The organism is Enterobacter cancerogenus, from assembly GCF_019047785.1.
In the GTDB taxonomy this organism is placed as follows: domain Bacteria; phylum Pseudomonadota; class Gammaproteobacteria; order Enterobacterales; family Enterobacteriaceae; genus Enterobacter; species Enterobacter cancerogenus.
Genome location: NZ_CP077290.1, coordinates 2,344,014 through 2,401,684, shown reverse-complemented (window position 1 = coordinate 2,401,684; position 57,671 = coordinate 2,344,014). Strand labels below are relative to the sequence as shown.

Sequence of the window (57,671 nt, the reverse complement as noted above, 5' to 3'; positions counted from 1 at the left end):
CTCCAGTGTAAAGCATGTGACGTCAATTAACGTTGTTCCACCACATCTTTTTTCGCGGGTTCATCAATCGGCTTGCCTGACCAGTAGCCCGCCAGCAGCGAGCCGGACAGGTTATGCCAGACGGAGAACAGCGCGCCCGGCAGGGCCGCCAGCGGCGAGAAGTAAATCTTACCGAGCGCCGCCGCCAGGCCGGAGTTCTGCATCCCTACCTCGATCGCCAGCGTGCGGCAGGTCGACTCGTCAAAGCCAAACAGCTTACCGCCCCAGTAGCCGCCTAACAGGCCGATGGTGTTATGCAGCACCACCGCGATGATGACAACAAAGCCCACGGACGCAATGTGCGAGGCGGAACCGGCCACCACAGCGCTGATGATCGCCAGAATGCAGACCATCGAAAAGGCGGGAAGATACGGCTCGATCGCTTTCACTACGCGGGGGAACAGGTGGTGAATCACCAGACCCAGCGCAATCGGGATCACCACAATTTGCAGAATGCTTAGCAGCATGCCCATCACGTCAACCTGAATGTGCGCGTCCACGTACAGGCGGGTGAGCAGCGGCGTGGCAATCACCCCTACCAGCGTGGAAACGGACGAAATGGTTACCGAGAGCGCGACGTCACCTTTTGCCAGATAGATCATCACGTTGGATGCCGTACCGCTGGCGACGCTTCCCACCAGCACCATTCCAGCGGAGAGGTCGGGCGGCATCTTAAAAGCCATGGCCAGCAGCCACGCGGCGAGCGGCATCACCAGATAGTGCAGGAAAATCCCTGCGGCGACAGGGGCGGGGCGCGACAGCACGCGCTTAAAATCGTCAATTTTCAGGTGCACGCCCATGCCGAGCATAATCAGCATAAGCAGAGTGGTGACCCACGGGCCAATGCCAGTGAAGGTGCCAGGGGTGTAATACGCGAGTACAGACAGCAGCAGCGCCCATAACGGGAACAGCCGGGTGATGGCGGATAACATAATGAATTCCTTGCAGTATTGTCGTGTTGTTTAGTTATAAAAAAGCCGGGTCTGAGCCCGGCTTATCGATATTGTTTAACGTGCTAACGAATTTTATTCAAACAAATTCTGATGAAGTTTTTGCACTACCTGCTCCGCCTGATCCGCAGGCACCAGGAAGCAGAGGTTATAGCTGGACGCGCCGTAGCAAATCATGCGGATGCTGAACGGGTCGAGCACGCCGAAGACCTCTTTGCCTACGCCGCAGGCGCGGGACAGCTTGTTGCCGATGATGGCAACCAGCGCCAGATCCTCTTCCACTTCAACGCGGCACAGCTCCGACAGCTCAATCAGCAGCGACTGGGTCAGCAGGGTGTCACCGGTGGAGGTGGAGCCGGTGGTGTCCAGCGTCAGCGCGATGCTCACTTCGGAAGTGGTGATCAGGTCTACGGAGATATTATGGCGCGCCAGGATGCCGAACACTTCCGCCAGGAAACCACGGGAGTGCAGCATATTATGGCTGTGCAGCGTGACCAGCGTCTGGCGGCGACGCAGGGCCAGAGCGCGGAACAGCGGCGGGTTTTCGGTTTTTTTGCAGACCAGCGTTCCGCCCGCCTGTGGATCTTTGCTGGAGCCCACGAACACCGGAATATCGCTGCGTACCGCGGGCAGCAGGGTTGCCGGGTGCAGCACCTTCGCGCCGAAGGTCGCCATTTCGGCGGCCTCTTCAAAGGCAATGACGTCAATGCGTTTCGCAGCAGATACCACGCGCGGGTCGGTGGTGTAGATACCCGGCACGTCCGTCCAGATATCCACGCGGGTGGCATGCAGGGCTTCGCCAAGCAGGGCGGCGGTGTAGTCGCTGCCGCCACGGCCCAGAGTCGTGGTGCGGCCTTTGGCCTCGCTGCCGATAAACCCCTGAGTGATGACGATACCCTCTTCCAGACGCGGCGCAAGCTGCTGGCTGGTCAGTTCGGCCAGCGCTTCCACATCCGGCTCGGCGCGGCCAAAACGGTCGCTGGTGCGCATTACTTTACGCACGTCAAACCACTGCGCCTGGATATTGCGCTCGCGCATGATCTCAACGAACAGCAGAGTCGACATCAGTTCGCCATGGCTGACCAGTTCATCGGTCAGGGCGGTTGAGGTCGCCAGAGAGGCGGCTTCCGCCAGCGTGGTGATGTTTTCCAGCAGGCGTTCCACTTCTTCGCGGATGACGTTCGGATTCTGCAGACGTTCAAGAATATCGAACTGAATTTTGCGCAGCGCATCCAGCTTCACGAACCGTTCCGTCGCTTCCAGTCCTTCAGACAGAGAAACCAGCAGGTTCGTCACGCCAGCGGAGGCAGAAAGCACCACCATGCGGGTATTCGGATCGGCCAGCACCACATCGGCGCTGCGGTTCATGGCGTCGTAATCCGCCACACTGGTGCCGCCAAACTTGGCGACCACAAAACTCGTCATAACAACCTCGTGTCAGGGAATGAATAAAGCGACCTTGGCACAAGAGTGAAACGAAAGCAGGTGCAGGCGCAAAATACGGCCCTATAAATAAAATGCGGGGGAGGTCCTGTCAATGCTGGGATTATGCGGATTTTTTATGGGGGGGTACCCCTCAGTAACAGGACTAATAACAGGGCCATATTTTATGCTTCGTTTTGCCGCAACGGGGGGCATATTTACCCACCCCAGAGGGGCCATCCAGCAGCTATACTTTTCGGGTCTTTTCACCTGCGTTTGATGCAGACCAGGGCAATGGCATAAAAACCATCACAATTTTTATTTGCAGGCGCTACAATCGACCGCAGTCACAATTCTCAAATCAGAAGAGTATTGCTAATGAAAAACATCAACCCAACGCAGACCTCTGCCTGGCAGGCATTACAGAAACATTTTGATGAAATGAAAGACGTCACCATCGCGGATCTGTTCGCGAAAGATGCCGATCGTTTCAGTAAGTTCTCCGCGACCTTCGATGACCTGATGCTGGTGGATTTCTCCAAAAACCGCATCACCGAAGAGACGCTGGCTAAGCTGCAGGATCTGGCGAAAGAGACTGAACTGGCTGACGCCATCAAATCCATGTTCTCCGGTGAGAAAATTAACCGTACCGAAGATCGCGCCGTACTGCACGTTGCGCTGCGTAACCGCAGCAACACGCCGATTATCGTTGATGGCAAAGACGTGATGCCAGAAGTCAACGCGGTACTGGAGAAGATGAAAACCTTCTCCGAATCCATCATCTCCGGAAGCTGGAAAGGCTACACCGGGAAAGCCATCACCGACGTGGTCAACATCGGTATCGGCGGTTCTGACCTCGGTCCGTTCATGGTGACCGAAGCGCTGCGTCCGTACAAAAACCACCTCAACATGCACTTTGTCTCGAACGTAGATGGTACCCACATTGCCGAAGTGCTGAAGACGGTTAACCCGGAAACCACGCTGTTCCTGGTGGCATCCAAAACCTTCACCACCCAGGAAACCATGACCAACGCCCACAGCGCGCGCGACTGGTTCCTGAAAACCGCAGGTGACAACAAGCACGTGGCGAAACACTTCGCAGCGCTTTCTACCAACGGTAAAGCGGTGGGCGAGTTCGGCATCGACACGGCGAATATGTTTGAGTTCTGGGACTGGGTTGGCGGCCGCTACTCTCTGTGGTCCGCGATTGGCCTGTCCATCATCCTGTCCGTTGGCTTCGACAACTTCGTTGAGCTGCTCTCCGGCGCGCACGCGATGGATCAACACTTCGCCACCACCGCACCTGAGAAAAACCTGCCAGTGCTGCTGGCGCTGATTGGCATCTGGTACAACAATTTCTTCGGCGCTGAAACCGAAGCGATCCTGCCGTACGATCAGTATATGCACCGCTTTGCGGCCTATTTCCAGCAGGGCAACATGGAATCCAACGGTAAATACGTTGACCGTAACGGCAACGCGGTGGATTACCAGACTGGCCCAATCATCTGGGGCGAACCGGGCACCAACGGCCAGCACGCGTTCTACCAGCTGATTCACCAGGGCACCAAAATGGTACCGTGCGATTTCATCGCCCCGGCTATCACACACAACCCGCTGTCCGACCACCATCCTAAGCTGCTGTCTAACTTCTTCGCGCAGACTGAAGCGCTGGCGTTCGGCAAATCACGTGAGGTGGTAGAGCAGGAATACCGCGATCAGGGTAAAGATCCGGCGACGCTGGACCACGTTGTGCCGTTCAAGGTGTTCGAAGGCAACCGCCCAACCAACTCCATCCTGCTGCGCGAAATCACCCCGTTCAGCCTGGGGGCGCTGATTGCGCTGTATGAGCACAAAATCTTCACGCAGGGCGCGATCCTGAACATCTTCACCTTTGACCAGTGGGGCGTAGAGCTGGGCAAACAGCTGGCAAACCGCATTCTGCCGGAGCTGGGTGATGATAAAAACGTCGACAGCCACGACAGCTCAACGAATGGTTTGATTAACCGTTATAAAGCATGGCGTGCGTAATTAATATGTCATGAAAAAAGCCGGCGTAATGCCGGCTTTTTTATCGGATAATTCCGCATGTCTGTTAGTTAACTCAAATTCCTGCTGTGAGTTTAATCTGAAAAAGGCTGTAAACCATTTAGTTACTGCGGTTTATTTTAGGAATATACGCAGGTGCGTTATTATTGCATTAATTATATCTTCATGTTTTTAAACATTTTTATATTAGATTAATTATTCTTAACCATCCGTTTTAACCAATAATCTGAAAACCCTTCTGCTATTTCCTCATGCGGTAATCCCTCTGCTTTAGTTGTGTATACTCGATTCCGCCTGAATTTCTTTTCGGGCAAATCTCCATTCATTCATTGAAGGGAAATTGTTATGAAGAAAGTACTGTATGGCATTTTTGCCATATCTGCGCTTGCGGCGACATCTGTCTATGCGGCTCCGGTTCAGGTCGGAGAAGCGGCAGGGTCGGCAGCGACGTCTGCGTCTGCGGGGAGTTCTACCGCATCCAGCACGAGCACCGTAAGTTCAGCCGTGGGTGTCGCGCTGGCGGCAACCGGTGGCGGTGATGGCTCCAATACCGGAACCACGACCACTACGACGACCAGCACCCAGTAATACCGGGTGTTTTAATCATAACCACACTTCGGTGTGGTTATTTCGCCCCTTCGGAGAAGAGTCGTGAAGCGACCTGCAATCATCCTGATTTGCCTGCTGTTGCAGGCATGCTCGGCCACCACTAAAGGGCTGGGACATTCCCTGTGGGACAGCATGTTTGGCACGCCGGGCGTGCATCTGACCGATGACGAACTGCAGAACATGCCCTATGCCAGCCAGTACATGCAGTTAAACGATGGCCCGCAGCTGTTTGTGGTGCTCGCTTTCGATGAAAACGGGCAGCAGAAATGGGTGACGCAGGATCAGGCCACCATCGTGACGCAGCATGGCCGGATTGTGAAAACGCTGCTCGGCGGTGACAACCTGCTGGAGGTAAATAATCTCGCAGCCGATCCGCTCATCAAGCCTGACCAGGTCATCGACGGCGCAAGCTGGACGCGCACGATGGGCTGGACCGAGCACAAGCAGGTGCGCTACGCCACGGCCCGCTCGACCTTCCGCTGGGACGGTACGGACAGCGTGCAGGTGGGCAGCGACGAAACGCAGGTTCGCGTGCTGGATGAAGAGGTGAAAACCGATCAGGCGACCTGGCACAACCGCTACTGGGTGGACGAAGAGGGGCAGATCCGTCAGTCCCTGCAGTTCCTCGGCGCCGGTTTCTTCCCGGTGAAAACCACCCTGATCAAGGCGGCGAAATCATGAAAAAGACCGTTATCGCCATCGTGCTGCTCGCCGGCTTTGCCGCGCCGCTGGCCTGGTCTGCGGGCACCGTGAAGGTATACACGCCGGAGAACGCGCAGCCTAAAACCTTAACCAACGCCGGACACCTGCTCGATCTCGTCGGGCAACCGAGGCTGGCCAATAGCTGGTGGCCCGGCGCGGTGATCGGCGAGCGGCAGGCGTCGGTTGAGGCCGAACAAAAGCATAACGCGCTCCTCGCCCGACTGACCGGGTTAGCCAGTCAGGAAGATGGTGATGACGCCGCCGCCATCAACAGCGTACGTCAGCAGCTTCAGGCGCTGAAGGTCACCGGACGCCAGACGATAAACCTCGATCCCGATGTCGTGCGCGTGGCGGAAAAGGGGAATCCGGCGCTGGAAGGGGAATACACGCTCTGGCTGCCGACGCAGCCGTCAACCGTCACCGTAATGGGGCTCATCAGCAGCCCGGGCAAAAAGCCTTTTACGCCGGGCCGCGACGTGGCGAGCTATCTCGACGAGCAAAGCCTGCTCAGCGGGGCGGATAACAGCTACGCCTGGATCGTCTATCCGGACGGGCATACCCAAAAAGCGCCCGTGGCGTACTGGAATAAGCGCCATATTGAACCCATGCCCGGCAGCGTGATTTTTGTCGGTTTTGCCGACCATTTCTGGACGAAGGCGTATGACGGGCTGAATGCCGATATCCTTCATTCCCTGACGCAGCGGATCCCGGATTAATGAAAAAAACCTATCTCTACAGCATGCTGGCGCTGTGCGTCAGCGCCGCCTGCCATGCAGAAACCTGGCCCGCGCCCATCGGCCCGTCGCAATCCGATTTTGGCGGCGTCGGTTTACTGCAAACGCCTACCGCGCGGATGGCGCGTGAAGGTGAAATCAGCCTTAACTACCGCGATAACGATCAGTATCGCTACTACTCTGCGTCGGTGCAGCTGTTCCCGTGGCTCGAAACCACGCTGCGCTATACCGACGTGCGCACGAAACAGTACAGCAGCGTCGACGCATTCTCCGGCGATCAAACCTATAAAGACAAAGCCTTCGACGTGAAGCTGCGCCTGTGGGAAGAGAGCTACTGGATGCCACAGGTCTCCGTCGGCGCGAAAGATATCGGCGGTACCGGCCTGTTTGATGCGGAATACGTTGTGGCCAGCAAAGCCTGGGGACCGTTTGATTTCTCACTCGGCCTCGGCTGGGGCTACCTCGGTACCAGCGGCAACGTCAAAAACCCGTTCTGCTCCTACAGCGACAAATATTGCTACCGGGATAACAGCTATAAAAAAGCCGGCTCCATCAACGGCGACCAGATGTTCCACGGCCCGGCCTCGCTGTTTGGCGGCATCGAATACCAAACGCCGTGGCAACCGCTGCGCCTGAAGCTGGAGTATGAAGGGAATAACTACAGCGAAGATTTCGCCGGGAAGATTGAGCAGAAGAGCAAGTTTAACGTCGGTGCCATTTACCGCGTCACCGACTGGGCCGACGTTAACCTCAGCTACGAGCGCGGCAATACAGTGATGTTTGGCTTCACACTGCGCACCAACTTTAACGATATGCGTCCGCACTATAACGACAATGCCCGGCCTGCGTACCAGCCGGAGCCGCAGGACGCCATCATCCAGCACTCCGTCGTCGCCAACCAGCTGACGCTGCTGAAGTACAACGCCGGATTTGCCGATCCGAAGATCCAGACTAAGGGCGATACGCTCTACGTTACCGGCGAGCAGGTGAAGTATCGTGACTCGCGCGAAGGGATCGAACGCGCTAACCGGATCGTTATGAACGATCTGCCCGAGGGGATCCGCACGATCCGCGTAACGGAAAACCGCCTTAACCTGCCGCAGGTGACCACGGAAACCGACGTTGCCAGCCTGCGTCGTCATCTTGAGGGCGAACCGCTGGGGCATGAAACCGAGCTGGTTCAAAAACGCATCGAGCCGGTCGTGCCGGAATCGACCGAGCAGGGCTGGTACATTGATAAATCGCGCTTTGATTTCCACATCGACCCGGTGCTGAACCAGTCCGTCGGCGGGCCGGAAAACTTCTACATGTACCAGCTTGGCGTGATGGCAACCGCGGATCTGTGGGTTACCGACCACCTGCTGACCACCGGCAGCCTGTTCGGCAACATTGCCAACAACTACGACAAGTTCAACTACACCAACCCGCCGAACGACTCGAAGCTGCCGCGCGTGCGTACCCGCGTGCGTGAATATGTGCAGAACAACGCCTACGTGAACAATCTGCAGGCCAACTACTTCCAGTACTTCGGCAACGGTTTTTACGGCCAGGTGTACGGCGGCTATCTGGAAACCATGTACGGTGGCGCGGGGGCGGAGGTGCTTTACCGCCCTGTCGACAGCAACTGGGCGTTCGGCATTGACGCCAACTATGTGAAACAGCGTGACTGGCGCAGCGCCCAGGACATGATGAAGTTCACCGACTACAGCGTCAAAACGGGCCATCTCACCGCCTACTGGACGCCGTCGTTCGCCCAGGATGTGCTGGTCAAAGCCAGCGTCGGCCAGTATCTGGCAGGCGACAAGGGCGGCACGCTGGACATCTCGAAACACTTCGACAGCGGCGTGGTCGTGGGCGGCTATGCCACCATCACTAACGTTTCGCCGGACGAATACGGGGAAGGGGATTTCACCAAAGGCGTGTATGTCTCGATTCCGCTGGATCTGTTCTCGTCAGGCCCAACCCGCAGCCGTGCCGCCGTGGGCTGGACGCCGCTGACGCGCGACGGGGGCCAGCAGCTTGGACGTAAGTTCCAGTTGTATGACATGACCAGCGATAAGAACATTAACTTCCGTTGATGCTGCTTGCCCGGCCTACGGTTTTTGTAGGCCCGGTAAGCGGAGCGCCACCGGGCGAATGAGCAAAACATAAACAAAAAATATAGATCCCCGTCACATTTTTGCGTTATACAGGAACCTCGTCCTGGAGAATGAGGTGCTGTATGACATCCCTGACTCGCCCACGCGTTGAGTTTATCTCAACCATCCTCCAGACCGTGCTGAACCTCGGTCTGCTGAGCCTTGGTCTGATTCTGGTCGTCTTTCTCGGCAAAGAGACGGTGCATCTGGCGGATGTGCTCTTCGCCCCTGAGCAAACCAGCAAGTATGCGCTGGTGGAAGGCCTGGTGGTCTACTTTCTCTACTTTGAATTTATCGCCCTGATTGTGAAGTATTTTCAGTCCGGCTTTCACTTCCCGCTGCGCTACTTTGTCTATATCGGGATCACCGCGATAGTGCGGCTGATCATCGTCGATCACAAATCCCCGCTCGACGTGCTGATCTACTCGGCGGCGATCCTGTTGCTGGTGATCACCCTCTGGCTGTGCAACTCGAAGCGGCTGAAACGCGAATAAAAAAAGGGCGCTCCGGGGAGCGCCTAACAGTCACAAGTTGGTTCAATACAATACGTCAAAGTTGAGGGTTGCAGTGGCATAACACATTGAAACTTAACCTTTCACACCGCCCGCTGTCAGGCCGTTAACCAGCCAGCGCTGTGCCAGCAGGAACACGACGGTAATCGGGATAGCGGAAAGGACGGCCGCAGCGGCAAAGTCGCCCCACAGGTAGTTTTGCGGGTTGAGGTATTGCTGCATCCCGACCGCCAGCGTGTAGCTGTTAACATCACGCAGCAGCAGGGAAGCGACCGGAACTTCGGTGATTGCGGCGATAAACGACAGAATAAACACCACCGCCAGAATCGGCACTGACAGCGGCAGAAGCACGAGGCGGAACGCCTGCCACGGGGTTGCGCCATCCAGCGCCGCCGCTTCTTCCAGCGAGCCGTCGATGGTTTCGAAATACCCTTTGATGGTCCACACGTGCAGGGCGATACCGCCGAGATAGGCGAAGATCACGCCGCCGTGTGTATTAAGACCGATAAACGGCACGTACTGGCCCAGGCGGTCAAACAGGGCATACAACGCCACCAGCGAAAGCACCGCGGGGAACATCTGGAAAATCAGCATCCCTTTCAGCAGCGTTGCTTTGCCCGGGAAACGCATACGGGCAAAGGCGTAAGCACAGGTGGTGGACAGCGTCACAATACCGATTGCGGTGATGGTCGCCACTTTCACGGAGTTCCACAGCCACAGCAGCACCGGGAACGGCGGCGGCGTGACGCGGCCATCCGCGTGCTCAACGCTAAAGCCCAGCGCGAGCTTCCAGTGCTCCCAGGAGATTTCATCCGGGATCAGGCTGCCGGTTGCGAAGTTGCCCGAACGCAGGGAAATCGCGATGACCATCAGCAGCGGGAACATAATTGCCGCGATAAATATCAGCAGGCCTAAGTGCGTTGCGAAGAGGCGCAGCTTTTGAGATTTGGGTTGGACCATAGACATATTCTGTGCCCTCCTTAGTCGAATTTCATGCGTGTGGCTTTCAGGTTCACAATCGCCAGCGCGCCCACCAGCAGGAAGATCAGCGTGGCAATTGCCGCCGCCAGGCCGAAGTCCTGACCGCCGCCGCCCTCAAAGGCGATGCGGTAGGTGTAGCTCACCAGCAGGTCGGTATAGCCTGCCGGGGTGGTAGTGCCCAGGCGGTCCGGCCCACCGTTGGTCAACAGCTGAATCAGCACGAAGTTGTTAAAGTTAAAGGCAAAGCTGGCGATCATCAGCGGGGTCAGCGGCTTGATGAGCAGCGGCAGCGTAATTCTGAAGAAGTTCTGGAACGGGCCTGCGCCGTCCATCGCCGAGGCTTCGTACAGATCGTCCGGGATAGCCTTCAGCAGCCCCATGCACAGGATCATCATGTACGGATAGCCCAGCCAGGTGTTGACGATGATAATCATCGATCGGGCGGTCGTCGGGTCGCTGAACCAGGCCGGTTTGATGCCAAACAGCGCGCTCAGCATCATGTTGATTTCACCGAAGCTCTGGTTAAACAGCCCTTTGAAAATCAGAATTGAGATAAACGACGGCACGGCGTAGGGCAGGATCAGCAGCACGCGGTAAATCGCTTTGCCCTTCAGGGATTCCCACTCCACCAGGCACGCCAGTACCATGCCCACGGCGACGGTCAGGATCACGGTCAGCACCGAGAAGACCACCGTCCAGACGAAGATGGCGAAGAACGGTTTCTGGATCCCTTCGTCGGTAAAGACGCGGGTGAAGTTATCCCAGCCGATGGTCACGGTGTAGCCCGGGCTGAGTTTGTCGTCGCCCCAGCTGCCGTCGGCATTCACCGACTGATAAAAACCGATATCGTTGTTCGGACGGTACTTCACGCCGCTCTGGTTGTTGGTCAGCGTGCCGTCATCCGCTTTGGTGTAAAGCGGCTGGGTGCCGGAGAACTGGCGCAGCGAGCTCATGGTCACTTTGCTTTCATCCGGCAGTTCGGCGGTGAGCTGGGTCAGCGCCTGACGATTCTGGGTGATGATACGCAGGTTTGCACGTTCACCTTCCGGCAGGGCTGCGGCCTCTTTCAGGGGCAGCTTTTGTTCGCCGCCAAATGTGAATGCGTCGGAGATAAAGACCTTTTGGGTTTCCTGGTCAGTGAGCGCTAACTTCCACTTATTGCCTTCAGGATACAGGCCGAAGTTAAAGGTTTTACCCGCCTGATAAGAACGGTCCATCAGCACCTGCACCGCGCGTTCCTGCGCGAGCTGGTTGGTACTGCTGTAGTTGGTGAAGGCGATGGCGATGGTGCAGATCAGCGGGAACAGTACGAACAGCCCCATCCCGGCCACGCCCGGATAGACATAGCGCCAGGCGTAAGCTTTACGGTTGGCGAAAATATACAGGCCAGCAGAGCTTAAAATCAGCGTCATGATGGCGAACAGGTACTCCCCTTGTACGTACATTAAAACAACAAGGTAACCCACCAGCAGACAGAGTAGACCAATCACTGACCACTTCAGCGCGTCGCTTTGCCACCAGCGTTTCTTTTTAATGACATCCATGGGGTTCTTCCTCTACAACGGTGGAAACTTTTCGTCAGGTGGCGCTGTGCTTACCTGACCTACGGATCGTGCCGTAGTTGTAGGGCGGGTAAGCGCAAGCGCCACCCGCCGTTTTTCTGCTTACTTGGTGATACGACCCTGCGCATCTTTCAGTGCTGCGTCGACGGTCTGGCGACCGCTTGCGGCGTTGATTACCGCGGTACGGGTGGCGTACCAGAATGCGGCCATCTGAGGGATATTAGGCATGATTTCGCCCTTCTGGGCGTTATCCATCGTTGCCGCGATACGCGGATCCTTCGCCAGCGTGTCCTGGAACGATTTCAGTGCCACGGCGCCCAGCGGTTTGTCCTTGTTCACTTCCTCCAGACCCTGATCGGTCAGCAGGTAGTTTTCCAGGAACTCTTTCGCCAGCTCTTTGTTCGGACTGGCGGCGTTGATGCCCGCGCTCAGCACGCCAACGAACGGTTTAGACGGCTTGCCTTTGAAGGTTGGCAGCAGCGTGACGCCGTAGTTGATTTTGCTCTTGTCGATGTTGCTCCAGGCCCACGGACCGTTGATGGTCATCGCGGTTTCGCCTTTGTTGAACGCCGCTTCCGCGATGGAGTAGTCGGTATCCGCGTTCATGTGTTTGTTCTTGATCAGATCAACCAGGAAGCCCAGACCGGCTTTCGCGCCGGCGTTGTCCACGCCCACGTCTTTCACGTCGTACTTGCCGTTTTCAAACTTGAACGCGTAACCGCCGTCGGCAGCAATCAGCGGCCAGGTGAAGTACGGCTCTTGCAGGTTGAACATCAGGGCGCTCTTACCTTTTGCCTTCAGTTCTTTATCCAGGGCAGGGATCTCTTCCCAGGTTTTCGGTGGGTTTGGCACCAGGTCTTTGTTGTAAATCAGCGAAAGCGCTTCAACCGAAACAGGGTAGGCGATCAGTTTGCCGTTATAACGAACCGCGTCCCAGGTGAACGGGAACAGTTTGTCCTGGAAGGCTTTGTCTGGCGTCACTTCAGCCAGCAGGCCTGATTGGGCGTAACCACCGAAACGGTCATGCGCCCAGAAGATGATGTCCGGGCCGTCGCCGGTCGCCGCAACCTGCGGGAATTTCTCTTCCAGCTTGTCCGGGTGTTCAACGGTCACTTTGATGCCGGTGTCTTTCTCGAATTTTTTACCCACTTCGGCCAGGCCGTTATAGCCTTTGTCGCCGTTAATCCAGATAACCAGCTTACCTTCTTCAATTTTGGCGAGAGCCGGTGCGGAAATCATCATTGCTGCCAGGGCGGACAATGCGAAAACGCGTGCGCCAGTCTTGATCTTCATATCTGCCATCCTTTTTGGTGATGTGCTCAGGGTACGTCTGTAGTGGTTCAACGTGACTCAGTCTCCTTATTTGACATCCTCTTTCCATCCTCCTGAGCCCTACGCCCCACCCCCTGTTAATGTGATCTCCGTTGCATAAATTTAAGTTATGAGTGCTGGCGCACACAAAAGCCCACTGATTTTTGCAGGCTGCTTCACGATTTTCGCCTAAGCCCACCGGCGCTGGTCGCAGAGCCTGCTCTCTCATCCTCCCGCCTCCTCCCCCATGAAAAAGGTGGGGGGTGGAGGATTCACGAAAGTAATGGAAGACGCATAGTGAACTTATCTTGAATGTTTCTGTCGGTGACAGGTTGTAACGAAGGGAGAAGGGCATGGCGAGCGTACAGCTGCGTAATGTAACGAAAGCCTGGGGCGACGTAGTGGTGTCAAAAGACATCAATCTGGACATCAACGAGGGCGAGTTCGTGGTGTTCGTCGGTCCATCTGGCTGTGGTAAATCGACTCTGCTGCGTATGATTGCCGGTCTTGAAACCATCACCAGCGGTGATTTGTTCATTGGTGAAAGCCGGATGAACGACATCCCGCCCGCCGAACGTGGCGTTGGTATGGTCTTCCAGTCCTATGCGCTTTATCCCCATCTGTCCGTTGCTGAAAACATGTCCTTTGGCCTGAAGCTGGCTGGGGCGAAAAAAGAGATCATCAACCAGCGCGTGACCCAGGTCGCCGAAGTATTACAGCTGGCGCACCTGCTGGAGCGTAAACCAAAAGCGCTCTCCGGTGGTCAGCGTCAGCGCGTGGCAATTGGCCGTACGCTGGTGGCGGAACCGCGCGTGTTCCTGCTGGATGAACCACTTTCTAACCTGGATGCCGCCCTGCGCGTCCAGATGCGTATCGAAATCTCCCGTCTGCACAAGCGCCTTGGCCGCACGATGATTTACGTCACCCACGATCAGGTCGAAGCGATGACGCTGGCCGACAAAATTGTGGTGCTGGACGCCGGTCGCGTCGCGCAGGTGGGCAAACCGCTGGAGCTGTATCACTACCCGGCAGACCGCTTTGTCGCGGGCTTTATTGGCTCGCCGAAGATGAACTTCCTGCCCGTTAAAGTGACCGCCACGGCGATTGAACAGGTACAGGTGGAGCTGCCAAACCGTCAGCAAGTGTGGCTGCCGGTCGACAGCGCTAACGTACAGGTCGGGGCAAATATGTCCCTCGGCATTCGTCCTGAGCATCTGCTGCCAAGCCACATCGCCGATGTGACGCTGGAAGGGATTGTTCAGGTCGTCGAACAACTTGGTCACGAAACACAGATTCATATCCAGATCCCCGCCATCCGTCAGAACCTGGTTTACCGCCAGAACGACGTGGTGTTGGTAGAAGAGGGTGCCACATTCGCTATCGGTTTGCCGCCAGAGCGCTGTCATCTGTTCCGTGAAGATGGCACCGCATGTCGTCGGCTGCATAAAGAGCCAGGCGTCTAAGCAATCCCAATAATAAGCACGAAACCGACAGGTGAAGTGTTCAAAGAAAAGCAATGATCTCAGGAGATAGAACGATGATTACTCTGCGCAAAGTCCCCCTGGCAGTCGCCATTGCGGCAGGCATCCTGTCTGCCCAGGCGGGTGCCGTAGACTTTAAAGGTTATGCTCGTTCCGGCATTGGCTGGACCGGAAGTGGCGGTGAACAACAGTGTTTCCAGGCAACCGGTGCTCAAAGTAAATACCGTCTCGGTAACGAATGTGAAACCTATGCGGAACTGAAACTGGGTCAGGAAGTGTGGAAAGAAGGTGACAAGAGCTTCTACTTCGACACTAACGTTGCCTATTCCGTGTCTCAGCAGAACGACTGGGAATCCACCAGTCCGGCCTTCCGTGAAGCAAACGTGCAGGGTAAAAACCTGATTGAATGGCTGCCAGGCTCCACCATCTGGGCCGGTAAGCGCTTCTATCAGCGTCATGACGTTCACATGATCGACTTCTACTACTGGGATATCTCAGGTCCTGGTGCGGGTATCGAAAACATCGATCTGGGCTTCGGTAAACTCTCTCTGGCAGCCACCCGCTCTTCTGAAGCAGGCGGTTCTGCAACCTTCGCCGATCGTGACGCGAACGGTGACCGTATCTATGACAACGTCGTACCAAACGACGTGTTCGACGTGCGTTTAGCCGGTATGGAAATCAACCCAGGCGGTACGCTGGAGCTGGGCGTTGACTACGGTCACACCAACATTCCTGATGACTACTACCTGCAGCCTGGCGCTTCTAAAGATGGTTGGCTCTTAACCGCCGAACATACCCAGAGCATGATGAAAGGCTTCAACAAGTTCGTTCTGCAGTACGGTACGGACTCCATGACCTCTAACGGTAAAGGCATCCCGCAAGGCGGAAGCATTGATAACGATGGTTCCATGTGGCGTGTGCTGGACCACGGTGCAATCACCCTGGCTGAGCGTTGGGACCTGATGTACGTCGGTATGTATCAGAATATCGACCGTGACAATAACAACGGTACCGAGTGGTGGACCGTGGGTGTTCGTCCAATGTACAAATGGACGCCGATCATGAGCACCTTGCTGGAAGTGGGCTACGACAACGTTAAATCGCAGAAAACCGACGACCGAAACAGCCAGTACAAAATCACCCTTGCCCAGCAGTGGCAGGCAGGCGACAGCATCTGGTCTCGTCCGGCAATCCGCGTCTTCGCAACCTACGCGAAGTGGGATGAGAAGTGGGGTTATGCAACCAACGACGACGCTGGTTACACCTCTGGCGTGGCGTATAACGATACTTCCGCGAAGACCTTCAGCCGTGGTGATAACGACGAGTGGACCTTCGGTGCCCAGATGGAAATCTGGTGGTAATTCGCAAGACCTGACGTAATGACCGAAAAGAGGGGCGCAAGCCCCTCTCTCCTTAGGGCGCTGCGCGCTATTGCCTGGCCACCGCAGCGTTCACGCTATCAGAGGTAATAACAATGAAAATGAAGAAAAGTCTCGTCGCGCTGTGCCTCTCTGCGGGCCTGCTGGCTAGTGCGCCAGCCATCACCTTTGCAGATGTCAATTTCGTTCCTCAGAATACCAGTGCTGCGCCAGCGATCCCGGCGGCGTCACTTCAGCAGCTGGTGTGGACGCCGGTTGATCAATCGAAAGTACAAACCACACAGCTTTCCGCTGGCGGTCAGTCACTGAACGTGCCGGGCATCAGCGGCCCGGTTGCCGCGTTTAGCGTGCCGGCCAACATCGGTGAATTAACCCTTACGCTGACCAGCGAAGTGAACAAGCAGACCAGCGTTTTTGCCCCTAACGTGCTGATCCTCGACCAAAACATGACGCCGTCAGCGTTCTTCCCAAGCAATTACTTTAACTATCAGGAACCGGGCGTAATGAGCGCGGACCGCCTGGAAGGGGTGATGCGCCTGACGCCAGCGCTGGGGCAGCAAAAAATTTACGTGTTGGTCTTTACCACCGACAACGATCTCCAGCAAACCACGAAGCTGGTTGACCCGGCAAAAGCCTATGCAAAAGGTACCGGAAACGCGGTTCCTGATATTCCGGACCCGCTTGCCCGCCACACCACCGATGGCCTGGTCAAACTGAAAGTGTCTACGAACAGCGCGTCCAGCGTGCTCGTTGGCCCATTGTTCGGCTCGTCTGGACCAGGTCCGGTGACGGTAGGTAACACCGCGGCGCCGGTATACGCAGCGCCTGTCGCGGCAGCACCAGCGGCCGCTGCGTCAGCGCCGGCACCGGCGAAAAAAGCTGAGCCAGTACTGAACGATACCGAAACCTATTTCAACAACGCCATTAAGCAGGCGGTGAAAAACGGCGACGTCGACAAAGCGCTGAAACTGCTTGATGAAGCCGAGCGTTTAGGGTCGACCACTGCCCGTTCCACCTTTATCAGCAGTGTAAAAGGCAAGGGGTGACCGTCTCCCCACAGTGCTGATTTGTTCGTTTTAGTGCGCCTGAGTGGGCGCACTTTTTTTCGTACCGCCCGTGCTGTTGCGCCATTGTTGCGATAGTGATCGCTAAATATCGTTTGGCCGCCCTCAATCTGCTTTTCTGCGATACAATGCGATAACGTTATGTATCGGAGAGTCTGGCATGTCACACCCTGCGCTTATGCACCTGCGTGCGCTGCGCTATTTAGACCACATACCCGCGCTTGACCCGGCGCAGCTCGACTGGCTGCTGCTGGAAGATTCCATGACAAAACGTTTTGAACAACAGGGAAAAACGGTCACGGTGACGCTGATTCAGGAAGGGTTTGTCTCAACTGATGAGATTGCCGATGAACTGCCGCTGCTGCCGCGTGAAGAACGCTACTGGTTACGTGAAATTTTACTGTGTGCCGACGGCGAGCCGTGGCTTGCCGGGCGGACAGTGGTGCCTGAATCAACGCTTTCCGGGCCTGAGCTCGCACTGCAACGACTGGGAAAAACGCCGCTGGGGCGCTATCTTTTTACTTCGTCCGAGTTAACCCGAGATTTTATTGAGATTGGTCGCGATGCCGATCTGTGGGGACGCCGTTCCCGTCTTCGCCTGAGTGGTAAACCGTTAATACTGACGGAGCTGTTTCTACCCGCATCGCCGTTGTACTAAGAGGAAGAAAAAAATGGAGTGGAGTCTGACGCAGGACAAGCTGCTGGCCTATCACCGCTTGATGCGTACCGATAAGCCCATTGGCGCGTTGCTGCTGCTGTGGCCAACGTTATGGGCGCTGTGGGTAGCCACCCCGGGCTTACCGCCGCTGTGGATCCTGGCGGTGTTTGTGGCAGGTGTCTGGCTGATGCGCGCCGCAGGCTGCGTGGTCAACGATTATGCCGACAGAAAATTTGACGGCCACGTTAAGCGTACGGCCAACCGCCCGCTGCCGAGTGGTCAGGTTACCGAGAAAGAGGCCCGCACGCTGTTCGTGGTGCTGATTGCGCTCTCCTTCCTGCTGGTGTTAACCCTGAACACCATGACGATCCTGCTCTCCGTGGCCGCACTGGCACTGGCGTGGGTCTATCCGTTTATGAAGCGCTATACCCATCTTCCGCAGGTGGTGCTGGGCGCGGCGTTTGGCTGGTCGATCCCGATGGCATTTGCGGCGGTGAGCGAATCCGTACCGCTCAGCTGCTGGCTTATGTTCCTGGCAAATATTCTCTGGGCCGTGGCGTACGATACGCAATATGCGATGGTCGACCGTGACGATGACCTCAAGATTGGCATCAAATCAACGGCGATCCTGTTTGGCCGTCATGACAAGCTGATCATCGGCATTATGCAGGTCGCGGTTGTGGCCCTGATGGTCGCCATTGGTCGCCTGAACGGGCTGAACTGGGAGTTTTACTGGTCCGTACTGGTGGCCGGACTGCTGTTTGCGTATCAGCAAAAGCTGATTGCGAAGCGTGAGCGTGAAGCCTGCTTTAAGGCGTTTTTAAACAATAACTACGTTGGCCTGGTGCTGTTTATCGGGCTGGCGATGAGTTACTGGTCATAAAAAAGCCGGGTGATGGCTTCGCCTTACCCGGCCTACGATTTAGCGGAACATGTAGGCCGGGTAAGCGTTAGCGCCACCCGGCTTTAACATCATTCGCCCTGCGTCGCACTCTCGATCGTTAAACGCACGTCCGAGGTAATCAGGTCTGCCAGCATCTGGTAGATCTTCATCGTCTCTTCCGGCTCGGCATCGCCCGTGTCGCTGATAAACCCTTCATCACGCAGCGTCAGCACCAGAGAGCTGAACACGGCCTTGTCGAAGAATTCCGGCGCGTTAATGCCGTGCAGAACGGACAGGCGCTGGGCCAGCGTCCGGCTCTCTTTTTCCAGCGTACCGCGGTTGATGGACGGGTTCGCGCTCAGCAGCCAGAAGGTAATAGCGTAGCGCTGCAGCGTCTCACGCGCGCCTGCCGCCAGCAGTTGCAGCGTCCGGGAACGTGATGGGTTGATGTTCAGCTCGTCTTCGGTGACGGTCACCAGCCCCTGACGACGCATCTCTTCCGTCAATTTATCCAGCTCTGCCGCCAGCTCATCTTTGCTCCAGCGCAGGAACAGCTCCGCTTTCAGCATCGGGTAGATGGCCGCGATATGGCGCAGCAGCTCCTGGCGAGAAATACGACGATGCTGGGTAATGATGGCAGCCATCAGCGACGGCAGCATCAGCATATGCGTGATGTTGTTGCGATAGTAGGTCATCAGCACGGCCTGCTCGCGCGGCAGAATGATGATATCGCCGATCGTATCTTTTTCGACTTCAAACTTGTTCATCTGCAGCGCATGGTCGATAAGCTCGCTGGCGGTGGCAGAAGGCACGGTAGAGTCGGTGGAGTACGGAACATTACGCATAATGTCGAGGTAGCAATCGAGCTGCTCGGTCAATTGTTCACGAGTCAGAGAACGCTGGCGCGAGGCCAGAAGCGCCGTACAGCACAGGTTCATGGCGTTCGCCGCACCTGCGTTGTTAATGCGCACCATCAGCTCCGAGGCGATGCCGTTTACCGTTGGCGTCAGCCAGGCCGGGCGTACCGCTTCGATGGGGTCGATAGATTCGCGCCACTCCGGAACGTGGTGGTTAAGGTAGGTCATCAGCGGCATTGGCTCGCCGAAGTTCACGTAGCCCTGACCGAGGTTGCGCAGCTTGCTCAGCCCACGCAGCATCTGCGGCAGGCTCTCTTTCTCTTTGGTCGCACCGCGCAGCTCTTTTGCGTAGGTGCCCACTTCCATGACGTGCTCATAGCCGATGTAGATAGGCACCAGCGTAATCGGACGCGTGCCGCCACGCAGCATCGCCTGAATGGTCATCGACAGCGTGCCGGTCTTCGGATCGAGCAGGCGACCGGTTCGGGAGCGTCCGCCTTCGACAAAGTACTCAACGGAATAACCGCGGCTGAACAGCTCGCCCAGATATTCACGGAACACGGTGGAGTAAAGCTTGTTGCCCTTAAAGGTACGGCGAATAAAGAACGCACCCAGACGGCGGAAGATCGGCCCTGCTGGCCAGAAGTTCAGGTTAATACCGGCCGCGATGTGCGGCGGCACCAGGCCCTGATGATAAAGCACGTAGGAAAGCAGCAGGTAGTCCATGTGGCTGCGGTGGCAGGGCACATAAACAATCTCGTGGCCGTCGTGTGCCAGCTGACGCACGCGCTCGGCGTTGTGGACGTTAATCCCCTGATAGAGGCGGTTCCACGTGAAGCTGAGAATACGGTCAGAAAGCCGGATCATCTCGTAAGAGAAGTTCGCGGCGATCTCTTCCATCAGCGCAATGGCGTTTTGCTGGGCTTTCTCATGCGAGATTTTCTTGCTGCGCGCTTCGTCTTCGACGGCGCGAGCAATGGCTTTTGACGCCAGAAGCTTGTTGAACAGATCCTGACGCGCCGGGAGACGCGGGCCAACCGCGGCCAGACGCTGACGCGCAAAGTGCATACGCGCCACGCGCGCCAGTTTTTGCGCAATGATTTTGTCGGTGCCGTGTTCGTCTGCCATGCGGCGCAACGAAACGGAAGGGGAGAAACGGACAAAGCTGTCGCGCCCCAGCCAGGAGACGGCGAAGAATTTCTGGATGCCGTTGAGCATGCGCAGCGGTGGGTTCTCCTCGCCTTTTTCGCGGCCCGGACGACGACCAAACATCACGGAGACCGGTACCATCTGCACATCCAGGCCAGGATTGCTGCGGTGCAGGTCGAGATAGTCATGGAACAGCTTGATGGACTCTTCTTTCGGCGTGTAATAGGTGAACACGCGCGGCCCGCCGTGGATAAACACATAGCGTGGCAGCAATGTGCCATCAACTTCCAGCGGTTCTAGCGGGTCGGGAAGGTCATGCGCCAGACACTGGGCGCGAAGCGTCAGTAGGTCAGCCTTCGAGTTATAAGGCAAAACGTACATAATAGGGCGCGACGTATCGAGCCCTAATTCCAGCGCGGGTTCTGCTGGGATAGACTTACTTTTTACCAGGACGCTTAATGGTAAATTAAGTAACTTGTAGTAAATTCGTGGCCAGCCGGACATAAACGATGTAAAGCCTCTGGTTAATAATGCAATTGCGGCGCAAGGATAACAGAAAGCGCGCAAGATTTCTGTTGTTACCCGTCATACTTCAGGCTGCAGCAAAACGCGCTGCGGCTATATACACTGCATCCTTCAGGCTCGCCTGAGGCAGCATGAATGATTTTGTGTATAGTTACTGACGCTATTTCCACTATAAGGTTCTTTTAATGGCCAATAATACCACTGGGTTAACCCGAATCATCAAAGCTGCAGGCTATTCATGGAAAGGTTTCCGCGCCGCATGGATCAATGAAGCTGCTTTCCGCCAGGAAGCGGTTGCCGCGATTGTCGCGGTTATCATCGCGTGTTTCCTTGATGTTGATGCCATAACCCGCGTACTCCTCATTGGTTCCGTACTTCTGGTGATGATAGTGGAAATTATCAATAGCGCTATTGAGGCAGTGGTAGACCGAATTGGTTCAGAATTTCATGAGCTTTCGGGTCGCGCTAAAGATATGGGATCGGCTGCCGTGCTGCTGGCGATTATCATCGCAGCCATCACCTGGGTCACGCTGCTTTGGTCACATTTCCGATGAGCCTCGAGGAATAATTAAGTCCCTGGTTTTTTGTGCAGTTTTTGGTTCCAAAATCGCCTTTGACTGTATATACTCACAGCATAACTGTATATACACCCAGGGGGCGGAATGAAAGCGTTAACGACCAGGCAGCAAGAGGTGTTTGATCTCATTCGGGATCATATCGGCCAGACGGGTATGCCACCCACGCGTGCAGAAATCGCGCAGCGTCTGGGTTTCCGCTCTCCAAACGCGGCTGAGGAACACCTCAAAGCGCTGGCGCGTAAAGGCGTCATTGAGATTGTTTCTGGCGCATCACGCGGTATTCGTCTGCTTGTTGAAGAAGAGACGGGTATTCCGCTGATTGGCCGTGTTGCGGCGGGTGAACCGCTGCTGGCACAGCAGCATATCGAAAGCCACTATCAGGTGGACCCCGGTATGTTTAAGCCGAGCGCTGATTTCCTGCTGCGCGTTAGCGGGATGTCGATGAAAGACATCGGTATTCTCGATGGCGATCTGCTGGCGGTTCACAAAACGCAGGACGTACGCAACGGTCAGGTTGTGGTTGCGCGTATCGATGATGAAGTGACCGTTAAGCGCCTGAAGAAACAAGGCAATACCGTGCAGCTGCTGCCGGAAAACAACGAATTCACGCCTATTGTGGTAGACCTGCGCGAACACAGCTTCTCCATTGAAGGGCTGGCCGTTGGCGTTATCCGCAACGGCGAATGGCTGTAATCTCTTCCTGACGGGCTGCGGTTTCTCCGTGGCCCGTCTCGTTTTATCGTCCCCGGTATTCTCCCATGTCACTGCTGACTGCTTCTGATAAGGCACTCTGGCGTCTCGCGCTGCCGATGATTTTTTCCAATATTACCGTTCCTCTGCTCGGCCTGGTGGACACGGCGGTTATTGGTCATCTGGATTCCCCCGTCTATCTGGGCGGCGTGGCGATTGGCGCCACGGCAACCAGCTTCCTCTTTATGCTGCTGCTCTTTTTACGTATGAGCACCACAGGTCTAACGGCCCAGGCCTACGGCGCGAAAGATCCGCTGCGGCTGGCGCGTGCGCTGGTTCAACCTTTACTCCTGGCGCTCGGTGCAGGCGCGCTGATCGTTTTGCTGCGCACGCCGCTGATAGACCTGGCGCTGCATATTGTGGGCGGCAGCGAAGCAGTGCTGGAGCAGGCGCGGCGTTTCCTTGAAATCCGCTGGCTGAGTGCGCCCGCTTCGCTGGCAAACCTGGTTCTGCTTGGCTGGCTGCTGGGCGTGCAGTACGCCCGCGCGCCGGTGATCCTGCTGGTGGTCGGTAACCTGCTCAACATTGTGCTCGATCTCTGGCTGGTCATGGGCCTGCACATGAACGTGCGGGGGGCGGCGCTGGCAACCGCAATCGCCGAGTACGGGACATTTTTGATCGGCTTGTGGATGGTCGGGCGCGTTCTGGCGATGCGCGGGATCTCGGTTGCGCTGCTCAAAACCGCCTGGCGGGGCAATATGCGTAAGCTACTGGCGCTCAATCGGGACATCATGCTGCGCTCGCTGCTGTTACAGCTCTGCTTCGGCGCGCTGACGGTCTTCGGGGCGCGCCTTGGGCCAGAAATCGTTGCCGTCAATGCGGTGTTAATGACGCTCCTGACCTTTACCGCCTACGCGCTGGATGGTTTTGCCTATGCGGTTGAAGCCCATTCCGGGCAGGCATACGGTGCGCGTGAAAGCGGCCAGCTTCGCGAAGTATGGCGGGCGGCGTGTCGTCAGTCGGGAATGGTCGCGCTGGCGTTTGCGCTGATCTACGCCTGTTTCGGTGGGCATATCATTGCGCTGCTCACCTCACTCCCGGCGCTGCGTGAACTGGCCAGCCATTACCTCATCTGGCAGGTGATCCTGCCGGTGGTGGGGGTCTGGTGTTATCTGCTGGACGGTATGTTTATTGGTGCGACGCGAGGCGCGGAAATGCGCAACAGCATGGCAGTTGCGGCGGCCGGTTTTGGTCTGACGCTCTTTACGCTGCCGTACCTGGGTAACCATGGTTTGTGGCTGGCGCTTGCGGTATTCCTCTCCCTGCGGGGCCTCTCGCTGGCCTTTATATGGCGTCGTCACTGGCGAAACAACACCTGGTTTCCTGCCCGTCCTGATATATCGTGACGGTTAAAGATTCTGAATATAAATCGGGCTGCCGAATCCCTGACTATAATAATTATCACGTCCAGCAGAAATGCATGTACCGGGCGATACAAATTTACGCTTAACACGAGGACACGATTATGAATAAAGACGAAATCGGCGGCAACTGGAAGCAATTCAAAGGTAAAGCGAAAGAACAGTGGGGTAAACTCACCGATGACGACATGACCGTTATCGAAGGTAAACGTGACCAGCTGGTAGGTAAAATCCAGGAGCGTTACGGTTACGAGAAAGATCAGGCGGAAACCGAAGTCAAAGACTGGGAAACCCGTAACGACTATCGCTGGTAATTGATTACCACCCGTGCGAACACGGAAGTACCCCTGAGGGCGGCCATGAGCCGCCTTTTCTTTTGCCGCTAGCGGGGTTTTTTCTTCACCAGGATGGAGTGGTCATGCTGACATGCGTCCTGATGGCTGCAGGATTCCACTTCCACGCAGGCGGAGCATAACCCGTGTGCTTCAATGACGTTATGGCGCAGCGCGAAGCCCATTTTGGCCGCCAGCGTATGCATGATGTCTTCAACCCCTTCCGCACCTTCTTCTTTCACCGCGCCACAGCGATCGCAGATAAACATTGCGGACGTATGGGTGGGCTGATCGAACAGGTGACACAGCACGTAGCTGTTGGTCGATTCCACCTTATGCACAAAGCCCTGCTCAAGCAGGAAATCCAGCGCGCGATAGACGGTGGGCGGTTTTGCCTGCGGTTCGCTTTCACGCAGCAGGTCAAGCAGATCGTACGCGCTGATGGCACCTTGTTGCAGGCTCATCAGACGCAGTACCTCAAGGCGCTGCGGAGTCAGGCGCACATTGCGTTGCGCGCACAGCTTTTCAGCCTGCACTAACAGCTCTGTTGTGGACTTATCCATGAAGCACCTCGGGTGTAATAGGGCGGAAAACCCTCACTTTATCATGTTCTGTTAAAAACACCGAGTTTCCCCAGGCTGTGCTATACCTGTCGCATTGCAACAGCGGACATTAACCATGAAAAGACCTGACTGCATTCGACACTGGCGCGACGTTGAAGGCCCGGACGACGCAACCTATCCCGACAGCAACGAACTGTTTTCCATCGGCGCACCGCTGGCCCGCAGGCTTGGGCTGAGCCGCATGGGTATTCATCATGAGCGTTTACCGCCGGGCCGACGCACCTCTTATCCGCATGCGGAAAGCGATGAAGAGGAGTTTGTTTACGTGCTGGAAGGCTACCCGGAAGCCTGGATCAACGGTTATCTGTGGAAGCTGGAACCGGGCGACAGCGTGGGTTTTCCTGCCGGAACCGGCGTTTGCCATACCTTTATCAACAATACCGAGGAGGAGGTACGGTTACTGGTGGTGGGAGAGGCCAATAAAAAGCACAACCGCATCTACTATCCGCTCAACCCGGTGTATGCCGCTACGCGTGAAGACCGCTGGGTTGACCATCCTCCGCAGTTTTTTGGCCCGCACGATGGAAAAGTTGGGCGAAAATAATTTCCTCTTCTATAAATATTGAGGGCCGTCACACATAACAACAGGCCCTCACGGAATTTTATTTAGGGAAAGAAATAGCGGGTCTTTTCGTTCTTATTCACAGCAATAGTTCGTTCCTGTTTGGGTGATAACAGACGGGAGTTATTTCATAACAGACTATAAGACGAGCATACTGTGAAAAAACATTTTAAATTTTCGGTGGTTAGCATCGCTGTCTCCCTGTTTATGGCAAATCAGGCGGGAGCAGCCAATACCTGGGCGGAGGCGAGAAGCGACGCAATGGGTGGAACGGGCGTCGCGGCGGGGAGCTATGGCAGCGGGGCGTTAATCAACCCGGCGTTATTAGCAAAGGCAAAACCCGAGGACGATGTTACGGTAATAATACCGTCCGTTGGCGCGCAAATTACGGATAAAGACAACCTTCAGGACGAAATTGATAACATCAACGATAAGATCAATCGCTATCAGGATGTTATTGATAATCTCACCCCCATCGACATCATTACCAATCCGTTAGGCTCAATTAATCAGTTCCAGGGCGCGGCGAAAGATCTCGCTGACGAGTTGGATTACCTTAAAGGCAAAACCGCCCGTGCTTCAGCCGGTGCAGGGATTGCCGTCAGCATTCCTAACGACGTGCTCTCCGTGGCGTTTATGGCTAAAGGTTATGCCCACGGGCGCGTCAGCTCCTCTATCGATCAGCAGGATATTGATTACCTGCGCGGGATCCAACGAAGTGATGCGGTGGCCGCAGGCGTGGCGCTGGATGCTGCGCTGAACGGTACTGACCAAATCACCAAAAACCTCAACTCCACGGCCTCTGGCCGCGCGGCGATTGTCTCCGACTACGGTATCGCCGTTGCCCGTCAGTTCGACCTGGGCGGCGTACCGGTCTCCGTGGGCGTGACGCCAAAACTGCAGAAAACCTGGGTCTATAACTACACCACATCGATTTACGATTACGACAGCAACAAGTGGAATGATAGCCGCTACCGTACGGACGACACCGGTTTTAACGTTGATGCGGGTATTGCCGCCGATTTCGGTGAACACTGGACGGTGGGCGTGAGCGGGCAGAACCTGATGTCGCGCGATATCGACACCAAAGATGTTCGCATCCGCAATGGCCGCACGGGTGAAGTGGTGAGCTACAAAGATACCTATCAGATCCGCCCGCTGGTCACCGCCGGTGCCGCCTGGCATAACGATCTGGTGACGCTAACCGCCGACGGTGACTTGACCGAAACCAAAGGCTTTAAGAGTGAAGATACCTCTCAGTACGTCGGCGTAGGTGCTGAAGTCACGCCGCTGAGCTGGCTGGCGGTGCGTGCGGGTTACCGTGCCGACGTGAAGGGTAACGACAGCAATGTCTTTACCGGCGGTCTGGGCTTTGCGCCGTTCAACACGGTCCACGTAGACCTGATGGGACTGTATGGGGAAGATGAAACCTGGGGCGCAGGCGCGCAGCTCAGCATGACGTTCTAACTCTTCAGGGCACTATCAAGGGTGCCCTTTGCTTATCCGTGTGCTGCTTTTGTAAGGGTATCGCTTATCCATTGGTTTACGCTTTTACCTGAAACTTCAGCCGCGATGCTTATGGCAGAATGAACTTCCGGAGAGATGCGCAAACTGATTTTTCCGCTTGCCGGGCGCAGAGGCTCCCGGCCTTGTTCCGCACAATAAGCCAGATAGTCATCCACTGCTTCTTCAAATGCCTTGCGCAGAGCAGCGACATTATCCGCATGAAAACCGATAACATCTCTTATGCCCGCTACATGCCCCACGAAGCAAAGATCTTCATCACTATAGTCGATTTTTGCGGCATAACCTTTATAAGTCATGGTGTTAATCATGGTGATACTCCTACGGCGATGAGAAACGCCATCGCGTCGCGAACCTGATAAACCTTCGCTTCTTTATCCGGATGGGGGCGATGAAACGAAGCCACAACCTCATTAATTTCAAACCTGACCCTTGAACCATTCCCTTCAGAAACTTTTGCGCCCAGCGCGACAAAAAGCGCTTCGATTTTTCGCCATTCAAGCGAGCTGGGTGTCGGTAACGAAAAAATGAGCTGCAATGTTTTTTGGTGGCGGGCGTTCAGTGTTTTCATTTTTGATAGCTTCCATGTAGTTTTCTTCCCCGCCAGGTTAAAATAAATGATATCACTATTTGATATCACATCAAGCCGAATCGTATCCTTTTTGAGCCTGTGTTATAGTAGCGCTCCTTTTCCACCAGATGCTTAAAACTTCGCCATGTCGTCAGAATTACAGACCGCTTTCCCTGCTAACCGTTTCTCCATAGCGCCGATGCTCGACTGGACGGACAGACACTGCCGCTACTTCCTGCGCCAGCTCTCCCGCCATACGCTGCTGTACACCGAAATGGTGACCACCGGGGCGATTATCCACGGGAAAGGGGACTATCTGGCCTACAGCGATGAAGAGCATCCGGTTGCGCTGCAGCTGGGCGGGAGCGATCCGGCGGCGCTGGCGCAGTGCGCAAAGCTTGCCGAAGCGCGCGGTTACGACGAGATCAACCTCAACGTTGGCTGCCCGTCCGATCGCGTGCAAAACGGTATGTTTGGCGCATGCCTGATGGGGAACGCACAGTTGGTGGCCGACAGCATCAAAGCCATGCGCGACGTGGTTTCGATTCCGGTCACGGTGAAAACGCGTATCGGCATTGACGACCAGGACAGCTACGAATTCCTGTGCGATTTCATCGACACGGTCTCAGGCAAAGGGGAGTGCGAGATGTTCATCATCCACGCGCGTAAAGCCTGGCTCTCCGGCCTTAGCCCGAAAGAGAACCGTGAAATCCCACCGCTGGACTACCCGCGCGTATACCAGCTGAAGCGTGACTTCCCGCATCTGACGATGTCGATTAACGGCGGCATAAAATCGCTTGAAGAGGCCAAAACGCATCTGGCCCATATGGACGGCGTGATGGTTGGTCGCGAGGCGTATCAAAACCCTGGCATCCTGGCGACGGTCGATCGCGAAATCTTTGGCGTTGAGGGCGCTGACACTGACCCCGTATCCGTCGTACGCGCAATGTACCCTTACATTGAACGCGAGCTGAGCAGCGGAACCTGGCTCGGCCACATTACGCGTCACATGCTCGGCCTGTTCCAGGGGATTCCGGGGGCGCGCCAGTGGCGACGCTATCTCAGTGAAAATGCGCACAAAGCGGGGGCCGATATTGACGTGCTTGAGCACGCCCTGCGTCTGGTTGCCGATAAGCGATAAATTTCGCTAAAAGATAGTCAAATTCACTACGCCTCGCAAAATCCTGCGGGGCGTTTTGCTTTCAGAACAACGGGTTAGTTTTGGCACGTTTCTTGTAATGGTTAACGCATTATTCGGGAACTCGTGGGAGAGCACCATGCTGGAACTACTTTTTGTGATTGGCTTTTTTGTCATGCTGATGGTGACGGGCGTCTCGTTACTTGGCATTCTCGCGGCGCTGGTCGTCGCAACGGTGGTGATGTTTATCGGCGGGTTGTTTGCCCTGACGATCAAGCTGTTGCCGTGGCTGCTGCTGGCGGTTGCCGTCGTGTGGGCTATACGGGCCATTAAATCGCCAAAACTCCCCACTTATCAGCGTAATAACCGGTTCCGTTACTAAGGTATTGAGGGGTTCGTCACATACCTGCAACTTTTCCGGCGGCGGAGCTTAGAACAGAATAGGATTTACTTATCGAATCTGTCACTATGGCTGCCGCTACAGAATTCATCGAGCTGTACCCTACATACAGCCGAACTAAAAAAAGAAAGGGCTTCCCACGGGAAGCCCAATTTCTTTTCAGGGATCAGGGAATAAGCAGACTCGACCCTTGTGTCGCCCGACTCTCCAGCACCTCGTGCGCACGCTGCGCATCGGCCAGCGGATATTTCTGCGCATCTGCCACATCCACCTTAATCACGCCGCTGGCGATCAGCGAGAACAGTTCGTTGCTGGCTTCCTCCAGCTCCTCGCGGTTGGTGATGTAGCCCTGCAGGGAAGGACGCGTCACGTACAGCGACCCTTTCTGGTTCAAAATCCCAAGGTTAACGCCGGTCACGGCCCCGGAGGCGTTACCGAAGCTAACCATCAGGCCGCGGCGCTGCAGGCAGTCCAGCGACGATTCCCAGGTGTCTTTGCCTACCGAGTCATACACCACGCGCACTTTTTTGCCGCCGGTGATCTCTTTTAAACGCTCGACGAGGCTCTCTTCACGGTAGTTAATGATCTGCCACGCGCCCGCCTCTTTTGCGCGCTGGGCTTTTTGCGCACTGCCTACGGTGCCAATCAGCTTCGCACCTAACGCCTTCGCCCACTGACAGGCGATTAACCCTACGCCCCCGGCGGCGGCGTGGAACAGGAACTGCTCGTCCGGTTTGATTTCGTAGGTTTTGCGCAGCAGGTAATAGACCGTCAGCCCTTTCAGGAATGAGGCCGCGGCCTGTTCAAAGGAGATCGCATTCGGCAGCAGGGCGGCTTTATCCGCCGGAACGTTGTGGACAGAGCTGTACGCGCCGAGCGCCGACTGGGCGTACACCACGCGATCGCCCTCTTTAAGATGCTTAACGGCGCTGCCGACGCCGATGACCACGCCCGCCGCCTCGGTTCCCAGCCCGCTCGGCATGGACGGTGGCGGATAGAGACCGCCGCGAATGTAGGTATCGATGTAGTTAATACCGATAGCTTTGTTTTCAACCTGGACTTCATTTTCGCCAGGCGCGCCGGGGGTAAACTCCACCGCTTTAAGCACTTCTGGTCCGCCATGTTTCTGGAATTCAATGCGCGTTGCCATGCTCCCTCCGTCAGAAAAATATGGTAATCTTTCGACCCACTCTTTATCTCGGTAACTCCATTCACTATGGCAGGAAACAAACCCTTCAACAAACAGACTGAACCCCGCGACCGTGATTTTCAGGTAGCCGGGTTAAAAGTCCCGCCGCACTCGATTGAAGCGGAACAGTCGGTGTTGGGCGGTTTAATGCTGGATAACGAGCGCTGGGACGATGTCGCCGAGCGCGTCGTCGCAGAGGATTTCTATACCCGCCCGCACCGCCATATCTTCACCGAAATGGCGCGCCTGCAGGAGTCCGGCAGCCCGATTGACCTGATCACGCTCGCGGAATCGCTGGAGCGCCTGGGGCAGCTGGACAGCGTCGGCGGCTTTGCTTATCTGGCAGAACTCTCGAAAAACACGCCAAGTGCGGCCAACATCAGCGCATATGCAGACATTGTGCGCGAACGTGCGGTCGTGCGCGAGATGATCTCGGTGGCGAACGAAATCGCCGAGGCCGGTTTCGATCCGCAGGGGCGCACCAGCGAAGACCTGCTCGATCTCGCCGAGTCTCGCGTCTTTAAAATCGCCGAAAGCCGCGCCAATAAAGACGAAGGCCCGAAGAACATCGCCGAGGTGCTCGATGCCACCGTCGCGCGTATTGAACAGCTTTTCCAGCAGCCGCACGATGGCGTAACCGGCGTCAACACGGGCTATGACGATCTCAACAAGAAAACCGCTGGCCTGCAGCCGTCGGATTTGATTATCGTGGCCGCGCGTCCGTCGATGGGTAAAACGACATTTGCGATGAACCTCGTCGAAAACGCGGCGATGTTGCAGGATAAACCGGTGCTTATCTTCAGTCTTGAGATGCCCTCGGAGCAGATCATGATGCGTTCCCTGGCATCGCTGTCCCGCGTGGACCAGACCCGCATCCGTACCGGCCAGCTTGACGACGAGGACTGGGCGCGTATTTCCGGCACCATGGGCATACTGCTGGAAAAACGTAACATCTATATCGATGACTCCTCCGGCCTGACGCCAACGGAAGTGCGCTCCCGCGCGCGCCGTATCGCTCGTGAACATGGCGGGATCGGCCTCATCATGATCGACTACCTCCAGCTGATGCGCGTGCCGTCGCTCTCCGACAACCGTACGCTGGAGATCGCTGAAATTTCCCGCTCGCTCAAGGCGTTAGCCAAAGAGTTGCAGGTGCCGGTGGTGGCGCTTTCCCAGCTTAACCGCTCTCTGGAGCAGCGTGCCGACAAGCGCCCGGTCAACTCCGACCTGCGTGAATCCGGCTCCATCGAGCAGGATGCCGACTTAATCATGTTTATCTATCGTGATGAGGTGTATCACGAGAACAGCGACCTGAAGGGGATCGCTGAAATTATTATTGGTAAGCAACGTAACGGCCCAATCGGTACGGTACGTCTGACCTTTAATGGACAATGGTCACGCTTTGATAACTATGCGGGACCGCAGTACGACGACGAATAAGGAATTCAAATGCAAGCGGCAACTGTTGTTATTAACCGCCGCGCTCTGCGACACAACCTGCAACGTCTGCGTGAACTGGCACCTGCCAGCAAGCTCGTTGCAGTCGTGAAAGCGAACGCTTACGGACACGGTCTTCTGGAGACCGCGCGAACGCTCCCCGATGCCGACGCTTTTGGCGTTGCCCGTCTCGAAGAAGCACTCCGCCTGCGCGCGGGCGGGATTACCCAGCCGATTTTACTGCTCGAAGGCTTTTTTGAAGCCGCCGATCTGCCGACCATTGCCGAACAGCATCTGCATACTTCGGTTCATAACGAAGAACAGCTGGTGGCGCTTGAAACGGCCGAGCTTAGCGAGCCGGTCACCGTATGGATGAAGCTTGATACCGGTATGCACCGCCTCGGCGTGCGCCCGGAAGATGCAGAAACGTTCTACCAGCGCCTGTGCCAGTGCAAAAACGTCCGCCAGCCGGTGAACATCGTCAGCCACTTTGCCCGCGCCGACGAACCTGAATGCGGCGCAACCGAGCAGCAGCTTGATATCTTCAACACCTTCTGCGAAGGCAAGCCCGGCGCGCGCTCTATTGCGGCCTCCGGCGGCATTCTGCTGTGGCCGCAGTCCCATTTCGACTGGGCGCGTCCGGGGATTATTCTTTACGGCGTATCGCCGCTGGAGCATAAGCCGTGGGGGCCTGATTTTGGCTTCCAGCCGGTGATGTCGCTGGTCTCTAACCTGATCGCCGTGCGCGAGCACAAAGCCGGGGAGCCGGTGGGCTACGGCGGCACCTGGACCAGCGAGCGCGATACCCGTCTGGGCGTGGTGGCGATGGGCTACGGCGATGGCTACCCGCGCGCCGCGCCGTCCGGCACGCCGGTACTGGTAAATGGCCGCGAAGTGAAGCTGGTAGGCCGCGTGGCGATGGACATGATCTGCGTTGACCTTGGGCCAGATGCCCAGGACAAAGCGGGCGACGACGTGGTGATGTGGGGCGAGGGGCTGCCCGTCGAGCGCATCGCGGAAATGACTGGAGTAAGTGCTTACGAACTTATTACGCGCCTGACGTCACGCGTCGCGATGAAGTACATAGACTGAACCCATCAGGGGGAGGCCCGGCGCGCCTCCCCCCGCAACGTTAACATCCCCTCGATCTTATTCTGCTTCCGGTTTATTGTTGAATTCCCTGCCTGATAATAATCCGGAGAACCATCGCGTGTTTCAGAAAGTAGACGCCTACGCTGGCGACCCCATTCTCTCCTTGATGGAGCGTTTCAAAGAAGATCCCCGCAGCGATAAAGTGAACCTCAGCATTGGCCTTTATTACAACGAGGAGGGCATTATTCCTCAGCTGCAGGCGGTAGCCGACGCCGAAGCGCGTCTTAACGCGACACCGCATGGCGCCTCGCTTTACCTGCCGATGGAAGGGCTGAACAGCTACCGTAACACCGTCGCTCCGCTGCTGTTTGGCGACGATCATCCGGTGCTGGCGCAAAAGCGCGTGGCGACGATCCAGACGCTAGGCGGCTCGGGCGCGCTGAAGGTCGGGGCGGACTTCCTGAAAAAATACTTCCCGGATTCCGGCGTATGGGTCAGCGACCCGACGTGGGAAAACCACGTGGCCATTTTCGAAGGCGCAGGCTTTAAGGTCGAGACCTATCCGTGGTTCGACAGCAAAACCAACGGCGTGCGCGTGAATGCCCTGCTTGAAAAACTGAACACCCTGCCAGCGCGCAGCATTGTTCTGCTGCATCCGTGCTGCCACAACCCAACGGGGGCGGACCTGACCCATTCTGAGTGGGATGCGGTCATTGAGGTGCTGAAGGCGCGCGATCTCATCCCGTTCCTCGACATCGCCTATCAGGGCTTTGGTGCAGGGATGGAAGACGATGCGTACGCCATTCGCGCCGTGGCCCACGCCGGGCTGCCTGCGCTTATCAGCAACTCCTTCTCTAAAATCTTCTCCCTGTACGGCGAGCGCGTGGGCGGCCTGTCGGTCGTGTGTGAAGATGCCGAAGCGGCCGGGCGCGTGCTTGGGCAACTGAAAGCCACGGTGCGCCGCATCTACTCCAGCCCGCCGAACTTTGGGGCGCAGGTCGTTGCAACGGTGCTCGGTGACGAACAGCTGAAAGCCAACTGGCTTGCGGAAGTGGAATCGATGCGCAAGCGTATCCTGTCGATGCGCCAGGAGCTGGTGAATGTGCTGAAAGAGGCGGTGCCGGGGCATAACTTCGACTACCTGCTGAAACAGCGCGGCATGTTCAGTTATACCGGCCTGAGCGCCGCACAGGTCGATCGTCTGCGCGAGGAGTTCGGCGTCTACCTGATCGCCAGCGGCCGCATGTGCGTGGCGGGCCTGAACGCCAATAACGTCCAGCGCGTGGCGCAGGCGTTTGCTGCTGTAATGTAAGCACTCACTACGGTTTCTCCGTCTCCCTGTGGGGGAGGACATCAGGCCGCCGTGCAGTCTTATCGCCCGGTGGCGCTCCGCTTACCGGGCCTACGGGCTGGGTGTTCTCCCTCTCCCTGTGGGGGAGGGCATCAGGCCGCCGAGCAGCCTAATCGCCCGGTGGCGCTTCGCTTACCGGGCCTACGGGCTGGGTGTTCTCCCTCTCCCTGCGTGAGAGGGCATCAGGCCGCCGTGCAGTCTAATCGCCCGGTGGCGCTTACGCTTACCGGGCCTACGGGCTGGGTGTTCTCCCTCTCCCTGTGGGGGAGGGCATCAGGCCGCCGAGCAGCCTAATCGCCCGGTGGCGCTTCGCTTACCGGGCCTACGGGCTGGGTGTTCTCCCTCTCCCTGTGGGAGAGGGCATCAGGCCGCCGAGCAGCCTAATCGCCCGGTGGCGCTCCGCTTACCGGGCCTACGGGCTGGGTGTTCTCCCTCTCCCTGTGGGAGAGGGCCGGGGTGAGGGCATCAGGCTGCTCAGGTCGATGTCTCGCTTTGTGATCGTCTTCTTTTTCTTCAGATTGATAAGCAAAAACTCCTTTTCTTCCCCTGCCGCTGGGGTTATGGTCGGATAGTTTTTTGACCACTCACACAAAATAAAACGATAACAAACTGAATATTCAGGGGAAAATATGCGCAAGATCACACTGGCGCTCAGCGCCGCCTGCTTATTGTTCTCGCTTAACAGTGCCGTAGTTGCACGCGCATCTGCGCCGACGCCGCTTTACACCGGCACCACCGCCGCCATCCTTGCCGAGCAAGCCCCCATTCACTGGGTCTCCGTGGCACAAATTGAAAACAGCCTGATGGGCCGGGCACCCATGGCCGTCGGCTTCGACATCGACGACACCGTGCTGTTCTCCAGCCCCGGCTTCTGGCGCGGCAAGAAAACCTTCTCGCCGGACAGCGAAGCCTATCTGCAAAACCCGGAGTTCTGGGAAAAAATGAATAACGGCTGGGACGAGTTCAGCATTCCGAAAGAGGTTGCCCGGGCGCTGATCGCCATGCACGTTAAGCGCGGCGACAGCATCTACTTCGTCACCGGTCGTAGCCAGACCAAAACCGAGACTGTCTCTAAAACCCTGCAGGACGATTTTTTGATCCCGGCGGCCAGCATGAACCCGGTGATTTTTGCGGGTGATAAAGAGGGGCAAAACACCAAAACCCAGTGGCTTGAGCAGAAAAATATCAAAGTGTTCTACGGGGATTCTGACAACGACATCACCGCCGCGCACGACGTGGGGGCCAGAGGGATTCGGGTGTTACGCGCCTCGAAATCTCAACCTATCGCCCGCTGCCGATGGCCGGAAAGTTTGGCGAAGAGGTGATTGTTAACTCAGAGTATTAATAGCCGCGCGGCGGGCCGGATCCTTTTTTAATCAAATCTTGCCGCCGCGGGTTTTACCTTTCGCCTTCTTGCTGCACACTTAGAAAGATTCATCTTTCTTAACGGAGCAGCCAATGTGGTATCAACAGACCCTGACCCTGAGCGCAAAATCGCGCGGATTTCACCTGGTGACGGACGAAGTCGTCGGGCAAATCCGCGATTTATCGCGCGTCAAAACGGGTTTGCTGCACCTGCTGCTTCAGCACACGTCCGCCTCTCTCACGTTAAACGAAAACTGCGATCCCACCGTCCGGTCTGATATGGAACGGCATTTTCTCAAAACCGTGCCCGACAACGCCGCCTATGAGCATGACTATGAGGGGGCGGACGATATGCCTTCGCATATCAAATCCTCTTTGCTGGGGGTATCGCTGATGCTGCCGGTACACCAGGGGCGGCTGATGCTGGGCACGTGGCAAGGGATCTGGCTGGGAGAGCATCGCATTCACTGTGGTCCGCGTAAAATTATCGCTACGCTACAAGGGGAATAAAGATGACAATTTCGGAGATACTTCAGTATTGCATGAACAAATCAGGCGCGGAGCAAAGCGTCCACAACGACTGGAAAGCCACGCAGATAAAGGTCGGCGACGTGCTTTTTGCGATGGTCAAAGAGGTTGAAGGCCGCCCGGCGGCAGCGCTGAAAACCAGCCCGGAACTGGCCGATCTGCTGCGTCAGCAGCATCATGATGTGAGGCCGAGCCAGCATCTCAATAAGGCGCACTGGAGCACCGTGTATCTCGACGGTTCGATTCCCGATTCACAGATTTACTACCTGGTGGATGCCTCTTATCAGCAGGCAATAGAGCTGCTGCCTGAACAGGTCAGACAGCAGCTGTCGGTATGATTACTTCAACAACGGCTTGAGGAAGCGCGCGGTGTGCGAGGCTTCGCACTCAGCAACGGTCTCTGGCGTGCCGGAGACGAGGATTTCACCGCCGCCGCTGCCGCCTTCCGGACCCAGATCGACGATCCAGTCTGCCGTCTTAATCACGTCCAGGTTGTGCTCAATCACCACGATGGTGTTGCCCTGATCGCGAAGCTGATGCAGAACGTCGAGCAGTTGCTGAATATCTGCAAAATGCAGGCCGGTGGTTGGCTCATCGAGAATGTACAGCGTCTGGCCGGTGCCGCGCTTGGACAGCTCGCGCGCCAGCTTCACGCGCTGCGCCTCGCCGCCCGAGAGCGTGGTGGCAGACTGCCCAAGGCGAATATAGGTCAAACCTACGTCCATCAACGTTTGCAGCTTACGCGCCAGCGCAGGGACGGCGTCAAAGAACTCGCGCGCCTCTTCGATGGTCATATCCAGCACTTCGTGGATGGTTTTGCCCTTGTACTTAATCTCCAGTGTTTCGCGGTTATAGCGCTTGCCTTTGCACTGGTCGCACGGCACGTAGATATCCGGCAGGAAGTGCATCTCGACCTTGATCACGCCGTCGCCCTGACAGGCTTCACAGCGACCACCGCGAACGTTAAAGCTGAAACGTCCTGGCGTATACCCGCGCGAGCGTGATTCCGGCACGCCGGCAAACAGCTCACGTACGGGCGTGAACACGCCGGTATAGGTCGCCGGGTTGGAACGCGGTGTGCGTCCAATCGGACTTTGGTCGATGTCGATAACCTTGTCGAAATGCTCCAGCCCGTGAATCTCGCGATACGGTGCAGGCTCAGCGAGCGTCGCGCCGTTGAGCTGCGTCTGCGCAATCGGGAACAGCGTATCGTTGATAAGCGTCGATTTACCGGAACCGGACACGCCGGTAATACAGGTAAACAGGCCAACCGGCAGCGTCAGAGTCACGTCTTTCAGGTTGTTCCCGCGCGCGCCGGTCAGTTTCAGCACTTTTTCCGGGTTGGCTGGCACGCGCTGTTTCGGCACTTCAATTTTGCGCTTGCCGCTCATGTACTGGCCGGTCAGCGAATCCGGTACCGCCATGATGTCTTTCAGCGTCCCTTCAGCCACGACCTGGCCGCCGTGCACACCCGCGCCCGGGCCAATATCGATAACGTGGTCAGCGGCGCGGATAGCGTCTTCGTCGTGCTCGACCACAATCACCGTGTTGCCGAGGTCGCGCAGGTGAACCAGCGTGCCGAGCAGTCGCTCGTTGTCGCGCTGGTGCAGGCCGATGGACGGCTCATCCAGCACGTACATTACGCCCACCAGGCCCGCGCCAATCTGGCTTGCCAGACGGATACGCTGCGCTTCACCACCGGAGAGCGTTTCCGCAGAGCGGGAAAGCGTCAGGTAGTTCAGGCCGACGTTCACCAGGAATTTCAGACGATCGCCAATCTCTTTCAGCACTTTTTCAGCGATTTTCGCCCGCTGGCCGGAGAGTTTCAGGTTGGTGAAGAAGTCCATCGCGTGACCGATGCTCATGTCTGAGATGGTCGGCAGCGCCGTGTTTTCGACAAACACGTGGCGCGCCTCGCGACGCAGACGGGTACCCTCACAGGTTGCACAGGAGCGGTTGCTGATGAACTTCGCCAGCTCCTCGCGCACCGCGCTGGATTCGGTCTCTTTGTAGCGGCGCTCCATGTTGTGCAGCACCCCTTCGAACGGGTGGCGACGCACGGAGGTATCACCGCGATCGTTCATGTACTTGAACTCGATGTTCTCTTTAGCGGAACCGAACAGGATCACTTTGTGCACGTTTGCGCTCAGGCTGGCCCAGGGGGCTTCAACGTCGAACTTATAGTGCTCTGCCAGCGATTTCAGCATCTGGAAGTAGTAAAAGTTACGCTTATCCCAGCCGCGAATCGCACCGCCCGCCAGGGACAGCTCCGGGTTCTGGATCACGCGGTCCGGGTCGAAATACTGCTGCACGCCCAGGCCGTCACACGTCGGACACGCGCCCGCCGGGTTGTTGAAGGAGAACAGGCGCGGTTCCAGTTCGCGCATGCTGTAGCCGCAGATCGGGCAGGCAAAGTTGGCGGAGAAGAGCAGCTCTTCCGCTTTGGTGTCGTCCATATCGGAGACCACCGCCGTACCGCCGGAAAGCTCCAGCGCGGTTTCAAACGACTCCGCCAGACGTGTTGCCAGATCTTCACGCACTTTAAAGCGGTCAATCACCACTTCGATGGTGTGTTTCTTCTGCAGTTCCAGCTTCGGTGGATCGGACAGGTCGCACACTTCGCCGTCGATACGGGCGCGGATATAGCCCTGGCTTGCCAGGTTCTCCAGCGTTTTGGTGTGCTCGCCCTTACGCTCTTTGATGATGGGCGCAAGCAGCATCAGGCGTTTGCCTTCCGGCTGAGACAGCACGTTATCGACCATCTGGCTGACGGTTTGCGCCGCCAGCGGCACGTCGTGATCCGGACAGCGCGGCTCACCCACGCGGGCATACAGCAGACGCAGGTAGTCATGAATTTCAGTAATGGTACCGACCGTTGAACGCGGGTTATGCGAGGTCGATTTTTGCTCGATGGAGATAGCCGGTGATAACCCTTCAATATGGTCAACGTCCGGTTTTTCCATCAGCGACAGAAACTGGCGCGCGTACGCGGAGAGTGATTCAACGTAGCGACGCTGCCCTTCGGCATACAGGGTGTCGAAAGCCAGTGAGGATTTGCCAGACCCCGAAAGCCCGGTCACGACGATGAGTTTGTCGCGAGGGATGACGAGGTTGATATTTTTGAGATTGTGGGTGCGAGCGCCCCGTACTTCGATCTTATCCATTCACCTTTCCCGGTAGAAACTCGGATGCCTGGTATGTTTGAAGGACAACCGGCAGAAACGGCTAATTATGACACAATTTAACCTGTCTGGATATACAGTATTGGAATGCAATTTCTGATTCACTGTGTAACAATGTCGCGTTAGCGTGAGAACTCTGGAACGTGCTACGCAACTATCAAAGTAGCGTATGGAAATGGTACACTCGCGCGTTTACACTATTAAGAAACGTATTCAGGAGACACGAACATGGCCAGCAGAGGCGTAAACAAGGTGATTCTCGTCGGTAATCTGGGCCAGGACCCGGAAGTACGCTACATGCCGAGTGGTGGCGCAGTTGCCAACATTACGCTGGCTACGTCCGAATCCTGGCGTGATAAAGCGACCGGTGAGATGAAAGAGCAGACTGAATGGCACCGCGTTGTGCTGTTTGGCAAACTGGCTGAAGTGGCCGGTGAATATCTGCGTAAGGGTTCTCAGGTCTATATCGAAGGCCAGCTGCGTACCCGCAAATGGACCGATCAGTCCGGCGCCGAGAAGTACACCACTGAAGTGGTGGTAAACGTTGGCGGCACCATGCAGATGCTGGGTGGCCGTCAGGGCGGTGGCGCACCGGCAGGTGGCGGCCAGAACCAGCAGCAGGGCGGTTGGGGTCAGCCTCAGCAGCCACAGGGTGGCAACCAGTTCAGCGGCGGCGCGCAGTCTCGTCCGCAGCAGCAGTCCGCACCGGCACCGTCTAACGAACCGCCAATGGACTTCGACGACGACATCCCGTTCTAAGCCTTTCGCGCTTAGTCGTAAAAAAAAGCCCCGAAAGGGGCTTTTTTATTTCTGGTTCGCGTAGCGTTGTAAAAACCGGGTGAAGTCGCTGAAGCTGAGCGGTTTCGAAAAAAAATAGCCCTGCAAACAGTCAATCTCATTCGCCTTGAGATAGGCCACTTGATAGTCATACTCAACGCCTTCCGCCGTCGTCAGGATATTCATCCGCTTTGCCATATCAATCACGCAGTCAATCAGCGGCGTCGCGGTGTCCTGCGAAATCTGCCGGGTAAACATGCGGTCAATCTTAATGCTGTCAGGATTAAGGTTGGTGATAAACGCCAGGTTGGAAAACCCCGTGCCAAAATCATCCAGCGCGATTTTAATGCCGCTGCGCTTAATGTGGGCAATCTTCGCCACAAGCGCATCGCTGATATCAATGTTTTCGCGCTCGGTAATCTCAAACACCAGGGTGATGCCAAGCTCCGCAAACGTGGCTGCCCAGTCATCGATAAACCGATCGAAGGAATTGTCCACCACATGCGCATGGCTGATGTTCAGGTTGAGCTTAAAGCCCGGCTGAAAGGTGGCACCACCCTGCCGCAGGTCGTGAACTACCTGTTCCAGCAAACTTTCCGTCAGGTCGATAATCAGCCCGGTGCTTTCCGCCACCGGGATGAAAACGTCAGGAGGAATAAAGCCCAGCTCGGCGTGATGCCACCTTGCCAGTACCTCTGCTCCCGCCACCGTGTTGGTTCTGGCGCAAATCAGCGGCTGATAGTGCGGGTGAATTTGATGCTGTCTGATGGCGCTGGCCAGCTGCGCGTACAGAGAATGGCGGCGGAGCGCCAGCAGCCAGGTCAGAGTCGCCATGATGGTCGACATCGACAAAATAAAGGCGATGGAGAGCCATGAGGCGGTCACGAACCCAATAATTTCGCCTATCTCCGGCCTTCTCCATGCCAGCGAGTACAAGGATGAGTGGGCCGGAAACGGTTCATAGTTGGCAAATTGTGCCGTCGCGAGTGACCCTTTTTGCAGCCCGGCGGCGTTCAGCGTTTTACCTGATACCTGAATAATCAGATCGTTGCCCATTACCTCCAGCAGAAAGCGCAGGTCGGACGCGACGTAAAGCGTTCCCTGAGGAAAATGGCTTATCAGTGAAATAACGCTAATGTCGGGGGCACTAAGGGCGTTCGACATCCACACCGTTTTATCCAGCGGAAGCCGGTAAGTGACGCTGGCGTGTTTATTCGCTAACAGAGAAGAACAGCTAATGTGCTGATTGTGAACGAAGTTTATCGAGTAAATATGCATATAGCGGCCCGGCAGCATATTCAGCGCTTTCTCGACGTTAAAATTGCAGACTTTGCCCAGCAGCGCTGACGCCTGGCGGGAGGCTTCATGCGCATCCCGCAGCATGCTGTCCAGAATCGACTGCACGTAGCGCGCCTGCTCCGCCATGCGCTTTTGATGGTTATCCAGCCCGTTAATCATCGCCAGCGTAGTGGTGACCACCAGCGTAAGCAAAAACGCGATACCGGCGGCCAGTACGCGGTTTTTGGTCTTACGCAAAAAATTTTGCTGATACATGGTGGTGCGCCTTACGCGCGTTCCGGCTGCATATACTGCTGATGGAAGGCCTCTTTGCTCACCGGGCGAGAGAACAGGAAACCCTGGCCGTATTTCACGCCGTGACGCAGCATGGTGGAGACATGGGTGTAGTTTTCGATGCCTTCAATGACCACGTCCACGTCGACATCCTCCACGTACGCCAGCATGGCGAAGGTATTGTCGAGGCGGTTTGCGGCTAGACAGCTTCTGTCGAGCTTGATGTAGTCGGGCAAATAGAGCGCCAGCCGCGACCGGAGCTTTTCCAGACAATCAATCCCGTCCCAGGCCAGGTTGATCCCCGCATCGTGCAACATATCGAGGTTCTGCTTCACCGTCTCATCAAGCTGGTCAGCGCCATCGGTGATCTCAAACACCAGATTGCGTGGCGCGAGCGGGTGCGCAGCAATCAGCGCAAGCACGCGGGCAGCAAAGTGGCTGTCCTGAAGCTGCACCCAGGAGATATTGAACGTAAAAAGCTGGTTATCAAGATGCTCGCGCGGCTGGCCGGCAAGAAATTTAAACGCCTGCGCCAGGATGTAATCCCCCATCGGCAGAATACCGCCGGTTTTTTCCAGCTCGCTGATGAACAGATGAGGCGGCACAATATTGCGCCTGTGCGTGCCTCGCACCAGCACTTCGCCGCCGATGCAGACAAACCGTGAGAGATCGAAAATCGGCTGGATAACGAAATCGATACCCGAGTCGAGTTTATTTTTTTCGACACACTGCACGACAAAATGCGTACTCTTTTCCATGCCAGCCTCGTAGCCACAACAATACAGCCTTAAACGACACAAACGCCGCCCAACTTAACCGGGCGATCAGCTGGCGATGATTTTATTTTTACCGCTTTTCTTGGCCTGATAGAGCAGTTTATCGGCACGGCCCAGGGTGTCTGGCAACGAGGTGCCTCCCATCTTGCACAGCCCCGCGCTAAACGAGACGTTAAGATCGTGTTCTCTGAACGACCGTGTATTCACCGTAATTCGCCACTTTTCGAGGTAGCTTAATGCTTTTTCGGCGCTAATCCCCTGGAACAGAACCGCAAACTCTTCTCCGCCGTAGCGGTAGAGGGTGATATTTTCCAGACCGCGCAGCCGCGAGCCCAGTTCAGCCACGGTTTTCAGCACCAGATCGCCTACCGTATGCCCCCAGGTATCGTTAATCATCTTGAAGTTATCGATATCCACCATCGCCAGATGGGTGTTCGGCTCACTGTTACAGCGCGCCGCATCGGCATCAAACGCGCGACGGTTTTTCAGCCCGGTAAGCCCGTCGGTCAGCGCCTCGTGCGCCGTTTTCTCCTGCCGCTGCTGCGAGCTGTGGATCTCTTCGAAAATCAGCTCCTCCACGCTGGCGGGCTTGATCGTGCCGCCGCGGATGCTCGCCGCAATGCGCATAAAGATGGCGTTAAGCGCGGCTCGGGTCGACCACCAGCAGAAGAGCAGGGCAATAAGCGCGCACAGCGTTCCCCAGAGCGTGCTCAGGCACTGTTGAAAGGCAAGGTTGTTTAGCTCGCTCTGCTCCACTTCGTGCACCAGCAGCCAGGACTGGGAGCCGACCGTGCGGTAGGTGTAGTAGCGGTCGTCCATCACGAAGTCGCCGCGATGCTCCCGGGCGTTCAGCGCGATAGCTTTAAGCCTCTGCGGGTCGAACTGGTAGCCCGGATTGATCACCAGCTCGCCCTGACGGTTCATCACAAAGGTCCGACTCTTCATGGGGGGCAGCGCGGTGCTGAGGATCTCGGTGCTTTTTTCCATGTCCAGATTCAGCGCCAGAACGCCCGTATTCGACCCGTCCGAGCCGTTAATGATGGGCAACGAAATGGTAATTACGCGCTCTCTGTGAGCGAAAGGGTCGCGGCTGACGCTGTAGTGCGCCTCGTCCGAGTCTTCGATGGAAATCGAAAACCACGACTCTTTGCGTGGGTCCCATTTCTGCTCTTGATCGTCGCTAAGCGGGACATAAGGAAGGCGGATATAGCTGCCATTATTGTCCACGTGAATGATTGAGAGGGCGTCCGGCATAATGCGCAGGCGTTCGATCATCCAGTTGCGCAGCGTCCTGTCGTTTTCGTGTATTTTGTCGAATTTATGCTGATCGGCGGCGATGCGCGTCATTTCCCGCACGATACGCTCGTAACCATCCAGATATTTATCAAGGAACGATGCGACATTGCTGATATATAGACGGTTATGTCTTTTATTCGCTTCCTGCGTGGCGGTCCATTGCGAAAGGGCAACCAGCGTACCGACCACAATAAACGTCACGGCAAGTACGGCGAAACAAATATTTAACGGCCTTCTGAAATTCAAACTGTCGATCACTGATAACTCCGGATCATTCTCGTTATACCAGACAAGAGGTATGTACTTAGCGGGATAATGGCAACTCGTTGAGGAAATGTTTAAATGCGTTGGGATAATGGCTCTGAACTACAAACAGTTAACAACGAGTAAAAATAACGCTGAAGACAAAGGGTACCTGCTCACTTTTTGATTGTCAAAGTCGATCGAATAATAAATATTGATCGATGAAATCAATCATGATTTTTTTGGAAAAAATACATAACTATTATCGATCGATATATTCACATTGATTGGTTAAAACGATCTTTATGGTCGTAAGTTTTTGGTTAGTATTAATATAATCAGTATGTTGCATGATGTTGTATGGCGAGGGAGAGGCTAAAGCGAATGCAATGCGTTCGTTATGAAATTAATGTGGGTTTTATGCCAAAAGGGCAGGAAATACCCTTTCCTGCAATAAGGAAAATCTATTTCCTGCAGAATAACAGATGTTAATTATTCGTTTCTTAAATCGTATTCAATGAGCGTCCAGTTAACGGGATAACCATTTTGCCAGGGTAATGTTTCTCCCTTTTTAACATTTACAACATTCGTTACGGCAGAATGATCGATTTGCCATAAACCACTTTGTGGGCAAATATTCCCGCTGGCGCGTTTAATCCCCAGAGGACGCCGGGTGGGATCCGTTTGGGAGCCATAGGCGGCAACCGTCGCCATGGTCAGATTACTGCTGTCTATTTTCATCGCTCATTTTTCCAGAGTTAATACATTCCGTATTAAAAATGCGACAAAATTTGTACATAACTTAACAGAATTGCTGCATTGTCCATTCATATAACTACGGTGAATGGTTTATATTGCAATAAAGCCTCTCCTTCGCCACAATAGCCGCCCTTTTGAATGAAAGTTGAACAAAAATGAAACACCGCTGCTTTAGCCTACTGTTTTTACTAACATTATTGTTTAGCGGCGGCGCGATGGCGATAAACTGCCAGCGCGCGGTCACGCCGCTGGAGAATACCATTTGCAATAATGACAATCTCCACTGGCTGAATAGCACCCTCTCCCTGATCTATAACCAGGCGATTCTGGAGGAGGGGGTAGCAGACATCGATAAAAAATATGACGAGTGGGAAAAGCTGCTGGAGAAATGTACCTCAGACACCTGCATAGAACGTGCTTACTATGCCGGCATCAGTGCGATCTCCGACACCGACCGTAATTTCAAATGGGAAGGAAAATGGTGGAACATGCTGGCGCCCAATATGAGCGGCGGCGTGATCCAGTTCAGCCGAAACGCCCAGTGGAGCGTCACCCTGGATATTCGCGCCTGGGCAGGCATCAATGAAGACGAATTTACCGCCGAAGCAAGGCGGCTGTACGGCATGCTGGCCGTTGAACGCGTGGTGGACACCAGCAACTGCAAGCTCTTGCTGATCCCCAGAAAGGACGGCTCGTTGCAGGTATACAGTAATTCCGACTGGGGATGCCGTTTATCCATGCCCACCGGGGTGTTCCTGGACGGCGCGTATAAGCTTTCCGAAACCGACCCCCGGCCAAAAGCCACCTTGCTCTCTCTCGGTATCTTCCCGGATAGCGCGTTGGATGAGAAATTCCGCGCCCTGGTGGGGGAGGATTATCAAAACTTCGTCGACAGTGCCAACGTCTATATCTACCAGAACGATATCGACAATATCGGCGCGCGCGTGCTCTCAATGTGGGTTCAGGGTGCCGCGAACAGCCGCACGGCTATCATCATGTACACGCCAAAAGGCGAGATTTGGGCAGGCCGGATCTCTCCGGTGAAAGGTGGCGGGCTGGAACTGCGCTACTACAGCACCGACGGCAGCGACCAGCGTAAAATGCCGCGTACGCTGGCCGCCTGGAAGGTGCGTTTTCTCGACGAGTAGTTACGCCAGCGTGCCGACGATGGTGAGATCGCTGTCGTCCGGCACTTCGTTGTACGACAGCACGTGCAGGTTGCTGGCAAACAGACGCCCGTAACGTGAAATCAGCGGCCGCAGCTGAGGCGTCACCAGTAGCAGCGGCGGCAGACCCTTCGCTTTCATCTGCTCCTGAATCACAGGCATCGTGTTTTGCAGCTGCGTCAGGATGTTCGGATCAACGGCAAAACTGTCCAGCGCCACCTTGCCGGTTTGCTGAGACTGGTTCAACGCTGCCAGCAAAATATTCTCCAGCGCGTTATCAATGGTATAAGCCGCCAGCTTTTGCCGATCGCCGTTAATGGCGTGGAGGATGGCGCGGCGCAGCGCGTAACGCACGTCAGCGGTAAGCAGAATCGGATCCTTGGTCACGGCTGAGCTTTCCAGTAGCGTAGAGGCAATGGTGACAATATCCTTCAGGGACACCTGCTCCAGCAGTAGCTGCCGGTAAATGCGCAGCAGCAGGCTAAAGTTGAGCGCATTCGAGAGATCTTCCGCCAGCTTCGGCGCCTGCAGCGCCAGACGCGCGTGCAGGTGGGTGATATCGTCATAATTAAACAGCTCCGGCAGATGCTCGCGCGCCACCTTGTTGACGTGCGTTGCCACCACGCTGGCGCAATCCACCACCTGATAGCCCAGGTTCAGCGCTTTGGCCTTCTGGTCAGGATCGATCCAGACGATCGCCATGCCGTAGGCCGGATCGGTATCCAGCACGCCGTCAATTTCGCCGTACAGCTCTGCGCCTGGAATGGCCATCAGCTTCTCGGCATACACTTCGCCGAGCGCCGTGCGGATGCCATTGATGTAGATCGCGTACTGGGCGGGCTTCAGGCGGAAGTTCTCCCGGATGCGGATCTCCGGCAGCAGCACGCCACACTGTTCAGACACCACCTGACGCACGCCGCGAATACGCTGCGATAGCGGGCTTCCTTTCGCCGTATCGATAAGCGTCACCAGCTTATAGCCCAGATTCAGCCCAATCGGCTCGACGAGCGGAATACTTTCCCAGTTAATCGCAGGCGTCGCGTCCGTTGCCAGCGCGTCGCTAATGGCGTCGTAGTCGGTCTCTTCGGCGGCGGGCTTCACGATCTTGCTCTGTCGCCAGGCGGCAAACAGCAAAAGGGCGGTGAAGCACAGGAACGCGATGTGCGGCATGCCGGGGACAATCGCCAGGATGAACATGACGAAGGCGGCGGTATACAGCACCTGCGGTTTCGCCAGCAGCTGCGTTTTAATCTCATCGCTGACGTCGTCGCCGTCGCTGACGCGGGTCACGATAATCGCGGCGGCGGTGGCGAGCAGCAGGGACGGGATCTGCGCGGCCAGGCCGTCACCGATGGTCAGCAGAACGTACTGCTGGAAGGCGTGACTGGCATCCAGATTGTATTTGAAGATACCGATGCAAATCCCGCCGATGACGTTGATGACCAGCACCATGATCCCGGCGATGGCGTCACCACGCACAAACTTCGAGGCACCGTCCATCGCACCGTAGAAGTCGGCCTCTTTCGACACCTCTTTACGGCGGTCTCGCGCCTGGTTTTGGTTAATCAGCCCGGCGTTAAGGTCGGCGTCGATCGCCATCTGTTTACCCGGCAGGGCATCCAGCGTAAAGCGGGCCGACACTTCAGAAATACGTTCCGCCCCTTTGGTGACCACCACAAAGTTGATGATCATCAGGATGATAAAGACCACGAACCCGACCACGAAGTCGCCGCCAATCACCACCTGACCAAAGGCTTCGATAACCTTACCGGCCGCGCCTTCGCCCTCATGACCATGCAGCAACACCACGCGGGTAGAGGCGACGTTCAGGGTAAGTCGCATCAGCGTGGTGATCAGCAGCAGCGTCGGGAAGACGGCAAAATCCAGCGGACGCTGCATATTGACCGCCACCAGCAGCACCACTACCGCCAGCACAATGTTGAAGGTAAATAAGATATCCAGCATCAGCGGGGACAATGGCAGCATGACCATTGCCAGCACGCACAGAAGCAGTACCGGAACGCCTATTCGCCCTTTACTGAGTATGGCAAGCGCCTGCTGTAACTTACTATTCGCCATCGGCTTTTAAGACCTCTTTTGGAATGTTTATCTGCCTGTTCAGGCGGGGTTTTTGTTCAAGCTGGCCGGTACGCCAGGATTTAATCTGCATGACGTAGGTCAGCACATGCGCAATCGCGCGAAAAAGCTGGGCCGGAATTTGCTGGTTTACGCGGGTGGTGTGGTAAACCGCACGCGCCAGCGGTGGGAATTCGACCACTTCAATCTGGTGATGGCGAGCCACGTCCCGGATATGGAGCGCAATATCGTCCATGCCTTTTGCCACGATGTAGGGCGCTTCGGCTTTTTTCGGATCGTATTTGAGCGCAACCGCGTAGTGCGTCGGGTTCGTGATAATCACGTCTGCCTCCGGCACGGTACGGTTGATCTGCCCCATCGCCATCTGACGCTGAAGCTGGCGTATACGGCCTTTGATCTGCGGGTTACCGTCGTTGTTTTTGTACTCTTCTTTCACCTCTTGCTTGGTCATGCGCATTTTTTTGGTGAACATGAACTTCGCCAGCGGCACGTCGAGCAGGGCGAAGATCACAATCACCGCAATGAAATAGACCAGCACGTGATGCAGAATGCCAAACCCGTGATGAATCGCCTGACTCAGGCTCAGCCGCTGCAGGTGCAGCAGCGGGTTGAGCGAGCTGTGCACCATGGTGTAAAGCACCGCCAGAATAATGCCGCACTTGAGCATCATCTTGCCGACGTCAACGTAGTGGCTGCTGGAGAACATGCGCTTCACGCCGCTGATGGGGCTGAGTTTTTTAAAGTCGGGCTTGAGCTTTGAAACGGTGAACACCCAGCCGCCCGGGACCAGGCTTGCCACGATGCAGGCGAGGGGGATCGGTGCCAGGGTGATGATAAAGCGGATAATCACCCACACGTTCAACATCAAAAACTGGCTCAACGCCCCCTGGTCATCCAGCCGTCCCGCCATCATGCCGACCGAGGTAAAAGACTCCTCGACCAGCGTTTTGTAATAGGGGAAAAAGGTGCCCATGGTGATGAACGACGCCAGCAGGCCCACGGCCATAGTGAGATCTTTGGAACGCGGGAGATCACCCTTTTCGCGCGCTTTGCGCAGCTTTTGCGCTGTGGGTTTTTCACTTTTATCGCCACCGGCCGCCATCAGTGCGTCCTCACGGCTTCGAGCCTGGCCAGGATTTCGGTGGTCAGGTTGAGATAGTGGTCGGGAATATTGGTCATCATCATCGAAATACAGAGCAGGCCAAACAGCATGCTGATTGGAAAGCCCAGCGAGAACAGGTTGAGCGTAGGCGAGACGCGGTTAAGCAGCCCGAAGCCGCCCTGCACAATCAGCATTACAAAGGTGGTCGGGATCGCGATAAGCGTGGCCGACGACATAATCCAGCCCAGGCTCTGCACAATCAGCAGCAGGGTGGGTTTATTGATGGCCTGGCCGATGGGCCACCAGACAAAGCCTTTGTAGAGAATAGTGACCACCAGCAGGTGCCCGTCCATCACGAAAAACAGCAGGCCGCAGAAGATGTAGATCATCTGCGAAATCACCGTGGTTGAGCTGCCGTTCACCGGGTCGTTCATCATCGCCATGCCGAGACCCATATTCATTGAAAGAATATGTCCCGCCGTTTGCAGCGCAACGAAGACCAGCTGCATCGCCATGCCAAACAGCATGCCCCACAGCAGCTGTTCACCGATGAGCAGGACAGTGCGCATCGACATCAGCTCGGTGATCAGCACTTTTTCCGGCAGCATCGGGGTGATGATTGCCGCCAGCGCCAGTGCCAGCACGGTTTTGATACGTCGGCTGAAGGCGCGGTTGTCCAGCACCGGGCAGAAGTGCAGAAACGCCAGAATGCGGAAAAACGGAAAAACCAGCGCCAGCAGCGGGTTGATCAGCGTAGAGATATCAATGCCCATTGCCCGCTATCCCACCAGCGCCGCCGCCTGCTGAAAAATATTGACGGTGAAATCTACCAGTTGGGTAAGCATCCATTTACCGCCAATAATCAGCACCGCCAGCGTGACCAGAAGGCGCGGCAGGAAGCTCAGCGTTTGTTCGTTAATTTGCGTGGTCGCCTGAAAGATACTGACGCACAGGCCGACAATCAGGCTGGGAATAATCGCTACGGCGGAGATAATCAGCACCAGCTTAATGCCGGTTGCCATGATGTCCCCGGCAATGTCCATCGTGACCATTGCTAAAGCCCCTGCACGCTGGAGGTAAGCGTACCGACAATCAGCGTCCAGCCGTCGCACAGGACAAACAGCATCAGCTTGAACGGCAGCGAAACAATCAGCGGCGAAAGCATCATCATCCCCATTGCCATCAGGATACTGGCGACAATCAGGTCAATGACCAGGAAAGGAATGTAGATCATAAAGCCTATCTGGAACGCGGTTTTCAGCTCGCTCAACAGATACGCCGGGGTCACCACCGTTAAATCCTGCTCTTTCGGATCGCCCGTCACGCCCGCAATCGTCATCATCTGCGACATGGCTTTATTGCTGGTTTGTGCCAGCATAAAGTTTTTCAGCGGCGCTTCCGCCTTGCCGAACGCCTGCTTCATGGTGATCTCGTCATTCTGAAACGGCACGATGGCGTCCTGATAAATGGTGGTCCACACCGGGCGCATCACCAGCAGCGTGAGCGCCAGCGCAATCCCGGTCAGGATTTTATTGGGTGGACTTTGCTGCAGGCCGAGCGCCTGGCGCAGGATCGCCAGCACGATGATAAAGCGCGTAAAGCAGGTCATCATCATCAGCATCACCGGGAGCAGACCCAGCAATGTCATCAGGATCAGGATTTCAATTTTGACGTTGTAATCCTGGCCGCCAGCGGTAGTGGACGAACTGAACAGGGTGATATCGCCGTTCGCCGCCAGCAGTTGCGGAGAGACCAGTAAACCGCCCAACAGCAGCCACGGCAGGGCGGTGCGCAGGTGCAACGTCATCTTGTTAACTCGCCCAGCTCTTTGCTATTGAATTCGAGAATGCGCAGGCCGTACTTATCGTTCAGCACAACCGCTTCCGCTTTACCAAACAGGATGCCGTTGACTTTAATATCCAGCGGCTCGCCGGCCATTTTATCCAGCTCAATCACCGAGTCGTGACCGACGGTCATCAGCTCTGCCAGCGACACCTCAACGGAGGCCACTTCCAGCGTCAGCGTGACGGGTATACGGCTGAACAGCGCCATTTTGCGCAGATCGTCAATGCCTGCCGGCGATTCCGGTTCCGCCTGGATGTCCATGCGGATATTGCCCTCAACGGTCTCTTCACGCGGCATCTCGCCGAGATTCAGGTCGCCAAAATCCAGGGACTGGCTCAGGTCTTGTTGCAGATCACTCATAATGCTTCTCAATGGTTCTGTCGTTAAATTCACAGAGTAATAACTTGCCGCGATCTTCAGCGATTTTGGCGTCAAAAATCTGTTCTTTGCCGATATACACAGGAATGTTTTCGTTAATATTGACCGGGATAATATCCCCCGGCTTTATCCGCGCCAGCTGGGCCACGGTGAGGTTGAGGCTGGTCACATGGCCGTGAAGCTTCAGCGGCAGACCGTAAAATATCCTTTCGATTTGGGCGGGCGTCGGCGGCGCTTGTCGGCTGGTGGCCTGATCGGCGTCAGGCGAGCGCAGTTTTGCCAGCAGGTGATCGACATGCGCGTTATCAAACAGCAGGGTAAAGCTGCCCTGCTCATAGCCTTCGAGGGTAAAGGTGACGCACCAGGACCACTGATTAATGACGGTGGTGTTATCACTTTTAATCTCAACGTCCTGGCCGAACGTCTCTTTGTCGATTAATAATCGCGTGAGATCCAGCCCAATTTTATTTTTCAGGCGATCTTCGGTTTTTGTCACCGGCTGATGAACGTCCAGCGATTTATTACGGCTCTCTTTTCCCAGTCCGTAATAATCGTGAAGTATTTGCAACAGCAGCGTGCGTTCAATACTAAAGGCCATTGATCCAAACGGCGTTGAAAAGAGCTGCGTATTTTTATATGTCTGGTCGATGGCAAAGGTCATCGACTGCAGCGCGACGTTGACACGCAATTTTTTCAGAAAATAAATGCTTAAACGCGCATCGAAGATATCAAAACTGTCGTTCATCATCTTGGGCAATTTATGCCACGGACGTCCAAGCTTGCTCACGTCGAGCTTTACCATATCGGGGAGCGCCTGACGTTGGTAGATTCTGATTCGCTGAGGAGCTGCTTGCATAGATCTTCCGGATAACGATCGCCGTAAGCATAAAGCAGATGTCTTTACACATTGCTTAGCGGCATAAAAATATTTAAGTTTTGTTTAACCGTGTCGCTTTGTGAGTGAGTCGGTCTGCGTCACTATAAAGCCATATTGTCGGGTGGCTTTATTAGGGATATGAATTAGACGCTGTTCGTCTGTCATAATCAAGATGCCATGGATTATTAATTCGTTATTTTAGCTCGATTAATGTGCATTAATAAATCCTGTAACTTAATGATTTTTAAGGATTAAGATTTTAATACCCATTAAAAACAAGACAATTCCTAACGGTGAGTTATAATGCGCTCCAGTCATGAATTCCCGTATTGAAAAATACCCGGTTAATTCGCTGTTATCCATATTGAATAGGCGTCTTTTGATAATGTACCTGAAAAGGTGCAGCGGGCCCGTATTCGCTCCAGGTTAACAATTAGCTTAAATGTTGGTGAGTTGTTATGAGTATTGTTATTGAACATGAAGCCCATAATGAAAATGGATTTGTTGCCCGTGCGCCAGAAAGCATAAATGTATTTTCATTAGCCCGTCGTGTTGCTAAATATAATGTGTCGGTACTCATTACAGGCGAGACGGGTACAGGCAAAGAGTGCGTTTCCCGCTACATTCATGAAAATGCCTTAGGGGCAGATGCGCCTTACGTTGGCGTCAATTGCGCGGCGATTCCGGAAAGTATGCTCGAAGCCATTTTATTCGGCTACGAAAAAGGTGCATTTACCGGTGCGGTTACCAGCGTGGCGGGTAAATTTGAACAGGCCAACGGCGGAACGCTGCTGCTGGATGAAATTGGTGATATGCCATTAGCCCTGCAGGCGAAATTATTACGCGTATTGCAGGAGCAGGAAGTCGAACGTCTGGGAAGCCATAAAAAAATCCCTCTGGATATTCGTCTTGTAGCGTCTACCAATAAAGATTTGCAGCAGGAAATTGCGGAGGGACGTTTCCGTCAGGATCTGTTCTACCGTATTTCCGTGGTGCCGATTCATATCACGCCGCTGCGCGAGCGCCGTCTGGATATTATTCCAATGGCGATGCGTTTTATCGCTAAATATAAAGCCTTTCATAAAGGCAATATTCGCCTGAGCGAAGAGGCCCGTCAGGCGCTGCTGACCTATGACTGGCCGGGCAACGTGCGCGAGCTGGAGAACGTGATTCAGCGCGGCATGATCCTGAGTAACGGTGAAGTGATCACCGCCAATGATTTTGGCCTGCCCGTTCCGGCCACGATGACGGCCACGTCAGGCGTCGATTTGATGCCCGCCTACCGCGAAGCGCAGGCTGCACCGTCGGCCATCGGCAACGTTAAGCTGCACGGGCGTATGGCGGAGTACCAGTACATCATCGAACTGCTGAAACGCCACAACGGCAATAAGTCGAAAACCGCCGCGTTTTTAGGCATCACCCCGCGCGCACTGCGCTACCGACTCGCCTCGATGCGCGAAGAAGGTATCAATATCGAGTGCTATTCCTGATGCGTGCAAGAGACTAACACCATGGACAACATTACCGCTCTCGGTATGCAGGCCCGCCAGCAGGCGATGCTGGACAGACTGCACAACACCGCCGCCGTGGCCTCCTCGGGGGGGATCGGCGCGTCGACGTTTATTGCGCCAGGTGCCGATTTCCAAGGCGTGAACAGCGCACGCGATCTCTCTTTTTCGCAGGTTCTGAATAACGCTATCGACAACGTTGATGCCATGCAGCACGCCGCAGGGGCAAAGCAAAAAGCCATTGAGCTGGGTCAGAGTGACGATCTGGCCGGGGCGATGATTGAATCGCAAAAAGCCAGCGTGGCCTTCTCCGCCATGATGCAGGTTCGTAACAAGCTCACCACTGCGCTCGACGAAGTGATGAATACTCCGCTGTAAGGTTTCCCTCGTGCTGACAAAGTTAAAAGATACATTTTCTGCCCTCCCGCTGCCGACCGGGCGCATCAAACCGCAATGGCTTATGGCGGCGGGTGGTGTGCTGCTGGTGGCGGCGATCGTTTTCTCTCTCTGGCGCAGCAATCAGGGCTATGTCGCACTGTACGGCAGCGATGAAAAACTCCCGGTGGCGCAGGTGGTTGAGGTGCTGGGCGCAGAGTCCATTGCGTATCGCATCAATCCTGACAACGGCCAGATCCTCGTTCCGGAAGATAAACTCCCGCGCGCGCGTATGGCGCTGGCGGCAAAAGGCATTACCGCCGTGATGCCGGACGGCTACGAGCTGATGGACAAAGACGAGATGCTCGGCAGCAGCCAGTTTGTGCAAAACGTTCGCTACAAGCGCAGCCTGGAGGGAGAACTGGCCCGCAGCATTATGGCGCTGGATCCGGTCGAGAATGCGCGCGTCCACCTGGGGCTGAGCGAGTCCAGCTCGTTTGTGATGACCAACAAACCCCAGAGCAGCGCCTCGGTGATGCTCCAGCTGCGCTACGGCAAGCATCTTGATGAACAGCAGGTGGCGGCCATTGTCCAGCTGGTGGCGGGGAGCGTGCCGGGTATGCAGCCGGGCAGCGTGCGCGTGGTGGATCAGGCGGGCAATTTACTCTCGGAAAACGGCCAGCAGGGCGGCACCAGCATGGCGAGCATTCGTCAGGGGCGTGACGTCATTGAGCGCATCAAAAACGAAACCACCAACAATATTGCCGCGCTGTTGTCCCCGCTGTTTGGCAACGAGAATTTCCGCATCAGCGTGACGCCGACCGTTGACATGAGCAGCGTCGAAGAGACGCAGGAGCGCCTGGGTAAAGAACCCCAGGTCAGCGATGAAAATATCTCGCGCGAGAACACCACTAACGAGCTGGCGATGGGTATCCCCGGTTCGCTCAGCAACCGCCCGGTAAACCAGCCTGCGCCCGCTACCCCGCCGATGGCGGCTAACGCGCAGACGGCACAAACCGAGACGCAAAACCGCACGCCCAGCTCGCTCTCCAGCCGTTCGCAGGAGCAGCGTAAATATGCCTTCGACCGCGACATTCGTCATATCCGCCATCCCGGCTACAAGCTGGAGAAACTGCGCGTGGCGGTGGCGTTAAACCAGGCGGCTAAGCCGCTCGCCAGCATGACGCCGGAACAACTCACCGCCTTAACCCGGCTGGTGGAAGACGCGGCGGGCATTGAAAAAGACCGCGGTGATTCCCTGACGCTGGACCGGCTGGCCTTTATCGACAGAACGCCAGACGGCTTCCCGGAGCCGAAGTGGTGGCAGGACCCGAACATTCAGTACTGGGGGCAAAACGGCGGCATCGGCATGCTGATCCTGCTCGCGCTGCTGTTCGGCCTGCGTCCGCTGGCGCAGCGCTACGGTCGACGTGAACCTGTCGAGCTGGCGGCGATTGAAGGAAGCGCCCAGACCGAGGCGATTGAGAACGACATGGTAACCACCGAATCCGGTCTGACCGGCCTGCCTGGCCCGGCGTTCAATCAGGACACCGAACTGCCGCCGCAAAGCTCTGGCCTTGAAACCAAGGTGGAGTACCTGCAAATGCTGGCGGAAAACGAAACGGAACGTATGGCTGAAGTACTGAAACAATGGATCAACAGCAATGAGCGAACTGACAATACGTAACAGCAGTAAGGGCAGCGTCAAAACAGGACGCAGCCGACTGGAACAGGCCGCCATTTTGTTGCTCAGCGTGGGCGAAGAAGCGGCGGCGAAAGTGATGCAGAAGATGAACCGCGATGAGGTCATTCTGCTGAGCGACACCATGGCGCGTCTGCACGGCGTAAAAGTCGATCACGCCCGCCACGCGATGAACAACTTCTTTGATGACTACCGCGAGCAGAGCGGCATCAACGGCGCGTCGCGCAGCTACCTGCGCGGGATCCTCGAAAAAGCGCTGGGCGGCGAGATTGCCAGCAGCGTGATCAACGGCATTTACGGCGATGAAATCCGCCACCGTATGGCGCGCCTGCAGTGGGTGGATGTCCCGCAGCTGGCGGCGCTGATCGAGCAGGAACACCTCCAGCTTCAGGCCGTGTTCCTCGCGTTTCTGCCCCCGGACGTGGCGGCGGGGGTGCTGAGCGCGCTGTCCCCGGAGCGTCAGGATGAGATTGTCTGGCGCGTGGCGCGCCTGGACGACGTTAACCGCGACGTGATTGACGAGCTGGACCGGCTCATCGAGCGCGGCGTGGCGGTGCTTTCCGAGCACGGTTCAAAAGTGGTTGGCATCAAACACGCGGCCAACATCGTCAACCGCATTTCCGGCAACCAGCAGCAACTGCTCGACCAACTGCGCGAGCGCGATGCCGACGTGGTGGATGAGCTGGAAGAGGAGATGTACGAGTTCTTCATCCTCAGCCGTCAAACCCCGGCGACGCTGCAACGCCTGATGGAAGAAATTGCCATTGAAGAGTGGGCGATTGCGCTTAAGGGCACCGAGCCGGTGCTGCGTCAGGCCATCTTCAACGTGATGCCGAAACGCCAGGTGACGCTGCTGCAATCCACCACCACCCGTCTGGGGCCGGTGCCGGTGAGCCGTATCGAACACGTGCGTAAAGAGATCATGGCGACGGTGCGCCAGCTGGCGGAAGAGGGCGAAATTCAGGTTCAGCTGTTCACCGAGCAGACCATGGAGTAACCCATGTACAAAAAACAAAGCTTACCGCTGAGCGCCCTGACCAACAGCCGACAGGCGGTGATTAAACCGCGTCTGCACAAGTTTCCGCCGCTGCGCAAACGTCGCGTGGCCCAGAGTCTCCCCGACGAGATGCGCCACGTCCCGGACGATGCCGCCCTGCAATCCCAACTGCAGCAGGGCTTTCAGGAAGGGCTGAACAGCGGTTTCGCGCAGGGGCTGGAAGAGGGCAAAGAGGAAGGATATCAGGAAGGATTACGCCTCGGTTTTGACGAGGGGGTGCGCAAGGGCCGCTCTGAAGGCAAAACGCAGGCGCGCCAGCAGTTCCTCGAAGCCGCGCACCCGCTGGACAGCATTATCGCCTCGATGGAAAGCTTCATGGCGAATTACGAACAGCGTCGCCGGGAAGAATTATTGCAGCTGGTGGAAAAAGTGACCCGCCAGGTGATCCGCTGCGAGCTGACCCTGCATCCGACGCAAATCCTTACCCTCGTGGAGGAGGCGCTTGCCGCGCTGCCGCAGCAGCCGGAGCAGGTCAAAGTGCTGCTCAACAGCGACGAGCATCGCCGCATCAGCGAAGCGGAGCCGGACAAAGCGGCGCACTGGGGGCTGACCGCAGACCCCGACCTGCCGCCCGGCGAGTGCCGGGTGATCACCAATACCACCGAGATGGACGTGGGCTGCCAGCACCGCCTCGATCAGTGTATGGACGCTCTGAAAGCTAACCTGCTGCCGGAATCGCACGATGAGTGATCACGATTTCGAGCAGGTCCTGCGCTCGCTTGAAAACATTAACCTCGCCCGCGTGGCCGGAAGGCTGGTGCGCGTGGCGGGCATTCTGCTGGAGTGCGTCGGCTGCCGTCTGGCCGTGGGCCAGCTGTGCCAGGTGGAAGGGGGCGAGGGCGAGCTGATTGACGCCCAGGTGGTCGGGTTTGACCGCGACGTCACCTTTCTGATGCCCTTCAAACAGCCTGCCGGACTGATGGCGGGCGCGCGCGTCTTTCCGATGGACAAACAGCACGGAGTGCTGATTGGCGACCAGTGGCTCGGGCGCGTGGTCAACGGCCTTGGCGAACCGATCGACGACAAAGGCAAGCTGACCGGCGATACCGTGCTGCCGCAGCAGCTCCCGCAGGTTCATCCGCTAAAACGCCAGCCGGTTGCGGAGCCGCTCGACGTTGGCGTGCGGGCGATCAACGGCCTGCTGACCATTGGCAAA

The 57,671-nt window shown here is 56.2% G+C and carries 54 protein-coding genes and 2 pseudogenes (1 of these 56 only partly in view); 34 read left to right on the top strand and 22 right to left on the bottom strand.

Translation table 11 applies throughout. The annotated features are described in order from the left end of the window. Positions 1–26: 26 nt before the first annotated feature. Both panS and lysC read right to left on the bottom strand, forming a co-directional pair. Positions 27–971: a ketopantoate/pantoate/pantothenate transporter PanS gene (panS, locus tag I6L58_RS11315; protein WP_058610082.1), complete on the bottom strand. Its 945-nt coding sequence runs from the start codon at positions 969–971 to the stop codon at positions 27–29. Between the two features lie 93 nt (positions 972–1,064). Further along, positions 1,065–2,414: a lysine-sensitive aspartokinase 3 gene (gene lysC, locus I6L58_RS11310; RefSeq protein WP_006177503.1), complete on the bottom strand. Its 1,350-nt coding sequence runs from the start codon at positions 2,412–2,414 to the stop codon at positions 1,065–1,067. Between the two features lie 375 nt (positions 2,415–2,789). On the opposite strand from lysC, the gene pgi reads away from it, so the two are divergent. The 6 genes from pgi to psiE all read left to right on the top strand — a co-directional run bounded on the left by pgi (position 2,790) and on the right by psiE (position 9,134). Continuing rightward, positions 2,790–4,439, top strand: a complete 1,650-nt coding sequence (gene pgi / locus I6L58_RS11305; protein ID WP_088209289.1) for a glucose-6-phosphate isomerase — start codon at positions 2,790–2,792, stop codon at positions 4,437–4,439. Positions 4,440–4,802: 363 nt separating this feature from the next. Beyond that, positions 4,803–5,045: an exopolysaccharide production protein YjbE gene (gene yjbE / locus I6L58_RS11300; RefSeq protein WP_006177501.1), complete on the top strand. Its 243-nt coding sequence runs from the start codon at positions 4,803–4,805 to the stop codon at positions 5,043–5,045. A gap of 63 nt (positions 5,046–5,108) precedes the next feature. Further along, on the top strand, positions 5,109–5,747 hold the full coding sequence (locus I6L58_RS11295; RefSeq protein ID WP_088209290.1) for a YjbF family lipoprotein: 639 nt from the start codon (positions 5,109–5,111) through the stop codon (positions 5,745–5,747). Continuing rightward, complete coding sequence (locus tag I6L58_RS11290; protein ID WP_390881730.1) at positions 5,741–6,484, top strand: capsule biosynthesis GfcC family protein; 744 nt, start codon at positions 5,741–5,743, stop codon at positions 6,482–6,484. The genes I6L58_RS11295 and I6L58_RS11290 overlap by 7 nt, the downstream gene beginning before the upstream one ends. Beyond that, positions 6,484–8,580: a YjbH domain-containing protein gene (locus I6L58_RS11285; RefSeq protein WP_006177496.1), complete on the top strand. Its 2,097-nt coding sequence runs from the start codon at positions 6,484–6,486 to the stop codon at positions 8,578–8,580. Before I6L58_RS11290 ends, I6L58_RS11285 begins: the two co-directional genes overlap by 1 nt. 143 nt (positions 8,581–8,723) lie before the next feature. Further along, positions 8,724–9,134 carry a phosphate-starvation-inducible protein PsiE gene (gene psiE, locus I6L58_RS11280; RefSeq protein WP_000202963.1) on the top strand — a complete coding sequence of 137 codons (411 nt, stop codon included), beginning with the start codon at positions 8,724–8,726 and terminating at the stop codon, positions 9,132–9,134. Between the two features lie 93 nt (positions 9,135–9,227). On the opposite strand, the gene malG is transcribed toward psiE, so the two are convergent. The 3 genes from malG to malE all read right to left on the bottom strand — a co-directional run bounded on the left by malG (position 9,228) and on the right by malE (position 12,988). Continuing rightward, a complete protein-coding gene (malG, locus tag I6L58_RS11275; protein WP_006177494.1) occupies positions 9,228–10,118 on the bottom strand; it encodes a maltose ABC transporter permease MalG in 891 nt (296 codons plus the stop codon). A gap of 14 nt (positions 10,119–10,132) precedes the next feature. Further along, a complete protein-coding gene (malF, locus tag I6L58_RS11270) occupies positions 10,133–11,677 on the bottom strand; it encodes a maltose ABC transporter permease MalF (RefSeq protein WP_088209292.1) in 1,545 nt (514 codons plus the stop codon). 120 nt (positions 11,678–11,797) lie between these two features. After that, positions 11,798–12,988 (bottom strand): maltose/maltodextrin ABC transporter substrate-binding protein MalE, encoded by a 1,191-nt coding sequence (gene malE, locus I6L58_RS11265; RefSeq protein WP_042321183.1) that lies wholly within the window; start codon positions 12,986–12,988, stop codon positions 11,798–11,800. Positions 12,989–13,359: 371 nt separating this feature from the next. Here malE and malK point away from each other — a divergent pair, with 371 nt between their 5' ends. The 5 genes from malK (at position 13,360) to ubiA (ending at position 18,471) form a co-directional block, all read left to right on the top strand. Next, positions 13,360–14,469 (top strand): maltose/maltodextrin ABC transporter ATP-binding protein MalK, encoded by a 1,110-nt coding sequence (gene malK, locus I6L58_RS11260; RefSeq protein ID WP_088209293.1) that lies wholly within the window; start codon positions 13,360–13,362, stop codon positions 14,467–14,469. 53 nt (positions 14,470–14,522) lie between these two features. Next, on the top strand, positions 14,523–15,848 hold the full coding sequence (locus I6L58_RS11255) for a maltoporin (RefSeq protein WP_088209294.1): 1,326 nt from the start codon (positions 14,523–14,525) through the stop codon (positions 15,846–15,848). Positions 15,849–15,961: 113 nt separating this feature from the next. Then, positions 15,962–16,912 carry a maltose operon protein MalM gene (malM, locus tag I6L58_RS11250; protein ID WP_088209295.1) on the top strand — a complete coding sequence of 317 codons (951 nt, stop codon included), beginning with the start codon at positions 15,962–15,964 and terminating at the stop codon, positions 16,910–16,912. Between the two features lie 178 nt (positions 16,913–17,090). Then, complete coding sequence (gene ubiC / locus I6L58_RS11245) at positions 17,091–17,588, top strand: chorismate lyase (protein ID WP_088209296.1); 498 nt, start codon at positions 17,091–17,093, stop codon at positions 17,586–17,588. Positions 17,589–17,601: 13 nt separating this feature from the next. Beyond that, a complete protein-coding gene (ubiA, locus tag I6L58_RS11240; protein ID WP_006177486.1) occupies positions 17,602–18,471 on the top strand; it encodes a 4-hydroxybenzoate octaprenyltransferase in 870 nt (289 codons plus the stop codon). Positions 18,472–18,560: 89 nt separating this feature from the next. Here the strand turns inward: ubiA and plsB are convergent, their stop codons facing one another. Beyond that, a complete protein-coding gene (gene plsB, locus I6L58_RS11235) occupies positions 18,561–20,981 on the bottom strand; it encodes a glycerol-3-phosphate 1-O-acyltransferase PlsB (RefSeq protein WP_042321176.1) in 2,421 nt (806 codons plus the stop codon). A 206-nt stretch (positions 20,982–21,187) separates the two neighbouring features. On the opposite strand from plsB, the gene I6L58_RS11230 reads away from it, so the two are divergent. From I6L58_RS11230 to I6L58_RS11215, 5 genes and pseudogenes are all read left to right on the top strand, one after another. After that, positions 21,188–21,556 carry a diacylglycerol kinase gene (locus I6L58_RS11230; protein ID WP_006177484.1) on the top strand — a complete coding sequence of 123 codons (369 nt, stop codon included), beginning with the start codon at positions 21,188–21,190 and terminating at the stop codon, positions 21,554–21,556. Positions 21,557–21,664: 108 nt separating this feature from the next. After that, complete coding sequence (lexA, locus tag I6L58_RS11225) at positions 21,665–22,273, top strand: transcriptional repressor LexA (protein ID WP_088209297.1); 609 nt, start codon at positions 21,665–21,667, stop codon at positions 22,271–22,273. Positions 22,274–22,338: 65 nt separating this feature from the next. Continuing rightward, entirely contained in the window at positions 22,339–23,676 is a 1,338-nt protein-coding gene (gene dinF, locus I6L58_RS11220) for an MATE family efflux transporter DinF (RefSeq protein ID WP_088209298.1), read from the top strand. Then, positions 23,673–23,747, top strand: a pseudogene (locus I6L58_RS22920) (hypothetical protein); the annotation flags it as partial. The gene dinF and the pseudogene I6L58_RS22920, both read left to right, overlap by 4 nt. Before the next feature lie 48 nt (positions 23,748–23,795). After that, entirely contained in the window at positions 23,796–24,005 is a 210-nt protein-coding gene (locus tag I6L58_RS11215; RefSeq protein WP_042321172.1) for a CsbD family protein, read from the top strand. A 68-nt stretch (positions 24,006–24,073) separates the two neighbouring features. Here I6L58_RS11215 and zur read toward each other — a convergent pair whose 3' ends face one another. Beyond that, complete coding sequence (gene zur, locus I6L58_RS11210; RefSeq protein ID WP_088209299.1) at positions 24,074–24,586, bottom strand: zinc uptake transcriptional repressor Zur; 513 nt, start codon at positions 24,584–24,586, stop codon at positions 24,074–24,076. A 115-nt stretch (positions 24,587–24,701) separates the two neighbouring features. Between zur and I6L58_RS11205 the strand changes: the two genes are divergently transcribed. Beyond that, a complete protein-coding gene (locus tag I6L58_RS11205; RefSeq protein ID WP_006177479.1) occupies positions 24,702–25,190 on the top strand; it encodes a cupin domain-containing protein in 489 nt (162 codons plus the stop codon). A gap of 225 nt (positions 25,191–25,415) precedes the next feature. After that, on the top strand, positions 25,416–26,675 hold the full coding sequence (traF, locus tag I6L58_RS11200) for a conjugal transfer protein TraF (protein WP_390881729.1): 1,260 nt from the start codon (positions 25,416–25,418) through the stop codon (positions 26,673–26,675). A 32-nt stretch (positions 26,676–26,707) separates the two neighbouring features. Here traF and I6L58_RS11195 read toward each other — a convergent pair whose 3' ends face one another. Together I6L58_RS11195 and I6L58_RS11190 are read right to left on the bottom strand one after the other, a co-directional pair. Continuing rightward, a complete protein-coding gene (locus I6L58_RS11195) occupies positions 26,708–27,043 on the bottom strand; it encodes a type II toxin-antitoxin system HicB family antitoxin (RefSeq protein WP_199559832.1) in 336 nt (111 codons plus the stop codon). Then, a complete protein-coding gene (locus tag I6L58_RS11190) occupies positions 27,040–27,303 on the bottom strand; it encodes a type II toxin-antitoxin system HicA family toxin (protein WP_088209301.1) in 264 nt (87 codons plus the stop codon). The genes I6L58_RS11195 and I6L58_RS11190 overlap by 4 nt, the downstream gene beginning before the upstream one ends. A 145-nt stretch (positions 27,304–27,448) precedes the next feature. Between I6L58_RS11190 and dusA the strand changes: the two genes are divergently transcribed. Together dusA and pspG are read left to right on the top strand one after the other, a co-directional pair. Next, positions 27,449–28,444, top strand: a complete 996-nt coding sequence (gene dusA, locus I6L58_RS11185) for a tRNA dihydrouridine(20/20a) synthase DusA (protein WP_088209302.1) — start codon at positions 27,449–27,451, stop codon at positions 28,442–28,444. Between the two features lie 136 nt (positions 28,445–28,580). Next, the gene (gene pspG, locus I6L58_RS11180; protein ID WP_042321165.1) at positions 28,581–28,823 is read left to right on the top strand and encodes an envelope stress response protein PspG; all 243 of its coding nucleotides are present in this window, start codon (positions 28,581–28,583) and stop codon (positions 28,821–28,823) included. 184 nt (positions 28,824–29,007) lie between these two features. Here the strand turns inward: pspG and I6L58_RS11175 are convergent, their stop codons facing one another. Beyond that, a complete protein-coding gene (locus I6L58_RS11175; RefSeq protein ID WP_088209303.1) occupies positions 29,008–29,991 on the bottom strand; it encodes a quinone oxidoreductase in 984 nt (327 codons plus the stop codon). Between the two features lie 66 nt (positions 29,992–30,057). Between I6L58_RS11175 and dnaB the strand changes: the two genes are divergently transcribed. From dnaB to I6L58_RS11145, 6 genes and pseudogenes are all read left to right on the top strand, one after another. Further along, positions 30,058–31,470, top strand: a complete 1,413-nt coding sequence (dnaB, locus tag I6L58_RS11170; RefSeq protein ID WP_006177474.1) for a replicative DNA helicase — start codon at positions 30,058–30,060, stop codon at positions 31,468–31,470. Between the two features lie 9 nt (positions 31,471–31,479). Then, a complete protein-coding gene (gene alr, locus I6L58_RS11165) occupies positions 31,480–32,559 on the top strand; it encodes an alanine racemase (protein ID WP_006177473.1) in 1,080 nt (359 codons plus the stop codon). Between the two features lie 118 nt (positions 32,560–32,677). Next, complete coding sequence (gene tyrB / locus I6L58_RS11160; RefSeq protein ID WP_088209304.1) at positions 32,678–33,871, top strand: aromatic amino acid transaminase; 1,194 nt, start codon at positions 32,678–32,680, stop codon at positions 33,869–33,871. 668 nt (positions 33,872–34,539) lie between these two features. Further along, positions 34,540–35,255: pseudogene (gene aphA / locus I6L58_RS11155) on the top strand (acid phosphatase AphA). A gap of 113 nt (positions 35,256–35,368) precedes the next feature. Next, positions 35,369–35,785: a secondary thiamine-phosphate synthase enzyme YjbQ gene (locus I6L58_RS11150; protein ID WP_088209306.1), complete on the top strand. Its 417-nt coding sequence runs from the start codon at positions 35,369–35,371 to the stop codon at positions 35,783–35,785. A gap of 2 nt (positions 35,786–35,787) precedes the next feature. Further along, positions 35,788–36,141, top strand: a complete 354-nt coding sequence (locus I6L58_RS11145) for an MmcQ/YjbR family DNA-binding protein (RefSeq protein WP_006177468.1) — start codon at positions 35,788–35,790, stop codon at positions 36,139–36,141. Here the strand turns inward: I6L58_RS11145 and uvrA are convergent, their stop codons facing one another. After that, positions 36,142–38,967, bottom strand: a complete 2,826-nt coding sequence (gene uvrA, locus I6L58_RS11140) for an excinuclease ABC subunit UvrA (RefSeq protein WP_006177467.1) — start codon at positions 38,965–38,967, stop codon at positions 36,142–36,144. It abuts the gene before it with no gap. Positions 38,968–39,213: 246 nt separating this feature from the next. Between uvrA and ssb1 the strand changes: the two genes are divergently transcribed. Further along, positions 39,214–39,744 carry a single-stranded DNA-binding protein SSB1 gene (gene ssb1 / locus I6L58_RS11135; protein ID WP_006177466.1) on the top strand — a complete coding sequence of 177 codons (531 nt, stop codon included), beginning with the start codon at positions 39,214–39,216 and terminating at the stop codon, positions 39,742–39,744. Between the two features lie 45 nt (positions 39,745–39,789). On the opposite strand, the gene I6L58_RS11130 is transcribed toward ssb1, so the two are convergent. The 4 genes from I6L58_RS11130 to I6L58_RS11115 all read right to left on the bottom strand — a co-directional run bounded on the left by I6L58_RS11130 (position 39,790) and on the right by I6L58_RS11115 (position 44,390). After that, the gene (locus I6L58_RS11130) at positions 39,790–41,316 is read right to left on the bottom strand and encodes an EAL domain-containing protein (RefSeq protein WP_088209308.1); all 1,527 of its coding nucleotides are present in this window, start codon (positions 41,314–41,316) and stop codon (positions 39,790–39,792) included. Between the two features lie 11 nt (positions 41,317–41,327). Beyond that, a complete protein-coding gene (locus I6L58_RS11125; RefSeq protein ID WP_058610808.1) occupies positions 41,328–42,092 on the bottom strand; it encodes an EAL domain-containing protein in 765 nt (254 codons plus the stop codon). Positions 42,093–42,158: 66 nt separating this feature from the next. Further along, positions 42,159–43,607 (bottom strand): sensor domain-containing diguanylate cyclase, encoded by a 1,449-nt coding sequence (locus tag I6L58_RS11120; protein ID WP_140418828.1) that lies wholly within the window; start codon positions 43,605–43,607, stop codon positions 42,159–42,161. 534 nt (positions 43,608–44,141) lie between these two features. Further along, positions 44,142–44,390 carry a hypothetical protein gene (locus I6L58_RS11115; protein WP_137273370.1) on the bottom strand — a complete coding sequence of 83 codons (249 nt, stop codon included), beginning with the start codon at positions 44,388–44,390 and terminating at the stop codon, positions 44,142–44,144. Between the two features lie 173 nt (positions 44,391–44,563). On the opposite strand from I6L58_RS11115, the gene I6L58_RS11110 reads away from it, so the two are divergent. Beyond that, positions 44,564–45,556 carry a lysozyme inhibitor LprI family protein gene (locus I6L58_RS11110; protein WP_006177461.1) on the top strand — a complete coding sequence of 331 codons (993 nt, stop codon included), beginning with the start codon at positions 44,564–44,566 and terminating at the stop codon, positions 45,554–45,556. On the opposite strand, the gene I6L58_RS11105 is transcribed toward I6L58_RS11110, so the two are convergent. Genes I6L58_RS11105 through I6L58_RS11075 form a run of 7 tightly spaced genes read right to left on the bottom strand, consistent with a single transcriptional unit; the run spans position 45,557 to position 51,852 of the window. Beyond that, complete coding sequence (locus tag I6L58_RS11105) at positions 45,557–47,653, bottom strand: flagellar biosynthesis protein FlhA (protein ID WP_006177460.1); 2,097 nt, start codon at positions 47,651–47,653, stop codon at positions 45,557–45,559. It lies immediately after the preceding gene. Continuing rightward, on the bottom strand, positions 47,643–48,776 hold the full coding sequence (gene flhB, locus I6L58_RS11100; protein ID WP_176399450.1) for a flagellar biosynthesis protein FlhB: 1,134 nt from the start codon (positions 48,774–48,776) through the stop codon (positions 47,643–47,645). Before flhB ends, I6L58_RS11105 begins: the two co-directional genes overlap by 11 nt. Continuing rightward, entirely contained in the window at positions 48,773–49,546 is a 774-nt protein-coding gene (gene fliR / locus I6L58_RS11095; protein ID WP_088209311.1) for a flagellar biosynthetic protein FliR, read from the bottom strand. Before fliR ends, flhB begins: the two co-directional genes overlap by 4 nt. Positions 49,547–49,552: 6 nt before the next feature. Further along, on the bottom strand, positions 49,553–49,825 hold the full coding sequence (gene fliQ / locus I6L58_RS11090) for a flagellar biosynthesis protein FliQ (RefSeq protein WP_006177457.1): 273 nt from the start codon (positions 49,823–49,825) through the stop codon (positions 49,553–49,555). A 2-nt stretch (positions 49,826–49,827) separates the two neighbouring features. Further along, the gene (gene fliP / locus I6L58_RS11085) at positions 49,828–50,580 is read right to left on the bottom strand and encodes a flagellar type III secretion system pore protein FliP (RefSeq protein ID WP_006177456.1); all 753 of its coding nucleotides are present in this window, start codon (positions 50,578–50,580) and stop codon (positions 49,828–49,830) included. Next, positions 50,577–50,978, bottom strand: coding sequence for a FliM/FliN family flagellar motor switch protein (locus I6L58_RS11080; RefSeq protein WP_006177455.1), 402 nt, complete (start codon positions 50,976–50,978; stop codon positions 50,577–50,579). The genes fliP and I6L58_RS11080 overlap by 4 nt, the downstream gene beginning before the upstream one ends. Continuing rightward, entirely contained in the window at positions 50,971–51,852 is an 882-nt protein-coding gene (locus I6L58_RS11075) for a FliM/FliN family flagellar motor switch protein (protein ID WP_088209312.1), read from the bottom strand. The genes I6L58_RS11080 and I6L58_RS11075 overlap by 8 nt, the downstream gene beginning before the upstream one ends. Before the next feature lie 479 nt (positions 51,853–52,331). Here I6L58_RS11075 and I6L58_RS11070 point away from each other — a divergent pair, with 479 nt between their 5' ends. The 6 genes in view from I6L58_RS11070 to fliI are tightly spaced (at most 21 nt apart) and all read left to right on the top strand, a layout consistent with a single transcriptional unit that may run on beyond the window. Next, positions 52,332–53,363, top strand: coding sequence for a sigma-54 interaction domain-containing protein (locus I6L58_RS11070; protein ID WP_006177452.1), 1,032 nt, complete (start codon positions 52,332–52,334; stop codon positions 53,361–53,363). 21 nt (positions 53,364–53,384) lie between these two features. Beyond that, the gene (gene fliE / locus I6L58_RS11065; RefSeq protein WP_088209313.1) at positions 53,385–53,759 is read left to right on the top strand and encodes a flagellar hook-basal body complex protein FliE; all 375 of its coding nucleotides are present in this window, start codon (positions 53,385–53,387) and stop codon (positions 53,757–53,759) included. Positions 53,760–53,769: 10 nt separating this feature from the next. Next, positions 53,770–55,443: a flagellar basal-body MS-ring/collar protein FliF gene (gene fliF, locus I6L58_RS11060; RefSeq protein ID WP_088209314.1), complete on the top strand. Its 1,674-nt coding sequence runs from the start codon at positions 53,770–53,772 to the stop codon at positions 55,441–55,443. Next, a complete protein-coding gene (locus tag I6L58_RS11055; RefSeq protein ID WP_006177449.1) occupies positions 55,421–56,455 on the top strand; it encodes a flagellar motor switch protein FliG in 1,035 nt (344 codons plus the stop codon). The genes fliF and I6L58_RS11055 overlap by 23 nt, the downstream gene beginning before the upstream one ends. A 3-nt stretch (positions 56,456–56,458) precedes the next feature. After that, a complete protein-coding gene (fliH, locus tag I6L58_RS11050) occupies positions 56,459–57,205 on the top strand; it encodes a flagellar assembly protein FliH (protein ID WP_088209315.1) in 747 nt (248 codons plus the stop codon). Next, positions 57,198–57,671: the 5' portion of a flagellar protein export ATPase FliI gene (gene fliI, locus I6L58_RS11045; RefSeq protein ID WP_006177447.1), read on the top strand. 846 nt of this gene lie beyond the right edge of the window; 474 of the gene's 1,320 nt are visible here — the first part of the coding sequence; the start codon lies at positions 57,198–57,200; its stop codon lies off the right edge, out of view. Before fliH ends, fliI begins: the two co-directional genes overlap by 8 nt.

Coding starts and splice junctions, on each gene's coding strand:
- fliR (WP_088209311.1), bottom strand. CDS start 49,546: ATGGGCATTGATATCTCTACGCTGATCAACCCGCTGCTGGCGCTGGTT.
- I6L58_RS11255 (WP_088209294.1), top strand. CDS start 14,523: ATGATCTCAGGAGATAGAACGATGATTACTCTGCGCAAAGTCCCCCTG.
- lexA (WP_088209297.1), top strand. CDS start 21,665: ATGAAAGCGTTAACGACCAGGCAGCAAGAGGTGTTTGATCTCATTCGG.
- traF (WP_390881729.1), top strand. CDS start 25,416: ATGGCAAATCAGGCGGGAGCAGCCAATACCTGGGCGGAGGCGAGAAGC.
- malM (WP_088209295.1), top strand. CDS start 15,962: ATGAAAATGAAGAAAAGTCTCGTCGCGCTGTGCCTCTCTGCGGGCCTG.
- alr (WP_006177473.1), top strand. CDS start 31,480: ATGCAAGCGGCAACTGTTGTTATTAACCGCCGCGCTCTGCGACACAAC.
- I6L58_RS11145 (WP_006177468.1), top strand. CDS start 35,788: ATGACAATTTCGGAGATACTTCAGTATTGCATGAACAAATCAGGCGCG.
- ssb1 (WP_006177466.1), top strand. CDS start 39,214: ATGGCCAGCAGAGGCGTAAACAAGGTGATTCTCGTCGGTAATCTGGGC.
- I6L58_RS11195 (WP_199559832.1), bottom strand. CDS start 27,043: ATGATTAACACCATGACTTATAAAGGTTATGCCGCAAAAATCGACTAT.
- I6L58_RS11230 (WP_006177484.1), top strand. CDS start 21,188: ATGGCCAATAATACCACTGGGTTAACCCGAATCATCAAAGCTGCAGGC.
- I6L58_RS11055 (WP_006177449.1), top strand. CDS start 55,421: ATGAGCGAACTGACAATACGTAACAGCAGTAAGGGCAGCGTCAAAACA.
- I6L58_RS11070 (WP_006177452.1), top strand. CDS start 52,332: ATGAGTATTGTTATTGAACATGAAGCCCATAATGAAAATGGATTTGTT.
- I6L58_RS11130 (WP_088209308.1), bottom strand. CDS start 41,316: ATGTATCAGCAAAATTTTTTGCGTAAGACCAAAAACCGCGTACTGGCC.
- I6L58_RS11080 (WP_006177455.1), bottom strand. CDS start 50,978: ATGAGTGATCTGCAACAAGACCTGAGCCAGTCCCTGGATTTTGGCGAC.
- ubiA (WP_006177486.1), top strand. CDS start 17,602: ATGGAGTGGAGTCTGACGCAGGACAAGCTGCTGGCCTATCACCGCTTG.
- plsB (WP_042321176.1), bottom strand. CDS start 20,981: ATGTCCGGCTGGCCACGAATTTACTACAAGTTACTTAATTTACCATTA.
- fliH (WP_088209315.1), top strand. CDS start 56,459: ATGTACAAAAAACAAAGCTTACCGCTGAGCGCCCTGACCAACAGCCGA.
- I6L58_RS11285 (WP_006177496.1), top strand. CDS start 6,484: ATGAAAAAAACCTATCTCTACAGCATGCTGGCGCTGTGCGTCAGCGCC.
- psiE (WP_000202963.1), top strand. CDS start 8,724: ATGACATCCCTGACTCGCCCACGCGTTGAGTTTATCTCAACCATCCTC.
- malG (WP_006177494.1), bottom strand. CDS start 10,118: ATGTCTATGGTCCAACCCAAATCTCAAAAGCTGCGCCTCTTCGCAACG.
- dnaB (WP_006177474.1), top strand. CDS start 30,058: ATGGCAGGAAACAAACCCTTCAACAAACAGACTGAACCCCGCGACCGT.
- dinF (WP_088209298.1), top strand. CDS start 22,339: ATGTCACTGCTGACTGCTTCTGATAAGGCACTCTGGCGTCTCGCGCTG.
- lysC (WP_006177503.1), bottom strand. CDS start 2,414: ATGACGAGTTTTGTGGTCGCCAAGTTTGGCGGCACCAGTGTGGCGGAT.
- pspG (WP_042321165.1), top strand. CDS start 28,581: ATGCTGGAACTACTTTTTGTGATTGGCTTTTTTGTCATGCTGATGGTG.
- panS (WP_058610082.1), bottom strand. CDS start 971: ATGTTATCCGCCATCACCCGGCTGTTCCCGTTATGGGCGCTGCTGCTG.
- fliE (WP_088209313.1), top strand. CDS start 53,385: ATGGACAACATTACCGCTCTCGGTATGCAGGCCCGCCAGCAGGCGATG.
- I6L58_RS11125 (WP_058610808.1), bottom strand. CDS start 42,092: ATGGAAAAGAGTACGCATTTTGTCGTGCAGTGTGTCGAAAAAAATAAA.
- I6L58_RS11205 (WP_006177479.1), top strand. CDS start 24,702: ATGAAAAGACCTGACTGCATTCGACACTGGCGCGACGTTGAAGGCCCG.
- malK (WP_088209293.1), top strand. CDS start 13,360: ATGGCGAGCGTACAGCTGCGTAATGTAACGAAAGCCTGGGGCGACGTA.
- I6L58_RS11105 (WP_006177460.1), bottom strand. CDS start 47,653: ATGGCGAATAGTAAGTTACAGCAGGCGCTTGCCATACTCAGTAAAGGG.
- dusA (WP_088209302.1), top strand. CDS start 27,449: ATGTCGTCAGAATTACAGACCGCTTTCCCTGCTAACCGTTTCTCCATA.
- I6L58_RS11215 (WP_042321172.1), top strand. CDS start 23,796: ATGAATAAAGACGAAATCGGCGGCAACTGGAAGCAATTCAAAGGTAAA.
- I6L58_RS11115 (WP_137273370.1), bottom strand. CDS start 44,390: ATGAAAATAGACAGCAGTAATCTGACCATGGCGACGGTTGCCGCCTAT.
- fliP (WP_006177456.1), bottom strand. CDS start 50,580: ATGACGTTGCACCTGCGCACCGCCCTGCCGTGGCTGCTGTTGGGCGGT.
- I6L58_RS11175 (WP_088209303.1), bottom strand. CDS start 29,991: ATGGCAACGCGCATTGAATTCCAGAAACATGGCGGACCAGAAGTGCTT.
- yjbE (WP_006177501.1), top strand. CDS start 4,803: ATGAAGAAAGTACTGTATGGCATTTTTGCCATATCTGCGCTTGCGGCG.
- I6L58_RS11150 (WP_088209306.1), top strand. CDS start 35,369: ATGTGGTATCAACAGACCCTGACCCTGAGCGCAAAATCGCGCGGATTT.
- fliQ (WP_006177457.1), bottom strand. CDS start 49,825: ATGGTCACGATGGACATTGCCGGGGACATCATGGCAACCGGCATTAAG.
- malE (WP_042321183.1), bottom strand. CDS start 12,988: ATGAAGATCAAGACTGGCGCACGCGTTTTCGCATTGTCCGCCCTGGCA.
- zur (WP_088209299.1), bottom strand. CDS start 24,586: ATGGATAAGTCCACAACAGAGCTGTTAGTGCAGGCTGAAAAGCTGTGC.
- I6L58_RS11110 (WP_006177461.1), top strand. CDS start 44,564: ATGAAACACCGCTGCTTTAGCCTACTGTTTTTACTAACATTATTGTTT.
- uvrA (WP_006177467.1), bottom strand. CDS start 38,967: ATGGATAAGATCGAAGTACGGGGCGCTCGCACCCACAATCTCAAAAAT.
- malF (WP_088209292.1), bottom strand. CDS start 11,677: ATGGATGTCATTAAAAAGAAACGCTGGTGGCAAAGCGACGCGCTGAAG.
- pgi (WP_088209289.1), top strand. CDS start 2,790: ATGAAAAACATCAACCCAACGCAGACCTCTGCCTGGCAGGCATTACAG.
- ubiC (WP_088209296.1), top strand. CDS start 17,091: ATGTCACACCCTGCGCTTATGCACCTGCGTGCGCTGCGCTATTTAGAC.
- I6L58_RS11190 (WP_088209301.1), bottom strand. CDS start 27,303: ATGAAAACACTGAACGCCCGCCACCAAAAAACATTGCAGCTCATTTTT.
- I6L58_RS11075 (WP_088209312.1), bottom strand. CDS start 51,852: ATGCAAGCAGCTCCTCAGCGAATCAGAATCTACCAACGTCAGGCGCTC.